59 protein-coding genes, 1 tRNA gene and 2 pseudogenes (2 of these 62 cut by a window edge) are annotated in these 57,671 nt (G+C 39.3%); 34 read left to right on the top strand and 28 right to left on the bottom strand.

From position 1 onward, the window contains the following. Positions 1-201 carry the 5' end (the start) of a DNA polymerase gene (locus tag AA650_RS05885; protein WP_053538336.1) on the bottom strand. The gene continues 216 nt to the left of window position 1, outside the view, so 201 of the gene's 417 nt are visible here — the first part of the coding sequence; the start codon lies at positions 199-201; its stop codon lies beyond the left edge, outside the window. 688 nt (positions 202-889) lie between these two features. Here AA650_RS05885 and AA650_RS05880 point away from each other — a divergent pair. From AA650_RS05880 to AA650_RS05865, 4 genes are all read left to right on the top strand, one after another. After that, entirely contained in the window at positions 890-1,153 is a 264-nt protein-coding gene (locus AA650_RS05880; RefSeq protein ID WP_053538335.1) for a hypothetical protein, read from the top strand. A 140-nt stretch (positions 1,154-1,293) separates the two neighbouring features. Continuing rightward, complete coding sequence (locus AA650_RS05875) at positions 1,294-1,551, top strand: hypothetical protein (protein WP_053538334.1); 258 nt, start codon at positions 1,294-1,296, stop codon at positions 1,549-1,551. Positions 1,552-1,669: 118 nt separating this feature from the next. Continuing rightward, entirely contained in the window at positions 1,670-1,978 is a 309-nt protein-coding gene (locus AA650_RS05870) for a DUF3181 family protein (RefSeq protein ID WP_039201093.1), read from the top strand. A 58-nt stretch (positions 1,979-2,036) separates the two neighbouring features. Then, positions 2,037-2,267 carry a hypothetical protein gene (locus tag AA650_RS05865; RefSeq protein ID WP_053538333.1) on the top strand — a complete coding sequence of 77 codons (231 nt, stop codon included), beginning with the start codon at positions 2,037-2,039 and terminating at the stop codon, positions 2,265-2,267. A 333-nt stretch (positions 2,268-2,600) separates the two neighbouring features. On the opposite strand, the gene AA650_RS05860 is transcribed toward AA650_RS05865, so the two are convergent. The 3 genes from AA650_RS05860 to AA650_RS05850 form a co-directional block, all read right to left on the bottom strand. After that, on the bottom strand, positions 2,601-3,062 hold the full coding sequence (locus tag AA650_RS05860) for an ABA4-like family protein (RefSeq protein ID WP_053538332.1): 462 nt from the start codon (positions 3,060-3,062) through the stop codon (positions 2,601-2,603). Between the two features lies 1 nt (position 3,063). Then, positions 3,064-4,113 (bottom strand): cobalamin biosynthesis protein CobW, encoded by a 1,050-nt coding sequence (gene cobW, locus AA650_RS05855; protein ID WP_053538331.1) that lies wholly within the window; start codon positions 4,111-4,113, stop codon positions 3,064-3,066. Between the two features lie 156 nt (positions 4,114-4,269). Then, a complete protein-coding gene (locus tag AA650_RS05850; RefSeq protein ID WP_053538330.1) occupies positions 4,270-5,085 on the bottom strand; it encodes a pantothenate kinase in 816 nt (271 codons plus the stop codon). A gap of 109 nt (positions 5,086-5,194) precedes the next feature. Here AA650_RS05850 and AA650_RS05845 point away from each other — a divergent pair, with 109 nt between their 5' ends. Both AA650_RS05845 and AA650_RS05840 read left to right on the top strand, forming a co-directional pair. Further along, complete coding sequence (locus AA650_RS05845; protein WP_053538329.1) at positions 5,195-6,919, top strand: diflavin flavoprotein; 1,725 nt, start codon at positions 5,195-5,197, stop codon at positions 6,917-6,919. A 191-nt stretch (positions 6,920-7,110) separates the two neighbouring features. Next, positions 7,111-8,817: a diflavin flavoprotein gene (locus tag AA650_RS05840; RefSeq protein WP_053538328.1), complete on the top strand. Its 1,707-nt coding sequence runs from the start codon at positions 7,111-7,113 to the stop codon at positions 8,815-8,817. Positions 8,818-9,027: 210 nt separating this feature from the next. Here the strand turns inward: AA650_RS05840 and AA650_RS05835 are convergent, their stop codons facing one another. Then, the gene (locus AA650_RS05835) at positions 9,028-9,645 is read right to left on the bottom strand and encodes a Uma2 family endonuclease (protein ID WP_053538327.1); all 618 of its coding nucleotides are present in this window, start codon (positions 9,643-9,645) and stop codon (positions 9,028-9,030) included. Positions 9,646-10,693: 1,048 nt separating this feature from the next. On the opposite strand from AA650_RS05835, the gene AA650_RS05830 reads away from it, so the two are divergent. Both AA650_RS05830 and AA650_RS05825 read left to right on the top strand, forming a co-directional pair. Further along, entirely contained in the window at positions 10,694-11,455 is a 762-nt protein-coding gene (locus AA650_RS05830; RefSeq protein ID WP_053538326.1) for a Uma2 family endonuclease, read from the top strand. Between the two features lie 330 nt (positions 11,456-11,785). Continuing rightward, positions 11,786-12,076: a 4a-hydroxytetrahydrobiopterin dehydratase gene (locus AA650_RS05825; protein WP_039200962.1), complete on the top strand. Its 291-nt coding sequence runs from the start codon at positions 11,786-11,788 to the stop codon at positions 12,074-12,076. A 147-nt stretch (positions 12,077-12,223) separates the two neighbouring features. Here the strand turns inward: AA650_RS05825 and AA650_RS05820 are convergent, their stop codons facing one another. Continuing rightward, on the bottom strand, positions 12,224-13,255 hold the full coding sequence (locus AA650_RS05820; RefSeq protein WP_039200963.1) for a hypothetical protein: 1,032 nt from the start codon (positions 13,253-13,255) through the stop codon (positions 12,224-12,226). Between the two features lie 289 nt (positions 13,256-13,544). Between AA650_RS05820 and folD the strand changes: the two genes are divergently transcribed. The 3 genes from folD (at position 13,545) to AA650_RS05805 (ending at position 16,126) form a co-directional block, all read left to right on the top strand. Further along, complete coding sequence (gene folD / locus AA650_RS05815; RefSeq protein ID WP_053538325.1) at positions 13,545-14,420, top strand: bifunctional methylenetetrahydrofolate dehydrogenase/methenyltetrahydrofolate cyclohydrolase FolD; 876 nt, start codon at positions 13,545-13,547, stop codon at positions 14,418-14,420. Between the two features lie 218 nt (positions 14,421-14,638). After that, positions 14,639-15,577: a geranylgeranyl diphosphate synthase CrtE gene (crtE, locus tag AA650_RS05810; protein ID WP_053538324.1), complete on the top strand. Its 939-nt coding sequence runs from the start codon at positions 14,639-14,641 to the stop codon at positions 15,575-15,577. 93 nt (positions 15,578-15,670) lie between these two features. Continuing rightward, the gene (locus AA650_RS05805) at positions 15,671-16,126 is read left to right on the top strand and encodes a divergent PAP2 family protein (protein ID WP_015079166.1); all 456 of its coding nucleotides are present in this window, start codon (positions 15,671-15,673) and stop codon (positions 16,124-16,126) included. Positions 16,127-16,172: 46 nt separating this feature from the next. Here the strand turns inward: AA650_RS05805 and AA650_RS05800 are convergent, their stop codons facing one another. The 5 genes from AA650_RS05800 to AA650_RS29060 form a co-directional block, all read right to left on the bottom strand. Then, positions 16,173-16,838, bottom strand: a complete 666-nt coding sequence (locus tag AA650_RS05800) for a hypothetical protein (protein ID WP_081424348.1) — start codon at positions 16,836-16,838, stop codon at positions 16,173-16,175. Positions 16,839-17,036: 198 nt separating this feature from the next. After that, entirely contained in the window at positions 17,037-17,366 is a 330-nt protein-coding gene (locus AA650_RS05795; RefSeq protein WP_053538323.1) for an MgPME-cyclase complex family protein, read from the bottom strand. A gap of 153 nt (positions 17,367-17,519) precedes the next feature. After that, positions 17,520-18,239, bottom strand: a complete 720-nt coding sequence (locus AA650_RS05790) for a SnoaL-like polyketide cyclase (protein WP_053538322.1) — start codon at positions 18,237-18,239, stop codon at positions 17,520-17,522. Positions 18,240-18,506: 267 nt separating this feature from the next. Then, on the bottom strand, positions 18,507-19,229 hold the full coding sequence (locus tag AA650_RS05785; protein ID WP_053538321.1) for a pyridoxine 5'-phosphate synthase: 723 nt from the start codon (positions 19,227-19,229) through the stop codon (positions 18,507-18,509). A gap of 227 nt (positions 19,230-19,456) precedes the next feature. Continuing rightward, positions 19,457-19,582, bottom strand: coding sequence for a hypothetical protein (locus tag AA650_RS29060; RefSeq protein WP_257720895.1), 126 nt, complete (start codon positions 19,580-19,582; stop codon positions 19,457-19,459). A gap of 77 nt (positions 19,583-19,659) precedes the next feature. Between AA650_RS29060 and AA650_RS05780 the strand changes: the two genes are divergently transcribed. The 5 genes from AA650_RS05780 to AA650_RS05760 all read left to right on the top strand — a co-directional run bounded on the left by AA650_RS05780 (position 19,660) and on the right by AA650_RS05760 (position 25,508). Beyond that, entirely contained in the window at positions 19,660-21,315 is a 1,656-nt protein-coding gene (locus AA650_RS05780; protein ID WP_234413318.1) for a mechanosensitive ion channel family protein, read from the top strand. Positions 21,316-21,447: 132 nt separating this feature from the next. Beyond that, positions 21,448-21,699, top strand: coding sequence for a four helix bundle protein (locus AA650_RS05775; RefSeq protein ID WP_081424159.1), 252 nt, complete (start codon positions 21,448-21,450; stop codon positions 21,697-21,699). Between the two features lie 106 nt (positions 21,700-21,805). After that, complete coding sequence (locus AA650_RS05770; protein ID WP_053538320.1) at positions 21,806-24,502, top strand: pentapeptide repeat-containing protein; 2,697 nt, start codon at positions 21,806-21,808, stop codon at positions 24,500-24,502. Positions 24,503-24,657: 155 nt separating this feature from the next. Beyond that, positions 24,658-24,879, top strand: a complete 222-nt coding sequence (locus AA650_RS05765; RefSeq protein WP_081424158.1) for a four helix bundle protein — start codon at positions 24,658-24,660, stop codon at positions 24,877-24,879. Continuing rightward, positions 24,870-25,508 (top strand): Uma2 family endonuclease, encoded by a 639-nt coding sequence (locus tag AA650_RS05760; protein ID WP_053538319.1) that lies wholly within the window; start codon positions 24,870-24,872, stop codon positions 25,506-25,508. The genes AA650_RS05765 and AA650_RS05760 overlap by 10 nt, the downstream gene beginning before the upstream one ends. A gap of 58 nt (positions 25,509-25,566) precedes the next feature. On the opposite strand, the gene AA650_RS27645 is transcribed toward AA650_RS05760, so the two are convergent. Together AA650_RS27645 and AA650_RS05750 are read right to left on the bottom strand one after the other, a co-directional pair. Next, positions 25,567-27,633, bottom strand: coding sequence for a caspase, EACC1-associated type (locus AA650_RS27645; RefSeq protein ID WP_199924390.1), 2,067 nt, complete (start codon positions 27,631-27,633; stop codon positions 25,567-25,569). A 32-nt stretch (positions 27,634-27,665) separates the two neighbouring features. Further along, positions 27,666-28,040, bottom strand: coding sequence for a hypothetical protein (locus AA650_RS05750; RefSeq protein ID WP_053538318.1), 375 nt, complete (start codon positions 28,038-28,040; stop codon positions 27,666-27,668). A 501-nt stretch (positions 28,041-28,541) separates the two neighbouring features. On the opposite strand from AA650_RS05750, the gene AA650_RS05745 reads away from it, so the two are divergent. The 3 genes from AA650_RS05745 (at position 28,542) to AA650_RS05735 (ending at position 33,574) form a co-directional block, all read left to right on the top strand. Then, a complete protein-coding gene (locus AA650_RS05745) occupies positions 28,542-31,055 on the top strand; it encodes an endonuclease MutS2 (protein WP_053538317.1) in 2,514 nt (837 codons plus the stop codon). A 303-nt stretch (positions 31,056-31,358) separates the two neighbouring features. Beyond that, complete coding sequence (locus AA650_RS05740) at positions 31,359-31,961, top strand: DUF3038 domain-containing protein (protein WP_053538316.1); 603 nt, start codon at positions 31,359-31,361, stop codon at positions 31,959-31,961. Positions 31,962-32,032: 71 nt separating this feature from the next. Beyond that, positions 32,033-33,574, top strand: coding sequence for a DUF4335 domain-containing protein (locus AA650_RS05735; protein WP_053538315.1), 1,542 nt, complete (start codon positions 32,033-32,035; stop codon positions 33,572-33,574). Positions 33,575-33,812: 238 nt separating this feature from the next. Here AA650_RS05735 and AA650_RS27640 read toward each other — a convergent pair whose 3' ends face one another. After that, positions 33,813-33,968 (bottom strand): hypothetical protein, encoded by a 156-nt coding sequence (locus tag AA650_RS27640; protein WP_160290008.1) that lies wholly within the window; start codon positions 33,966-33,968, stop codon positions 33,813-33,815. 170 nt (positions 33,969-34,138) lie between these two features. Here AA650_RS27640 and AA650_RS05730 point away from each other — a divergent pair, with 170 nt between their 5' ends. Further along, positions 34,139-34,582, top strand: a complete 444-nt coding sequence (locus AA650_RS05730) for a type II toxin-antitoxin system RelE/ParE family toxin (RefSeq protein ID WP_234413317.1) — start codon at positions 34,139-34,141, stop codon at positions 34,580-34,582. Continuing rightward, the gene (locus AA650_RS05725) at positions 34,569-34,880 is read left to right on the top strand and encodes a helix-turn-helix domain-containing protein (RefSeq protein ID WP_039203067.1); all 312 of its coding nucleotides are present in this window, start codon (positions 34,569-34,571) and stop codon (positions 34,878-34,880) included. Before AA650_RS05730 ends, AA650_RS05725 begins: the two co-directional genes overlap by 14 nt. Before the next feature lie 136 nt (positions 34,881-35,016). Here AA650_RS05725 and AA650_RS29430 read toward each other — a convergent pair. The 3 genes and pseudogenes from AA650_RS29430 to rpe all read right to left on the bottom strand — a co-directional run. Continuing rightward, positions 35,017-35,133, bottom strand: a pseudogene (locus AA650_RS29430) (HNH endonuclease); the annotation flags it as partial. 332 nt (positions 35,134-35,465) lie between these two features. After that, positions 35,466-36,779, bottom strand: coding sequence for an IS1634 family transposase (locus AA650_RS05720; protein WP_081424133.1), 1,314 nt, complete (start codon positions 36,777-36,779; stop codon positions 35,466-35,468). Positions 36,780-37,824: 1,045 nt separating this feature from the next. After that, positions 37,825-38,532, bottom strand: coding sequence for a ribulose-phosphate 3-epimerase (rpe, locus tag AA650_RS05715; protein ID WP_053538314.1), 708 nt, complete (start codon positions 38,530-38,532; stop codon positions 37,825-37,827). 117 nt (positions 38,533-38,649) lie between these two features. Here rpe and AA650_RS05710 point away from each other — a divergent pair, with 117 nt between their 5' ends. Then, positions 38,650-40,242 carry a S8 family serine peptidase gene (locus AA650_RS05710; protein ID WP_053538313.1) on the top strand — a complete coding sequence of 531 codons (1,593 nt, stop codon included), beginning with the start codon at positions 38,650-38,652 and terminating at the stop codon, positions 40,240-40,242. 23 nt (positions 40,243-40,265) lie between these two features. Here the strand turns inward: AA650_RS05710 and AA650_RS05705 are convergent, their stop codons facing one another. From AA650_RS05705 to AA650_RS05680, 5 genes and pseudogenes are all read right to left on the bottom strand, one after another. After that, entirely contained in the window at positions 40,266-40,742 is a 477-nt protein-coding gene (locus AA650_RS05705) for a Uma2 family endonuclease (protein WP_027401921.1), read from the bottom strand. Positions 40,743-40,876: 134 nt separating this feature from the next. After that, a complete protein-coding gene (locus tag AA650_RS05700) occupies positions 40,877-41,263 on the bottom strand; it encodes a type II toxin-antitoxin system VapC family toxin (protein WP_039203075.1) in 387 nt (128 codons plus the stop codon). Continuing rightward, positions 41,260-41,541, bottom strand: coding sequence for a hypothetical protein (locus AA650_RS05695; RefSeq protein ID WP_193964291.1), 282 nt, complete (start codon positions 41,539-41,541; stop codon positions 41,260-41,262). The genes AA650_RS05700 and AA650_RS05695 overlap by 4 nt, the downstream gene beginning before the upstream one ends. Before the next feature lie 109 nt (positions 41,542-41,650). After that, entirely contained in the window at positions 41,651-42,751 is a 1,101-nt protein-coding gene (locus AA650_RS05685; protein WP_053538312.1) for a PD-(D/E)XK nuclease family protein, read from the bottom strand. 144 nt (positions 42,752-42,895) lie between these two features. Further along, positions 42,896-43,177 (bottom strand): annotated as a pseudogene (locus AA650_RS05680) (ribulose-phosphate 3-epimerase); the annotation flags it as partial. Between the two features lie 153 nt (positions 43,178-43,330). Here AA650_RS05680 and surE point away from each other — a divergent pair. After that, complete coding sequence (gene surE, locus AA650_RS05675; RefSeq protein ID WP_053538311.1) at positions 43,331-44,011, top strand: 5'/3'-nucleotidase SurE; 681 nt, start codon at positions 43,331-43,333, stop codon at positions 44,009-44,011. Between the two features lie 101 nt (positions 44,012-44,112). On the opposite strand, the gene AA650_RS05670 is transcribed toward surE, so the two are convergent. The 4 genes from AA650_RS05670 to AA650_RS05655 form a co-directional block, all read right to left on the bottom strand. Continuing rightward, positions 44,113-44,406, bottom strand: coding sequence for a hypothetical protein (locus tag AA650_RS05670; RefSeq protein WP_172891230.1), 294 nt, complete (start codon positions 44,404-44,406; stop codon positions 44,113-44,115). Between the two features lie 179 nt (positions 44,407-44,585). Continuing rightward, entirely contained in the window at positions 44,586-45,257 is a 672-nt protein-coding gene (locus AA650_RS05665; protein WP_053538309.1) for a HupE/UreJ family protein, read from the bottom strand. Between the two features lie 66 nt (positions 45,258-45,323). Further along, entirely contained in the window at positions 45,324-47,075 is a 1,752-nt protein-coding gene (locus tag AA650_RS05660; protein ID WP_053538308.1) for an ABC transporter ATP-binding protein, read from the bottom strand. A 182-nt stretch (positions 47,076-47,257) separates the two neighbouring features. Beyond that, positions 47,258-47,944, bottom strand: coding sequence for a hypothetical protein (locus AA650_RS05655; protein WP_053538307.1), 687 nt, complete (start codon positions 47,942-47,944; stop codon positions 47,258-47,260). A 526-nt stretch (positions 47,945-48,470) separates the two neighbouring features. Here AA650_RS05655 and AA650_RS05650 point away from each other — a divergent pair. The 6 genes from AA650_RS05650 (at position 48,471) to AA650_RS28580 (ending at position 52,592) form a co-directional block, all read left to right on the top strand. Then, entirely contained in the window at positions 48,471-49,373 is a 903-nt protein-coding gene (locus tag AA650_RS05650) for a DUF2382 domain-containing protein (RefSeq protein ID WP_053541200.1), read from the top strand. A gap of 43 nt (positions 49,374-49,416) precedes the next feature. Further along, positions 49,417-49,599, top strand: a complete 183-nt coding sequence (locus tag AA650_RS05645) for a CsbD family protein (RefSeq protein WP_053538306.1) — start codon at positions 49,417-49,419, stop codon at positions 49,597-49,599. A gap of 106 nt (positions 49,600-49,705) precedes the next feature. Continuing rightward, positions 49,706-50,335, top strand: a complete 630-nt coding sequence (locus AA650_RS05640; protein ID WP_053538305.1) for a general stress protein — start codon at positions 49,706-49,708, stop codon at positions 50,333-50,335. A gap of 14 nt (positions 50,336-50,349) precedes the next feature. Further along, positions 50,350-50,820 (top strand): BON domain-containing protein, encoded by a 471-nt coding sequence (locus AA650_RS05635; protein ID WP_053538304.1) that lies wholly within the window; start codon positions 50,350-50,352, stop codon positions 50,818-50,820. Positions 50,821-50,865: 45 nt separating this feature from the next. Further along, positions 50,866-51,318, top strand: coding sequence for a CsbD family protein (locus AA650_RS29425; RefSeq protein WP_053538303.1), 453 nt, complete (start codon positions 50,866-50,868; stop codon positions 51,316-51,318). A gap of 179 nt (positions 51,319-51,497) precedes the next feature. Next, positions 51,498-52,592, top strand: coding sequence for a cation transporting ATPase C-terminal domain-containing protein (locus AA650_RS28580; RefSeq protein ID WP_335337448.1), 1,095 nt, complete (start codon positions 51,498-51,500; stop codon positions 52,590-52,592). A gap of 320 nt (positions 52,593-52,912) precedes the next feature. On the opposite strand, the gene AA650_RS05620 is transcribed toward AA650_RS28580, so the two are convergent. After that, positions 52,913-52,985, bottom strand: a tRNA-Ile gene (locus AA650_RS05620). A 238-nt stretch (positions 52,986-53,223) separates the two neighbouring features. Here AA650_RS05620 and AA650_RS05615 point away from each other — a divergent pair. The 4 genes from AA650_RS05615 to AA650_RS05600 all read left to right on the top strand — a co-directional run bounded on the left by AA650_RS05615 (position 53,224) and on the right by AA650_RS05600 (position 56,860). Further along, positions 53,224-53,919, top strand: coding sequence for a hypothetical protein (locus AA650_RS05615; protein WP_053538301.1), 696 nt, complete (start codon positions 53,224-53,226; stop codon positions 53,917-53,919). A 54-nt stretch (positions 53,920-53,973) separates the two neighbouring features. Continuing rightward, positions 53,974-55,317, top strand: coding sequence for a hemolysin family protein (locus AA650_RS05610; RefSeq protein WP_053538300.1), 1,344 nt, complete (start codon positions 53,974-53,976; stop codon positions 55,315-55,317). Positions 55,318-55,558: 241 nt separating this feature from the next. Further along, positions 55,559-56,443, top strand: a complete 885-nt coding sequence (locus AA650_RS05605) for an ABC transporter permease (protein ID WP_053538299.1) — start codon at positions 55,559-55,561, stop codon at positions 56,441-56,443. Positions 56,444-56,464: 21 nt separating this feature from the next. Next, positions 56,465-56,860 carry a hypothetical protein gene (locus AA650_RS05600; RefSeq protein ID WP_053538298.1) on the top strand — a complete coding sequence of 132 codons (396 nt, stop codon included), beginning with the start codon at positions 56,465-56,467 and terminating at the stop codon, positions 56,858-56,860. A 42-nt stretch (positions 56,861-56,902) separates the two neighbouring features. Here the strand turns inward: AA650_RS05600 and AA650_RS05595 are convergent, their stop codons facing one another. Then, positions 56,903-57,340, bottom strand: a complete 438-nt coding sequence (locus tag AA650_RS05595; RefSeq protein ID WP_027401901.1) for a peroxiredoxin — start codon at positions 57,338-57,340, stop codon at positions 56,903-56,905. A gap of 148 nt (positions 57,341-57,488) precedes the next feature. Here AA650_RS05595 and AA650_RS05590 point away from each other — a divergent pair, with 148 nt between their 5' ends. Then, positions 57,489-57,671, top strand: the beginning of a protein-coding gene (locus AA650_RS05590; protein ID WP_053538297.1) for an Npun_F0494 family protein. Its footprint extends 222 nt past the window's final position; 183 of the gene's 405 nt are visible here — the first part of the coding sequence; it begins with the start codon at positions 57,489-57,491; its stop codon lies off the right edge, out of view.

The raw sequence follows: 57,671 nt of genomic DNA, 5'->3' as shown, positions 1-57,671 counted from the left end.
TGCTATATTTCCCCGGCGAATTTCTACAGGTAATTCTAGCAAACATTCATAAATGAAAGTCAGGCGTTTGAGGCTAATTTGCCATTCTGCAATTAAAGCATCATCCCAAACCCAAAGGGCTGGGGTTTGGGGATATTGCTGAAATGCAGGGTTTTGGGGACTCAGACAGTCTCCATTGATCCAAATAACTGGTTTATTCATTATCTGCGCTTATCTATATCAATAGAAAAACAAATATATAGCTATCTTAAATCATAACGGTGATGGTTGATATTCAAAAAATCTCCAATCTTTTAAATACTGATTTGACAACCATTCTGAGTCTTAACTCGTCTTAACTCCTAACTTATAAATTCCCTTACCCATAAATTTTTAATAATTTTTGCAAAATCGTAACTATGGATACATCCAATTCTGGCAAACGTGGATAACATGATAAAAATATTCACATAGTAAAAAACATCAAGAACCAAAAAACCATTGTTCTTGTCCATCTTTCCATCTTTATAAACAGCAGCCCACAGGAGTTTGCCTTCCTAAATAATTTACCTGACAAGAATAATCTTTACAGCCTTAAATATAAGGACAAAACAACTCTATCACAATTCATACCAACTTTATCTGAGACTGCACAGAATCATCGAATCCATGAATTCATCCGTCCTTATCCGCGTTTATCTGCGTTTATCTGCGGTCAATGATTCTAGAAATCTGATTCTATGTAGCTTCATCGGAATTTGGTAGCAGTATGACATGATCAAAATATGTCATACTAATTCGGAATTTTAGATTGGGAATGAAAAACACTTTGATAACAGTTTCCCACACCACTAAATATCCGCAGTTAGCGTCCTTGCGATATTTCAGCTAAACAATCCAGGAGTTTACTATGCTTCGACAAATGTGCTGGTTATCTAAGTCTAGCGGCGATGATGAAAAGATTTTACACCTGCAAACTGCACCTGGACAACCTTGGCGACCTTACACAGCTTTTCCGCAATTTTCAGTTCCAGATTATCGCGTTCCTCGTGGTTCTAAGGGTTGGGCAACTTATCAAAAACTCCTTAAAGCAGGTTGGACTTTAGTACTTAGTGCCAGAGGTAGCGAATTTGGCGATAGTTGCTATGCAGAGTCAACTGTGCAGAGTTTATAGAACATATTACCATCTGGGGAACACCATCAATATTATCTTATCCCCAGATGGGTGAAATTATTTGCGGATCTGAGCAAGTCAACCCCAAACACCTTACAATAAATAAGGTGCGTTAACTGCTGTCACGAACATTTATATTTATGCCTCCTCGTTGGCCTCGCAAACCAGATCGCCAAGATCCAGATTTCCGTAAACTAGATGATCGCATGAATTTCGCTGTTCATGTTGGTATTTGTGCAACTGTCAATTCTGGGTTGTGGTTTTTCCACATTTTGAAAACTACTGCCTGGGAATGGCTTCCTGGGGTAACAATTGGTTGGGTAGGAGTATTGCTGCTGCATCTAATTTACATTGGTGCGATCGCTAATTACGACCCCACACCACCGAAATCTACCTAAAGAAAGAAAAACAAGCTAGGGAATTCTCACCTGTGGTAGTAGATCAAGTCTAGCTAATTGAGTAATAATATGAAATAGGCTAAGATATCCCGATGTTACTAACAAAGAGGTTATATTTATGGCTAAAACTAATACCACAGAATTACTAGAAACCCTAGCCGCCGAAATTGGTGAAAGTGTTTATATAGATATTGCAAAATGGCATCTTTATCTATCTGATGCCAAACTGCATAATGTTGTGGCTGAAAAATTGTATCCTTTAATTACTTCTAAAAGCGTTAATGAAGATCAAGTCATTGCTGCTTTAGAATCTATTACTGTTAAAGTTGGCGGTGGCAGAAATGAAATATCTTTAATTAATTTGTTGCCCTTACAATGTCAAGTTACCTTAGTAGATATTGTCGAAAAATATCAACGGGAAATCTAAGCTTCATTTTCTTTCCATTGGCAAATTTACACATTTTAAATAATGGAGGTTGACCAATATGTTTTTACAAATCAAAGATAGCCGCGATTTAGTGAAAATAGTTGATGTTCAAGAACTATTAGACCCCACTAGTAAAATTGTCCATGCCCAAGACCAAGAAGGACAAGAAGAACAAGAAACGGACATTTATCAAAAAGAAGAACTAGTATTTCCTTCTGGGGAAAAATTACCACGCTGTTGGTTAGATGCCAAATTTAGAGAAAGAGAAAGAAAATCTGTAGCAGCTTAATATTAATTACATAGGGTGATTTATCTCACCCTATAATTATAATTGGTAAGTAGGTGAACACAATAAAACCAAACTCTGTAAAGAAACGTAAAATCGCTGAAAACTTCTTTACTCTTGCCTCTTGCCTCTTGCCTCTTGCCTGGCTATAACGACAATTTTCAACGCCAACCTACTTATTAACCCCATAGATTGTATTGACAGCAAATTGTCATCAAACCCGGAACAAGAACCCCACCCCCAACCCGCAAGCGATGAGGGGGCTAAGATCGTCTCTACAAGGTTTCTAGGATACGCATATCCCCGACTTCTCCAAGAAGTCGGGGATATAAATTCCTAAACTTCTGCTTTTTGTGTGGCTGTCACACCTTCAGAATCTTTAGAAAAAGCCTTGGTAATCCAATAGGTGAAAATATGAGAAAGGACACCTAAAGGACCTGCAAATAAACACAAAGCTATCGAGTGAATTGTCCAAATTCCGGTTTTTTGACCTTGCCAATAAATCCATCTACCAACAAATAAATCCATAACCAAAAAGTGAATCCAGCCTGTAGCAGCAGCAGTTTCATTACTAAAAAACTTGGCTATATCTGCTAATTGAGGATTTGATAAAGCTGCGGCGTTTTCTGGGGTAATACTGGTAACAAATAAGTACAAATATGCACCCGCTAAAACTACAAAAGGTAAATAAGATTCCATTACCTTGCGGGTGATATTCCAGTTAGGCAATAAAATCATTAAAGCCCAAAAAGGCAAAACAAAAAGATTGGCAACGTTAAACAAATCTGTGATATTCATATTACAAAGCTACTAATTGAGATTCTATTGCTGAAGATTGTAAATTACGACCGATAAAAACTAAACTGGTTTGTTTTGCTTCTTCTACTTTCCAAGGACGATCATAAAATTTATCAAATCTATTTCCCACACCTTGCATAACTAACCGCATGGGTTTATTAGCAACCGCCACAAAACCTTTAATTCTGTATATTTCTTGTTCTTGTGCCAGCTTTTCTAATGTTGCTTGTAGTTTTTCGGGGTCAAATGTCCGGTCTAAAATCACGTGAGTTGAGTTAATTTCATCATCATGATCATGGTCTTCTTCTGTGTCGTGATGACTAGGACGATCATCTAAATTATCTTCAACTGCGGCAGCAAATCCTAATAAGATAGATGGATCTAATTTACCATAATCACTAGAGACAATTTTCACAACTCTAGGTAATTCATCCTTGACTAATTCTAGGACTTGTGCTTGTGTTTCACTATCAACCAAATCAGTTTTATTCAAAATTACTAAATCAGCACAAGCAAGTTGATCTTCAAACAATTCTTGTAATGGTGTTTCATGTTCTAGACTATCATCTTCTTGGCGTTGGGCGGCGATCGCATCTAAATCACTAGCAAATGTTCCCGCTGCAACTGCGGCACAATCTACTACTGTAATTACTGCATCTACTGTAGCAGCGTTGCGGATTTCTTGCCAACGAAAGGCTTTAATTAAGGGTTTTGGTAATGCTAAACCAGAGGTTTCAATGATAATATAATCTATGCTATCGCGGCGTTTAATTAATTCCCGCATTGTCGGGTAAAATTCCTCTTGAACCGTGCAGCATAAACAGCCGTTTGTCAGTTCAAATATGTTAGTTTCTGGATTTGCTTCTGTTTCATCTTCAGGGCAAATTTGACAGGATTTCAATAATTCTCCATCTATCCCCAGTTCGCCAAATTCGTTGACTAATACTGCTATCCGTCGTCCTTGGTTGTTTTGGAGGAGGTGACGGATAATGCTGGTTTTACCGCTTCCTAAGAAGCCTGTGATGACGGTAACGGGGATTTTTGTAGCCATGTTTTCTGTGTGGTTTTGAATTCAATTTTACCATATATCGTCAAACCCAGATCCCCGACTTCTCAAAGAAGTCGGGGATCTAAACTTGTTAAGAGGTTAGGTGTTGATTCGGAAAAATCTGTTCCTGATACGGTAGAGCCGAGTTTTAGAGATTTATTACCTAATCACTATATTTCCAATTCCCTGAAATATCAAATAATTATCTACAATTAATCGTTCTGCTATATCTGGAACTTGTTGATAAAGATAGGTTTTCAATAAATTACTATCACCACCAGTCATTACAACCTGACTACCAGGAAATAACCGCCACCAAGCCTCAATAAAATCCTTTATCCCACTTAATAAAGTGTAAATTACGCCACTTTGAATTGCATCTGATGTATTCATGGCAAAATGTAGTGGTAAAGATATCATTAAACCAGGTTTTAATAATGGTAATTGTCCGGTTTCTTGCCCTAAACTGGCAAATTGTAACCCTAAACCCGGCAAAATTGCCCCACCAACAAAGCATTGATGATTGTCTGCACCTGTAAAAGTCAATGCTGTACCAGCATCAATTACTAATGTGGGAAATCCCCAAGTTATTCCCGCACCCCATACCGCTAAAGCCCTATCAATTCCTAATGTGGGATACATTCTCTCTAATGGTACATCTTCTAAAGTAATCAGACGCAAATGAGGGTAACTTTGCCACAGTGCGGTTTGACTAGGAACGACAGAAGCGAGAATCAGGGGTATAGGATAATCTGGAATAATGGGAAGATTGTTAGGTAGAGAAATCGCTGTCAGCCAATTATCTAAGGTTGGACATTGAGCTAATTGTTGGATAATAGATGCAGATAGATGAAATATGTCCCCAGTTGAGTATAGGGTTTTATCTATGAATAATGCCCAATGAAGGCGGGAATTGCCCACAATTAGGACTATGGAAAGACGCTGTTGGTCTTTTGACTGAGGATGATTGTTCACAGTTTTAATTTTCTTAACTGAGGTATATGTTTTTTAAGAAAAATTAATATTCAACCCGTGCCACAATAAGAGCAAGGCATAAATACTCAATTTATTAAAGAGGGGCGTTATGGTATTGCTTACCGAGAAACTAGAAAAGCGTCTGACTATAAATACTGTAGAGATTAGTGAAGATACTACCGCAATTCGGTCTTTAGATTGGGAGCGCGATCGCTTTGATATTGAGTTTGGTTTACAAAATGGTACAACCTACAACTCTTTTCTGATTCGGGGGGAAAAAATCGCCCTGGTTGATACTTCCCATGAAAAGTTTCGCAAACTTTATTTTGATACTCTCACCGGTTTAATTAATCCCCAAGATATTGATTATTTAATTGTTAGTCACACTGAACCAGATCACAGCGGTTTAGTAAAAGACTTACTACAACTCGCTCCTCATATAACTGTAGTTGCGTCAAAAGTGGCAATTCAGTTTTTGGAGGACATGGTACATCAACCATTTAACCGCAAAATTGTCAAAAATGGCGATCGCCTAGATTTAGGAAATGGGCACGAATTTGAATTTGTCATAGCTCCTAATTTACACTGGCCGGATACCATTTTCAGCTTTGACCACAAAACCCAAATTCTCTACACCTGCGACGCTTTTGGGTTACATTACTGCTCAGAAAGTACCTTTGATGACAATTTAGCAGCAATAGAAGCCGATTTTCAATATTACTACGATTGTTTAATGGGTCCAAATGCCCGTTCCGTCCTGTCCGCAATGAAGCGCATGGGAGAATTGAAAACAATTCGCATGATTGCCACCGGACACGGACCCCTACTATACCATAATGTTGAAGAATTAACCGGACGTTATCGCAGTTGGAGTCAAGGACAAACCAAAGCGGAAACCCCTGTAGGGATATTTTACGTCTCCGAGTACGGTTTTGGCGATCGCATTGCCCAATCTATTGCTAACGGGATGACAAAAACTGGTGTCGCTGTCGAAATAGTAGATTTAGCCAGCGTCAACGAATTACAAGAACTGCGGGAACTGGTAGGACGTTGTACAGGCTTAGTTGTAGGAATGCCCCCAACTTCAGGCAATTCTAACATTCAAGCCGCCCTCAGCACCGTTTTAGGTTCTGCCAAAGAAAAACAAGCAATTGGTATTTTTGAAACCGGTGGAGGAGATGATGAACCCACCTATCCCCTATTAAATAAATTCCGGGCTTTAGGCTTAAATATCGCTTTCCCCGTCATTGAAATTCGGGACACACCCACAGCCAACACCTATAAAAAGTGTGAAGAAGCGGGTACAGACTTAGGACAATGGGTGACAAGAGACAAAAGCATCAAAGCCATGAAATCCCTTGCGGCTGATTTAGATAAAGCCTTGGGAAGAATTAGCGGTGGTTTATATATCATCACAGCCAAAAAAGACGACGTATCCAGCGCCATGTTAGCTTCCTGGGTAAGTCAAGCCAGTTTCAAACCCCTGGGCTTTTCCATCGCCGTCGCCAAAGATCGAGCCATAGAATCACTCATGCAAGTAGGCGATCGCTTCGTCCTCAATGTACTCGAAGAAGGCAACTATCAACCATTAATGAAACACTTCTTAAAAAGATTTGCTCCTGGTGCAGATCGTTTTCAAGGAGTCAAAACCCAACCTGCCGAAAACGGCGCACCCATCCTCACCGATGCCCTAGCATACATAGAATGCGAAGTTGTCAGCCGCATGGATTGTGGCGATCATTGGGCAGTATACAGCACAGCCTACGCCGGTAGAGTATCAAACCCCGATGCCATGACAGCAGTACACCACCGCAAAGTAGGAAACCACTATTAAAAAAAGGGAACAGGGAATAGGGAACAGGGGAACTTCCTCGTTCCCTTACGAGAGGGGTAAAAGTTTTTCCCAATTACCAATAGGACTTATGCAAAATATCTCTCAAACCTTCATTTCTCTGTGACCTCTGTGCCTCCGTGGTTCGTTATTCCGTGACACTTATGTAAGTCTTAACCAATTACCAATTACCAATGACCACTAAACCCCGTGACGTGCAAATATTGCCCATTGGTACAGATACCATAATATTGCGATCGCGCAGTTGGGCTAGATTAAGATTTGAAATTGAATATGCTTTAGCTAAGGGAACAACGGCTAATTCTTATCTCATCCAAGGCGATAAAAATGCCCTTGTTGACCCCCCTGGCGAAACTTTTACCGAAATTTATCTCGCAGCATTACAACAGCGGTTTGATGTCAAAAAACTCGATTATGTAATTCTTGGTCACGTTAACCCCAACCGCGCCGCAACATTAAAAGCATTACTGGAAATCGCCCCCCAAATTACCTTTGTTTGTTCTAACCCAGGGGCGATAAATTTACGCGCAGCTTTGGAAAAAGACGATTTACAAATTTTGGTTATGCGGGGAGAAGATACCCTCGATTTAGGAAAAGGCCATCATTTACAATTTATTCCCACACCTAACCCCCGTTACGCGGACGAACTTTGTACCTGGGACCCACAAACGGAAATTTTGTTTTCTGATAAACTATTTGGAGCGCATATTTGCTCAGATCAAGTTTTTGATGAAGGTTGGGAAGTATTTAACGAAGATAGACGCTATTATTTTGACTGTTTAATGGCACCTCACGCCAGACAAATCGAAACGGCTTTGGAGAAATTGGCAGATTTGCCGGTGCGAATGTACGCTACTGGTCATGGACCAATGGTGCGCTATGGTTTAATTGACATCACCAAAGGCTATCGGGAATGGACTAAACAGCAAACTTCCGCTGATATGACAGTGGCTTTAATTTATGCCTCAGCTTATGGCAATACTGCAACTTTAGCACAGGCGATCGCTCGCGGTATCACTAAAGCCGGTGTCAGTGTCGAAGCCATTAACTGCGAATTTACCGAACCCCAAGAAATCAAAGCCGCAATTGCAAAATCCGCCGGTTTCGTCATAGGTTCACCCACATTAGGAGGACACGCACCCACACCAGTCCAAACAGCTTTAGGAATTGTCCTTTCTACCGCAACTAACAATAAATTAGCCGGTGTATTTGGTTCTTTTGGTTGGAGTGGAGAAGCCGTTGATTTAATCGAAAGTAAACTCAAAGACGCAGGTTACAGATTTGGATTTGACACCATTCGCGTTAAATTCAAACCTAATGAAGTCACTTTACAAACCTGCGAAGAAGCAGGAACTGACTTTGCCCAAGCATTGAAACGCGCCGCCAAAAAATCAGTTGTCGCTAAACAACCAGCAAGTAATGTCGAACAAGCTGTAGGGCGGATTGTTGGTTCTATATGTGTGGTTACAGCCACTCAAGGTGATGTTAAAACGGGAATGTTAGCATCTTGGGTAACACAAGCCAGTTTTAATCCTCCTGGTTTAACCATTGCGGTAGCTAAAGAACGAGCTATGGAATCCTTATCCTATACAAATAACAAATTTGTAGTCAATATCTTGGCGGAAGGGAAAGAAATTCGTAAGCAATTTATGAAAGTTTACGCCCCTGGACAAGATAGATTTGCAGGTTTGGACATTCAAGAAGCCAACAATGGCGGGATTATTCTCAATGGTGCTTTAGCGTATTTGGAATGTTCTGTCCAAAGTCGGATGGAATCTGGTGATCATTGGTTAGTTTATGCCACTGTTGATGATGGTAAAGTCTTAAATCAAGATGCTGTCACAGCGGTACATTATCGCAAATCCGCGAGTTATTATTAAACAGTAGGGTGGGCATTGCCCACCTAAATGTACAGCAGATTCCAGATAAATATTTCTACATTAGGACTTACGCACAAGTCATGGAAAAACGAACCACAGAGGCACAGAGTTCACAGAGAAATGAGGGTTTGAGAGATATTTTGCGTAAGTCCTATACATAAAAAAGTAAACAGTGTTTTACAGAAATTGGAAAAACTCAGGCAGGAAGGTTTAATTAATATTACCAGCTTTAAAAATTTGTTCAGCAGTCAACTTTAATTCTGGGAAAGTTGATGATACTATCAATTCACTACCTGTAAATTGACTAATTTGGTATTCTCTATCTATCAGTTGATGAATAGGAATAGTTGGTTGTTTAGGACTACCAATAAACCTTTTACTTCCCAGTGCTAAATAATCCACAATCCAATATTCAGCAATACCTAATCTTTCATAATCTCCCAGCTTTTTATAATAATCATCTTGCCAATTTGTACTCACAACTTCAATAACTAAAGGAATCGAATCAGGTTCAGAAATTACTGCTGATTTTCTCCAGTTTGGGTCAGTTGCTAGAATGTTTCTATTGATTACTAACACATCTGGTAAATAGCTGGATTCGCTTCCTGGTGTTTTCACAAAAGTGGTTTTTGGGATTCCATACGGTAAATTCAATCGTAAATACTCAGCCGTGATTCTCTCAGCTAAAAAACAAATAATATCTTCATGAAAACCTACGGGTGGATTCATTTCAACAATTACTCCATCATGTAATTCATAGCGTCCCTTATCAGGTAGCCATTCTATAAATTCTGCAAAAGTTACTATTTTTGGTAAGGCTTGAAGCATAATTTACCTACCTTTGTAAATTCAAAATTATTCAAATTGCAGCGACTTCTAAAGGGAAGGATGGTTATAAGCGAGCATAGATAAGTTTAATCTCATTTTTATATTATGTATATGCAGCCACTACAATTTGACCAAGAGCATTCATTTTACATATTTAACCATGTTTTATTTTAGTTATTTTAGAATGAAATTAAACCGTAGATAATTGCTCGTTCCCAGACTCCGACTGGGAATGCCTACCAGGAGGCTCTGCCTCCAATCCTAGAATACAAGCCATTTTACCCGATTTTGTGCTGGTACTTGAGGCAGAGCCTCATCAACTGCATTCCTAGTCAGAGACTAGGAACGAGAAAGAACAGAGAGAAAAATATTTTATATAAACTACTTGACGACGGTAGAGAGCCAGTGTATTATATTAAGTAACTCAATAAAAAAAGGGGAGGCCTCTATCAGAGCAGTCCACCCCTAGTAAGGTTAAGTTTGATACAGAAGACAATATAGATGTTTTTGCGAGAAACGTCACGTTATTGTCGAAATGTATATTTTGAATTTACTTCAGTTTTAACTGAGTAACAACAGATTCTACGGACTTGGCTGTAACAGCTAGGCTTACAAAACTAGTAGCTATTAAAGCCAAACAAAGCAAGACAAAAACACGGTTCATAAGTATCTTCCTTTCTCTTGTGTAATTTGATAATCATCAATTTTAACATCATCCATAAACCATTGGATGATGAAATTTCTGTTGATACAGTATTTCATTAGTTATTATAACCTAACACTTCAGTAAATTTTTAATTTTACTAAGAAAAATTCTCTACTTTTGAAAATATCATTTTATTAGAACAAATGTACTAATTTAGTGTTAATGAATACCGTCACCTTAAACTTAGATCCAGTTATTGGCCTGACAGATGATCCGATTTGTAGGTTGGGTTGAAGCATGAAACCCAACGCATTTGTTGGGTTGCGCTGTCGCTTAACCCAACAAAGCAGAAAATGGACAAGGTATTGATAGTGAAGTTGACATTTCTTTTTTGCAGCCGTTATGTATCAAACAGACCCACCGCGTTCTGCTAAGGAATTCCTACCGACAATGTATGATTTACCTAGCGAAGATCCAGAGGAACCCGGGTTGCCAGACGAATTTCATCTTTTACAACCGCAGTTATTACGGGAAACTTTTTGTCCGTCAAAGTTCCCGGAAAATCAGGTATTTATCGCCACAGACTTAAATCTTTACTACGATGTTCATCATCCATTATGGTATAAACGCCCTGACTGGTTCGCTGTCGTTGATGTCCCCAGGTTGTATGCACAAAAAGAACTGCGGCTGAGTTATGTAGTTTGGCAAGAAGGCGTTAATCCTTTTGTAGTGGTAGAATTTATTTCACCAGGAACAGAAAAAGAAGATTTAGGGAGAACCCTACGAGATGCTAGTCAACCTCCAACTAAGTGGGAAGTTTACGAACGAGTTTTAAGAGTACCCTATTATCTAGTTTTTGACCGTTACACTGACCAGTTAAGAGCATTTCAGTTACAGGGAAGTAGTTATGCTGAATTGGAAATCAATCAACTGCGTGTATGGCTAAATGATATTGAATTAGGTTTGGGACTGTGGCAAGGTGTCTATCAAGGCATTGAACGGCAGTGGTTACGCTGGTATGATGCTTCAGGTAACTGGGTTCTCACACCGGCAGAACGGGAAAGAAAACAAGGGGAGAAAGAAAGAAGACGTGCAGAAAGATTAGCAGCACAATTACGCGCTCTTGGTGTTGAACCAGATTTTGGTGATGATGAAGAGGGCTAAACTGCTGACTCTGAAAAATTTAACCCAGAACAATTTCTGTGAGGGCTAGAAGTATGGCTAACGCCACGCCGCGCTATCAGGAGGATTTAGAAGAAGTTAGAAGTAATATCAAGTCTGGAAAATTGAACGATTTTTGATGCTATGATCACACTTTCCTTGCACCTCATTTATCTTTCATACAGATGAGACTCTTCATGCGTCTGGGTTGTAGGTTTATTCAGCAAGCCCTAAGTATCAGCAAATATTACTCAAAAGATGGAAGCATAAACACAGAAAAAGATGATAATTAGAGAGGATTAGTATCTATAAATCTCTGTGTAGGTTAGAAAAATGGCAGCCCAAAAATTGAGCGAAACCGAACTAACATTAGCCCTGAATAGTTTACCAGGATGGCAAATCAAAGAGGGCAAATTATACAAAGAATATAAATTTAGCTCTTTTGCAACGGCGTTGGGTTGGATGGTTAGTGCGGGTGTTCACGCGGAAAAACTTGGACATCACCCGGAATGGTTTAATGTTTACAATACTGTTCAGGTTAATCTTATTACCCACGATATCGGTAATGCTATCAGCAATTTAGATGTGGAACTGGCAAAGAAAATGGAGGAATTAGCGCCGTAACAGCCCCGGCGAATATAATTCACGGCTATACAAACAAAGTCCGCCTGCGCGGACTAATAAAGAAAAATTAAGGGTTTGAACCCAAGTAGGTGGGTTTTGCTTGTGTAGATGCGGTTTCTAACCGCCTTTTTCATGTTTAAGTTGAGTCTAACTCGTTTCCTGAATCTGTAATCTAATTGTGTGTTCTATTGTCCCGCTTAATTGCAGTTCCATGATTTCCCCTCCTAGAGGTTCTATGCAGGTGAGGAGCGATCGCAAATTGGGTGTACTTGCACCAGTATCTACATATAATCTATCTGCTAAACTACTGATTTTTTTCCAGGTCATATACAACTTGCCGATGGTTTGTTCAATTTGCGATGCTTGATTTACCAAGTCAGCAGCAATACTTAAACAACCGACTCTTTGCGCTTCTTCTAAGGCAGTTTCAATATCCACATCTTCCGCTATTAAGGCTTGCACTTGGGCGGCAGATTTGAGGTATTTGGCTAATTGTCGGGCTTCTGAAGTGGCTTGTTTGACAGTATCAACATCAGGATTGGCGGCTATATCCCTTTGTAACGCCTTTTGGTGCAATTCGGGCAGTTTTTCCATTTCCTTGACCAGAGGGGCAATGTAGCGCGGTGGCAGACTGTTATCTGCGGCTTTTTCCCTAACTTCTTCTGGTAATAAATCGGAGGACATGGCTGTCCATTCGTCACTGAGTTGACGGACTTCTCTGCGGGTAATGCGATCGCCTTTCTCCGCAGCTTCACTGACCATCTGTTGTACTTCTGGAGACGCTTTGGCGGTTTCTACAAATGCCCGTTTACTAAAGTTATTAACCGTATCTGGGTTCAGTTTGCCATCTGATATCAAGGTATCAGCACTATTGGCTAATTGAATCCAACTATAGGCTTGAGTTTTACTGATTTCGCGTTCTTTGAGCCATTTAAGGAAACCCGCACCGCGTCCATCTCCGCCCTTTTTCTCTCGGTCACGGATAGCGCGTAAAATGCGACCACGCCAAATTTCTGTTTGTAAATCAAAGCGATCGCATACCTGCCATGCTACATCAAGTTGTTGTAAAAAATCGGACTCAGGAATTTGTTCATCTTCTGGATCAGGTAATGCAAAGTCTAAATCTGCTGGCTGTTGGAGTGCAGCAGCAATATCATTCATAGAGTCGGTATCTTGCACGATGGATAGCTGGTTGTAGTATGCGATTTAGCTTATATTCACGCAACTTGCGTCATGAAAATTGGTGAGTAATTATTGTACTTTAAAAATTAAATTTTAGGGGGACTGGGAAAATGAGAAAATGAAGGGACGAAAGTGCAGAACAGACAAAAATAACAGGACTTACGGAAAATATCTCTGAAACCCTCATTTCTCCGTGTCCTCTGTGACTCTGTGGTTCGTTATTCCGTGATTTGTGCGTAAGCACTAAATAAGAAACAATTCTCTGTCACCTGTCACCTATTCCCTTATGAAACAAACCGCCAAAATCCTTGATGGTAAAGCATTAGCCGATAAAATTCAGCAAGAACTTAGTGAGACAATTAGCAAATTACAAGGTAAAATTGGGCGATCGCCTGGATTAGCGGTATTAATGGTGGGAGATAACCCAGCCTCAGCCGCTTATGTTCGTAACAAAGAAAAATCCTGTGCTAAAGTCGGAATCGCCTCTTTCGGTAACCACTTTCCTACCCAAACCAGCCAAACTGAATTAGAGGAAGTAATTGCCCAACTCAACGAAGATGAAAGAGTAGACGGGATTTTAGTCCAGTTACCCCTTCCCAATCATTTAGATGCTGTCAGTCTATTACATCAAATTGCACCGGATAAAGACGCTGACGGACTCCACCCCGTGAACTTAGGACGACTGGTGCGAGGTGAAACAGGTTTACGCAGTTGTACTCCTGCCGGTGTGATGCGATTGTTAGCAGAATATAAAATTCCTTTACAGGGCAAAAAAGCTGTGGTTGTAGGACGGAGTATTTTAGTAGGTAAACCGATGGCTTTGATGCTACTAGAAGCTAATGCTACAGTTACCATTGCCCATTCTAAAACCCAGGATTTACAAGATATTACCAAAAATGCTGATATCTTGATTGCTGCCACCGGTATTCCCGGCATGATTAGTGCTGATATGGTAAAGTCGGGCGCAATTGTGGTAGATGTAGGAATAAACCGGGTTACAGATAGTAATGGCAAAAGTCGGTTAGTTGGTGATATTCAATTTGAAGCGATCGCTAATGTGGCAGAATATATTACTCCTGTTCCTGGTGGTATCGGTCCAATGACAGTAGCCATGTTATTGCAAAATACTGTTTCTAGCTATTTACAAACAACAGGCAACTGAGAAATAATTTTTATGAATATTCATGATTCCTCAGTACAACGGGAATCAACAGCGGATTTTAGATTTATTCCCCGCACAAATTCGGGGACTTGAAACTCTTTAAGATTTTCAATCCAAAATCTAAAATCCTGTGAGTGTTTCCGCCCCAAACCCCCGTAAAATTGGTACATAGATCACAAACAACCCAATATTTTCAAAAGTCAAGAGGAATACAAAGCATGGTAGCAACGGATAAAAGATTGGAAACCCCAAAAAAATCAGAATCGGCTAGTTTTAACCTCGCTACCTATCTCAAAGAACGACAACAGCTTTGCGAACAGGCTTTGGACAATTCCATTACCGTCGTTTATCCAGAAAAGATTTATGAAGCCATGCGCTACTCACTCTTAGCTGGAGGTAAACGAGTTCGTCCTATTCTCTGTCTCGCTACTGCTGACATGATTGGTGGCACAATAGAAATGGCCATGCCTACAGCCTGTGCCGTAGAAATGATCCATACCATGTCATTGATTCATGATGATTTACCCGCAATGGATAATGATGATTATCGTCGCGGTAAACTCACAAATCATAAAGTTTATGGTGAAGATGTCGCTATTTTGGCAGGAGACGGTTTATTGGCTTTAGCCTTTGAACACGTAGCCGCCCAAACTCCTGCAAATGTACCCAGAGATAGAGTATTACAAGTCATCATTCGTCTGGGTAAAGCATTAGGCGCGGCTGGCTTAGTCGGTGGTCAAGTAGTAGACTTAGAATCCGAAGGTAAATCCGATATTTCCTTAGAAACCCTGAATTTTATTCATAATCATAAAACAGCAGCCCTGTTAGAAGCTTGCGTAGTTTGTGGGGGAATTATTGCTGGTGCATCCGCTGAAGATGTGCAAAAATTAACTCGTTATTCTCAAAATATTGGTCTGGCTTTCCAAATCATTGATGATATTCTAGATATCACTGCTACCCAAGAGCAGTTGGGTAAAACCGCTGGGAAAGACCTCACAGCCCAGAAAGTTACCTATCCTAGTCTGTGGGGAATTGAAGAATCTCGCGCTAAAGCCCAACAACTGGTTGCTGAAGCTTGTGCTGAATTAGAATCCTATGGTGAAAAAGCCATTCCTTTGCAAGCGCTCGCTCACTTTATCATCAACCGCAATAACTAAGCCCAATTGTGGATTTTAACTAAATTTTGGCTTCTACTGCCGTTTTTCCTCCATACAATCACTGCTTACACTTACTAACTTCACCAAAATACCATGCAGGACATAGGCGAAATTGTTAACAACCGGGTGCTGCTGGTTGCGCTTGTAGCTTGTTTTGTAGCTCAAGGATTAAAGCTTATCGTTGAGTTAGTCAAACATCGTAAATTAAACGTGCGTGTTTTAGTAACTACTGGAGGTATGCCCAGCGCCCATTCAGCCCTAGTAACAGCCCTAGCAGACGGTGTAGGTCAAACTTTAGGTTGGGCATCCCCAGAATTTGCTCTAGCTACAGTTTTTGCTATCATCGTTATGTATGATGCCGCTGGAGTGCGTCAAGCTGCTGGTAAGCAAGCAAAAATCCTCAATCAAATGATTGATGAATTATTCCATGAAAAACCGGACTTTTTTCAAGACCGTCTCAAGGAATTATTAGGACATACACCAGTTCAAGTTATCGCTGGTTCAGTTTTGGGTGTAGCTATTTCTTGGTTAGCACGGGCTGTTTATTAGTCGGTTGTTCGTTGTCAGTCGTCAGTGGTCAGTTGTTAACTAACTCTTAACGGACGGTTGAGCGCAGTAAAACTACTTTCCGACCATCTGCTAATATGGCTACAAATCCGCTTTCGCTGAGTTTTTGTAATGTATTATATGCTTCTTTTTGGTTGGTAGTATAAACTGCCAACAGGTAAGGGCGTTGTCCATAGGAGACAAAACCCACATCACCTCCTACGGATTTTTGCAGGCTACTAACCATTTCTGGACGGTTAAAATAATCAACCAGAATTGCATAACCTTCCCCTAATATTTTGGGGTTATAGCTAATTTTTGAAGTTGGTAATTTTGGTGTTGTTTGTGGTACTTGTTGAGGTGCTTGTTGAGGTGCTTGTTGGGTAGCGCGAGTGGTGATAATGGCAGATAAACCAACTATATTCTGAATATACCTTGCCCAGCGATTGGCATCATCAATATTTTTAAACCCACCAATTCGCGTTACTGTTTGATTATTATATTTGCAAGTAACTGTTTTTAATTCAGTCGGTAATGCACTACGCAACTGCTTTTGATTTTCAGTTGTGGGACTTACTACTAATAATAAATATTCTCCCGCATTTGGTGGTTGACAATTAGTAAGATTTTGTTGAGCAATAACAGGATTGATATTGCTAATTAAGGGAGTAACTGCTAGTAATAAGGCACTTGGTAAGATTGTTAATATTTGCATAAATTGGTAATTGGTCATTGGTAATTGGTAATTGGTCATTGGTAATTGGTAATTGGTAATTGGTAATTGGTAATTGGTAATTGGTCATTGGTAATTGGTAATTGGTAATTGGTCATTGGTAATTGGTAATTGGTCATTGGGGAAGAGGTGAAATTCTTATATATTCCCCGTTCCCCGTTCCCCGTTCTCTGTTCCCTATTAAGAAGCTGTGGTAAGGGATGCTAATGGATTTGGTATAGTGTCGCTAGGGGCGGAGAATTCTCCAGTAATCACATACTCTAACCGCAGTTTTAGCCAAGTTATAAATTGCGAATTGGTGGAAATAATGGCCGCCGCAGGTTGGGGACATTTCTTTTTAATACCTGCCATTTTTGGTGTTTCTAAAAAAGCGGGTTGCTTAACTAACCAAAAATCAATTTCTTTTTCTTGTTCATGATAGTTACGAGTCCGTTCTTTGAGAACTTCGTCTATTGGTTCTTGTTCCATAAGAAAGTGTTGACTGGCCAAAACGTAATAGTATGTTTGCATTTTCTTTGCTTGCTGACTAATCTATAATTTTAGGTTACTGCGGTAATATCCCCGACTTCTAGTATTAATTCATCATTTATTAACATCATGAAAACAGAAGTCGGGGATCTGCTATAATTTCAGGGTACAGATTCAACACTGTACCCTGAGCGATTAACTTTTCTTCAATCCCTGAAACCAAGAACCAAAAGGACAACCACTGCCCTTATTTTCACTATTTTCTAGTTTGCCACCTGCTGTCAGGCTTTCTAAAAATAGGGCATTATCAAAATAGTGTTCTAAGGAAACAATTTTTAAATCGTCGGTAACTTGAGCAACACTCATACCGATAATTTCAACTGTTTTCCCTGTGGGTGCATAATCTTTATACTTACCCTGAAAATGTCCCCAGTGTCGCCATTTAAATGTAACATTGGGAGGACCAGAATAAACTGCCAATACTTCCCAGGGAAATCCTTGAGGAAAGGTGCTATGAAAGATATCATGGGATGATTCAAAACTTTCCTCTGAAGCTTTGTAATGTTCAGAATCAGCCATAAATAAATTATAAGTACCTGATTTACCTAATTCGGCAGCGGTGTATTCTTGACCACCATTGCTTGTTACCCGGAATTTGTCATTGACGATAGATAACCACTGTGCGGGGTTAGTTTTCCATGACACTTCCATTTCAAAGGTTCTTACCAGGTTTTCGACAATAGCTTCCAGTGTACCTTCGAGATGATGGTGGATACTCTCTTTTGCTAGGTTTTGCTGAGAACGGCTATAGTCAGGAGATTTTTGATTGCGCCATTGAGCATCAGTGCTGGCTGCAATTACCTTGTCTCTATCTTGTACCCATAGGGGCAAGTTGTTAGACTGTTGAGAAGTCATAGAAGTTTGAAGTTTCCAAATGTGACTCTAATTTTCTGGAATTACGCAGCTAACACCCCTCTAGTAGTCTGTCAAGCAGGGAGGTGGGGGAGGTGGGGGAGGTGGGGGAGGTAGGGGAGGTGGGGGATGTGGGGGATGTGGGGGATGTGGGGGATGGAAGAACAGAAGTTTTTTCCGATCATTACCCGTCAAAATAAATTTGACGACCTACTAGTCCAAAGAGGCAAAATGTAGGGGGGAATATATTTCCCAATCACCAATTACCAATTACCAATTACCCCGCATTGCTTCTTTCATTTCTCGAACTGCTCTTTCAATACCTACTAAAGCTGCCCGACTAATGATAGTATGACCGATGTTGAGTTCTTCCATGCCTGGAAGGGCGGCAATGGGGTAAACGTTCCAGTATGTGAGTCCATGACCGGCATTCACCCGTAACCCTGCTTTAATGGCTTGTTCACAGCCTTGGGCTAATAAAGCTAGTTCTTTTTGGCGAGTTGTTTCGTCTTTGGCTTCCGCATATTGTCCTGTATGCAGTTCAATAAATTTGGCTTTTACCTTGACAGATGCCTCAATTTGTGGTGGTTCGGCATCAATAAACAAACTTACGGGAATGCCAGAATTTTGCAACTTATCAACTATCTCTCCTATTCTAGCAATTTGTCCGACAATATTTAACCCACCTTCTGTTGTTACTTCTTCCCGCTTTTCCGGTACTAAGGTAACATAATCGGGCTTGATATCTAGGGCTATGGCTAACATTTCTGCTGTTGCTGCCATTTCTAGGTTTAAATGGGTTCTCACCGTTTCCCGCAATAGTCGCACGTCTCTATCTTGAATATGTCTTCTATCTTCGCGCAAATGGGCGGTAATGCCATCAGCACCTGCTAATTCTGCTAATACTGCTGCTGCTATGGGGTCTGGTTCTACTGTGCGCCGTGCTTGGCGGATGGTAGCGATATGGTCAATATTAACACCGAGTGTAGGCACGCCTAATTTCTCCTGTTTAACAACTATTCAGATGTTGATTTTAGCGGAAATTACAGGGATGGAATCAGTAATAATTGCAATATAAATTTGTTGTAACAAATATATAAATAACAATACAATCGAAACTACAGAAGCTTTTTAAGCGAACTCCTCCATTATTTAATTGCTGAATTTGAGTAAAAATAAAGTATTATCTAAAAATTACACTTAGATAAATAAGAGATACATCAAATATCAATCACATTAGAGGTTAATTTCTGAGATTGGATAGTGACATGACAAATGTGGTCAAACTTAGTAGTAAATAAAGTAGAAATATCAAGAAAATCTAATTTATTTATTACTCTATCCATATTCCTATTTTCTGAGATTCTTTAGATAATTGATCTTTTCAATTTGTTGAAAATTGTAATAGTTTAGACAGGCATCAATGATTTATCTTCTTGGTCAAGCAGCAGCATCATCACCTTCACCGACTAAACCTCTAGCTACAGCACTACTAGCTATGCCAACTGCGGCACAATTTGGTACGTTCTTTTTCACTTTAGGTTTATGTGCGGGAATCTCTTTTGCCATTTATGTAGGACTTTTCTTTGTCTTGCGGCCTCTTGTTCGCAAATGGGAAAAGGATACATTAATTCTCATTCTTGGCGTTTCCCAAACTCCCTTGACTATAATTTTCACCCTGATTAGTCTGAAAATTGCTCTATTCAATTTAGGTGATTCAGGGGAGATAATGAAATGGATTCAGAAAGGAATCACAGCCTTTCTCATAGCAGCTTTAACTTACTGGATTACTCAGTTATTCACTGAAGCAGCCGTCACCTATTTGAAGGCTTATGCAAGGCAAACAGAAGCTGTTTGGGATGATGTTTTAATACCTCTTTTGCAGAATTTCATCCCAGTAGTTACTTATATTATTGGTATTTCCCTATTCTTTAGTTCACTTGGTGTAGATTTATCGGGAATAGGATTAGCTCTAGGTAGTATCACTGTTGTACTGGGGTTAGCAGTGAAAGATATTTTAAGCAACTTTTTCAGTGGGTTGGTTCTCTTAGTTGATACACCATTTAAGTTTGGAGATATTATTGCTACTTCCGATGGTTCATTAGCAATTATCAAACAAATTGGTATTCGGGTAACAAAATTGTATTTGATTAATGAGCATTGTGAAGTGTATGTACCTAATGCTAATTTAGGAAATCAAACTATAACTAACCTTAGCCGTCCTACTACTCATTATGCTTATACAATTCCTGTAGCAGTGAGAATTGATGCGGATGCTATGATGGCAACAAATATTCTGCGAGAAATTGTGGCTGGACATCCAGATACTTTAGCTAATTTTGATGAAAAACTCAAATCGTTAGATAGCTTCTATGGGTTAAAAGAAGGTGAGGAAGATAAGCTTTCTAAAAAAGAAGCTGGACGGAAACGGATATTGGTTGAAAAAGAAATCAATATTCAGTTAAATAAAATCAACGCTGCATTTGAGAAATTAATTGAAGACATTATAATTGTAGAAAAGGGTGGGTTAGATGTACAAGAAATGAAAGGTCTCATGAAGGACTATATGGAGATATTAGACCTAATGGGAATGGTTGTGATTACAGAACGTAAGGGTAAACGACAACGTTCCTGGTTAGAAGAAGAAGCCCCTGGAAAACAAAACCTAATTAACTTAGTGAGACTTTGGTATGAAGCTTGGTTAGAAGATCCAGATTTAGTTTTGGAAGATCGAGATATCTTACCTGAAGAATGGGAACAGAAAATTGAAGTCTTAAAAATCAAACTTAGTAAATTGTTTCAAACAATTTCCAATCCCGGTGTTAATGAAACTAGATTAGATGACTATGCAGTCAAGTTTTTAGATTGGATAGAAACTAATTTTAAAGAGTCATCTACTGCTTGGAAAGAACCACAAATTCAAATCACAGATATTCAAGGTTCTTCTATGCAATTTTCTGTAAGGTTCTACATTGATAATATTCAATTAGAACATTGGAGACGTGGTGAACGAGTTAAAAATGAGGTACGTCGTGAGATGATTCGTCGCTTGAGATTGGCTCATATCTACACTGGTTAAGTTATAAAAATGTTGGCTCTGCCGGACTTAGTATGCTAAACTAACAAGAGTAGGGAACTCTTAACAGGGAACAGGAAGAATGTCGGACATTAATGACTTTAAAGACTTAATGATTTGGCAATTTAAAGGTATGTGAAGAAAAGTAAAATCACTCAAAACTCTCTTCCTGTTCCCTGTTCCCTTGCCCCAACGACAATTTTTAACGCCCACCTACTTATAAGATTTTTAAACATATTGCAAGGGTCAGTTAATGAATTAGAAACTCACCTAATTTTATCTAAACGAGTAGGATTATGTTCAGAAAAAGATATAGAAATGATTCTTAATTTATTAAAAGAAGAAAGTAGAATGATTATTAGTCTTATCAAAAAACTAGAAAATTAAAATTTTTCCCCTGTTAAGAGTTCCCTTCTCTCAACTTCTCGGTTTAGCATAACAAGTACCTAAGAACCATTAAGTTTAAGTCTTTTTATCAAATACACCATTAATTATGACTAATCGTTTTTCTAGACGCAGACCAACTGCAAATGTTCAACAGCTACAAAAAATTACTACAGGTAGTAATCAGAAAAAAGACATACTATATACGTATACGGAAGTAACAGAGAATATAACTACTAAGATATTACCTGAAGAACAAGCTGAAATTTTAGAATTAGAAGGAGTTTCACAGAATTTAGAGCATAGCTTTAAGCAAGTTGCTGCTATTGAAGATCCTGTCAAACGAGAGTACAAAATACTTCAGGAAGCGAAACGACTAGATATACCGCCTGAAACCTATCTGCGGATGTGGGAAAGTCACTGTATAGCAAAAATGTCTAACATAAACGAGTATTTCTGGCTCAATCCCCTAAAGTTTTTAGATCAGCGTTTGGGGGACTTTGTTCACTGGTGTGAAAATGTCTCTTTGTATAGTTTAGCCACAGTCATTGGTCAACTTACACTGTTAGCAGCTATGGGAGCTTATTTTATAGAAGCTCCGCAACGAGAAAAACAAGTTTTAGATGATGCTAGACAGGAAATTAGAGATCAGAGCAGAGTTGAATATTCTAGTTCAAGAATCGAGGCTATGGAAAAGCTGAATAAATCCTGTCAAAGTCTGTTCGGAGAATCTGCTCCCAATGCCCACTTAGAAGGAATTGAACTCAATAAATGCTATAAATTCCAATTGGAATGGACGAGCATTGCCCAATGGCCACCACAGTTTTACAAGTATGAAGGATTTAACCTTTCTCGAATGGATTTGTCTGGGGCAAATTTAAGTGGAGCGAACCTTGAGGGTGCAAATCTGGAGAAAACTAATTTAGAGGGCGCAAATCTGGAGAGAGCAAATCTACGAGGCGCAAATTTGCAGGGAGCAAACCTCAAAGGAGCAGTTCTCGGGGCTGCTAATTTAGAGAAGGCCGATTTAGAAGAAGCAAATCTGGACAGTTCTCGCATGAGCCTTGTTTATTTAAAAGATGCCAATCTATCAAAAGCATCACTAATTAATTCCCGCTTGGTATGGGCTAATCTAGAAGGGGCAAATCTCAACCAAGCAAATTTTCAAGGTTCTAATCTTAGCCGTGCTAATCTTCAAGGTGCTAATCTCTACAAAGCTAATTTCAAAGCAGCTTTGCTTCGCTATGTAGATATGAGGAATGAAACAATCACAATTGGCACTGAATTTGAGGGTGCTAACCTGAAACGAGCTAAGTTTTGGTCAGTGGATCAACTAAAACGATCTTACAATTGGGACAAAGCTGCCAAAGATAAAAACTGGGAAGCAGAAACTATCAAAGACACTCCAGACAATTATAAAATCGGATTTATTGTTCCCAACGATAACGCAACCTATAAGTTGTATCAACAAGGCTTAGAAAGGCTGGCTAAGGAAAATAAGCAAGTCGAAATTATCCCCATTAAAACTGGAGAAACTGTTCAGGAAGAAGCTCAAGGGATCAAACAACTACTCAGCCAAGATATTGATGCGATCATTATGAGACCTCTAGATCCACAGAAATCTGTACCTGGTATTCTCCAGGCTTATGTTTCCGGTGTAGTGGTAGTTAATATTGGTGATTGCTTGCCCAAAGCAGCTCAGAAAGTCGTGTTTGCTTGTTACGAAAGCGACTCTTTTAATATGGGTTACGATCTAGGGCAGTATATCGGAAGTGCGGCATTAGATAATAATAGAAAACAGGTAAAAGAGCTAAATGTGGGTTTAGTGGATGGGGCAGATTCAACCCGTCTTTATCCTTATTTACAGGGCTTTTTCAAAGGGATGAAAGATGCCAATGTCAAGTGGACGAAAACGGGAACAACTGATGCTAGAACCCCAAAAGATGTGGATAAGGTGAAAGCGATGCTCAAACGCCACCCAAAGATAAATGTTTTATGGGGTGGTTCGGAAATGACTACAAAAATTGCTCTGCAAGCAGTTAAGGAATTGGGTTTAGAGAAAAAGATAAATGTGTATGGCATTGTGCCTTTAACTCTTAAGTTGGCAAATATGCTGCTCGATCCCAATCAACCGCTACAATCAATTGTAGATGAATCCCCTAGTTATGCGGCTCATGAAGCTGCTGCACACGCAATCAGTGTGATTGAGAGGAAAATTTCTATGGAATATAAATATGTCGTGTTTCAGCATCAGTTGTTAAGTGTTAATGATCAGAAAAAAGTTAATGATTTAATTGGTGATGCTCTGAATTTAGAAAAAAACATTCTCAAAACACCAATTCCTCTGCAAGCTGGAGCTCTTCTGATACCTAAACAAATTCCCTCTAGTTTAGACTCTTCTGTTGCTAATCCGCTGACAGCTATTACCGATCAGAAAAAGATCCAGAAATTACAAGAGGATCTCCAAAAACTAATTTTCCAGAATTGGCAAAAATCTAGTAAAAAAGAATCTACGGAAACATCTGCTAATTTTGATCGGGATTTGGTTTATCGGGTGTTAATAGATACGGATGGCGGAATTGTTTCCTATGAACCAATTGATAAATTAGCAGTTGATTTACTGTCAATTACTCCTTTACCAAAATTGTTATCTAAACCCAATGATAGTAAAGCCAACGATGAGACTCTTTTATTACCGACTAAGTTAGTAATTAGTAAACCTGTAACTGAATTTAAGGTTGTATTTAGTCCTAGCGGTAAAGTTCAAGTCAAATGGGGAGAAAGTTTCTTACCTGATGTTATCTAAACCCAATGATGGTAAAGCCAAGGATGAGACTCTTTTATTACCGACTAAGTTAGTAATTAGTAAACCTGTAACTGAATTTAAGGGGATCTGCCGGACTTAGTATGCTAAACTAACAAGAGTAGGGAACAGGGAACTCTTAACAGGGAACAGGAAGAATGTCGGATATTAATGACTTTAAAGACTTAATGATTTGGCAAAAAGGCATGGATATTGCTGAAAAGTGCTATTTCCTCACTAAACTTTTTCCCAAAGACGAGCTATATGCTATGGTTCAACAAATTAGAAGAAGTGCAGTATCCATCCCAGCTAATATAGCTCTTACAGCACTTCCCGGTGTTATGAGGTACATATCTATCTCTGAGGCGATATGCTTTTAGAACTGCAACAAATTATTGTCAACCCTGGTCAACAAATGTTACTCAAGGATATTAGTTGGCAGAAGTTAGAAAATATTTTAGAAGAAATGGGAGAAAAACGTGCTGCACGTATTTCTTATAGTGATGGTTGGTTAGAAATTATGGTTCCTTTACCTGAACATGAAAAAGACAAAGAAATATTTGGTGAATTAGTCAGAATTTTATTAGATAAATTAGAAATTGATTTTGAGCCTTTTGGTTCGACAACACTTAAAAATGAAAGAATGAGACAAGCTGTAGAACCAGATACCAGTTTTTATATTCAAAATCAAGCTGCTGTAATTGGGAAAAATCGGATTGATTTAAATATAGATCCACCACCAGATTTGGCTATTGAAATTGATATTACTTCTCGGACTCGATTTGACAATTATGAGATTTTGGGAGTTCCTGAACTTTGGCGATATCAACAACAAGGTTTGGAGATTTTCTTGTTACGGGAAGGGAAATATATAAAATCTTCATCTAGTCCTAATTTTCCTGATATTCCCATTATTGAATTAGTTAATGAGTATGTGCAGCAGTGTTTGACTATTGGGAGAAGTCAGGCTATGCGGAATTTTAGGAATTGGGTGAAGGATAATTTGTAATCGCTATTTAGTAAAGTTGTAAAATTAAGATTCACCAAAGTGAAGCATTAACAACTAGTTATTTCAGACCTCCAGTTTCTTGAAGCTTTTTTATTATATCTTTACCTTGTTCTGTTTGAAGTAGATTTGCATACGCTTCACCAGCTTTCTCTGCTTTTTGACCATTTTTCTTAACCACCACGTAAAAACGAACAGAGAATGGATATTCATCACTGTTAATCGCTTCTATGTTGACTTTATTACGCTTGCCAGGTCCACATTGAGCAGGTGGCACGAATTTTTCCTTTTCGTATGGATAGAAAGTTTTGCCCTTATTAATAATAGGTAAAGTCTTAACTCCACACTGTGGCACTATGTCTGAGATTGGTCCTACGAAGATTCCCCCAGGTTCTCCAGTGATTTTTTGAAGTGCTTCAATAGTCGTACTAACATAGTTAATATTTTTACCAAAAGTTATGATGTTTAAAGTTTTTCTGAACTCATCAGTGCTTGTTGGATTATTACCACGCACATAAAACTTAATTGGTATATCTGCTGGATTACCAGCCTGTCTCCAGTTGTCAATTTTTCCATTAAAGATTTCACTTACTTGGTCTTTGGTCAGAGAATTGATCGCTAATTTGGGGTTAACGGTTACTGCTAAACCAGTTTTAACAATTGGAATTGCTTTAAGTTTAAGATTTTTTTTAGTTTTAGCTGTGAACTCCTCTGGAAGCGAAACATCACGAGATGATAGAGCAAAATCCAGTTCACCATCTATTAACTTCTCAATACCTATTCCAGAACCTTGTACTAAGTCCTGTCTTATGTTGATCTCAAATTGAGGATGAGTCTTTTTAATTTCTGATTCTAAGGTTGGGTATATAAAACTCCAGGAAGTGCTGCCACCGTAGTTAAATTTTCCTTCAGGTATATTGCGGACTTGTGCAAATTTGTTGGTAGTTTTTATTATAGGTGTGTTACATGAAGGACATTCTTTATCCGGCTTAACATACCATCCTACCGCAAAACTAATAATTCCTAGACTCAATATTCCTATAAATTGATTACCTAGATTAAGTTTTCTTTTGTGAGAAGCTTCTATTTTGACTGTATCTTCATCTCTAAGTCCTAACACTTGCTGAAGACGTTTCAATTCAGCACGAGTTTTATCACTAACACGGAATTTACCTTTAATTGTTTGGAGAAATGCTTTCTGATATTCCTGTAAATTTTCTTTGTAGTCTTGATAAGGTTTTAAAACATCAGCCTCTATAGTCGCCGCTTCGTCAGGTGTTAGTCCCAATTTTTTTTGTAGGTTATCTAAAGTAATACGACCAAGATTATCAATCTCACCGTCCCTTACCCAATATTCAACTTCTCGACGATATTTGAGCTTGGGATCATCAATAGGTGCTTTAGCAAGCTGAATTTTATATCCTTCTTTGACAGCATATATCTCCGGTTTCATTGCTGGAGTGGCTTCTTGAACCTTACTTTTGGCGTATTCATGCAATTCATCAACGGAAATCGAACCATCTTCGTCCCGGTCTGCTGCACCAGTTTTCAGCCCCTCAACTATGTAACCTGTGTAAATTGATGTATCTGCCCCTCTCCGTTCCAAAGAATATTGGGTTGAAGTTGAGGAAGTCAGAACAGCCCGTCCTTCTCCACCCAATTGATTTTTGATATCTACAAAACCATCATCTCTCACTAACATCCCCTCAGCAAACGCACCACTAAAGCAACAATCAAGAATTACTACCTCGTGTTTAGAGCGGCTATTCTTCATGACCTCATGGACAGAGGTAGCTGGTACTGTTGTTGCCTTAACTAATACTCCGTTGTCATTTTTGCGGGTGTTACGAGCAGCAAAGTAAAGCCTACCTTCTTCATCCTTAATGCCATGACCAGAGAAAAATAACAGCAAGAGGTCATCTTTTTGACGATTATCAAACAACATTTCAATAGCTTCTCCCATTTCTTGTCGTGGAGGATTTACCAGCACTTTGACCTCATCAAAACCGCCAATGTCTGGGTTTTCCAAAACTTGCTGCATGGCTTCAACATCTTTTGTCGCTGCTGGTAACGGGGTAAGACCAGGCTCATACTCGCTAACTCCTATTAGTAGGGCTATTTTCGCCATCTCGTTATTCTTTCCTTATATTGTGTAATTTCTTAGTTACCTGCGATAAATTTTTGTGCTAATTCCAGTGCTGCTGTTAGTTCTTTCTGACCATTGGCTTTCACTTTCACTTTTTTTCCGTTGACTTCAACTTCCAATTCAATACTTTTGTTACCCAAGCCGCCCAACCATGCCAACAATTTATAACAATTACTAATAGTGACCTCAGCTTGCAAAGCCCCGACCAAAAAACCACCAACAGATCTAGCTCCTTCTGGTATTTCTGTCACTTCTACAAATCCAGCACTTTCCACATCTAAGTCATTAATGTCTCGCAGCAGATTCCGTGTTTCCCGTTCCTGCTCCTCTGCATCTAAATCTGGATTGGCAAGAGTAATTGTGAATTTAACATGGGATTCTGAACTCATATTGCACCTGAGAAGTTTTTTTAAAGAGTTGATTATTATGATATATGCTTGTCTGTAATAATACGGGATAAAATCGGAAATTTTTCTAAATTTTCAGCAATTACCTCCATAATCAAATACTTTAAGTAGTGAGACAGAATTAATTACACAATTTCATTGCGTAAGCGTTGCGTGGCGTTAGCCATATGGAACGAAGTGAAATGAAGCAATTCCAAGGGTTGTGATTGCTTCCCTTCGCTCGCAATGACTGTAAATATTTTTGTCCAATTACTTAAGAAAGCTCTAAGTTACTCATGCTGAATGTGGGTTTGACGGAAAAAACTTCTGTTCTTCCCTCCCCTGCCCCCCCCTACTTCCCCTACCTCCCCTACCCCCTACCTCCCCTACCTCTCTTCTCCCCATGCTTCCCCCACGAATGGACACCGGAAAATTTTATCCTGGAAAATGTAGTCTTCTAGGGGCTAAAATTGTTACGATAATTTCAGATTTGTTGTTGAAACCTTGATCCAATCTGAAACCTTAGAATTACTAGAGTGGCCCCGTCTGTGCCAGCACCTTTCCACCTTTGCGGCAACTAAGTTAGGGGCGATAGTTGCGCGTAACCTGCCGATTCCTGAGACTCAGGTAGAAAGTGAACAGTTATTAGCGCAAACCAAAGAAGTTTACGAACTGGAAAGTCGTTTACATCCAGGGTTGTCCTTTGAGGGAATACAGGATATTGGTGATTCCCTGGAACGGGCAATACTCCAAAGTATTTTACCTGGTGAGGAACTGTTGGCGATCGCTACCACCTTGGCAGGAACAAGAAATTTACGTCGTGTTATTGATAATCAAGAAAATGTCCCGGTTTTATCCGATTTAGTTTCCCAATTGCGAACTTACCCCGAATTAGAACAGGAAATCCACCGTTGTATTGATGAACGGGGGCAAGTAACTGATCGTGCTAGTCAGAAAATGGGGGAAATTCGCATAGAATTGCGGAGAATTCGCGGACAAATCACCCAAAAACTCCAAAATATTATTCAAGCTAAATCGGGCGCTGTTCAAGAACAGTTAATTACCCAAAGAAGCGATCGCTTTGTTATCCCCGTTAAAGCCCCCCAAAAGGACGCAATTCCCGGCATTGTTCACGACACCTCTACCAGTGGTGCAACCCTGTATATAGAGCCTAATAGTGTCGTACCATTGGGTAATCAACTGCGGCAAGTCATCAGAAAAGAACAAACTGAAGCAGAAGTAATTCGCCGGACTTTAACAGAGAAGGTGGCCGCAGTTACCCCAGACTTAGAAAGATTATTAGCTATTGTCACCACCTTAGATTTAGCAGTTGCCAAATCCCGTTACAGTCTGTGGATAGGTTCTAATCCCCCACGTTTTGTGAATCGAGAAGACAATGAAATTATCACCTTGCGAAATCTGCGCCATCCCTTGCTAGTCTGGCAACAGCAGCATGAACAAGGAAATCCAGTCGTACCTGTAGATTTGTTAATTAGTCCCCAAATTCGGGTAGTTACAATTACCGGACCCAATACAGGTGGAAAAACTGTCACCTTAAAAACCTTGGGATTAGCCGCTATCATGGCGAAAGTAGGTTTATTTGTTCCCGCCCGTGAACCCGTAGAAATGCCTTGGTTTTCGCAAGTTTTAGCTGATATTGGGGATGAACAATCTTTACAACAGAGTTTATCCACATTTTCAGGGCATATTCGCCGCATTAGTCGAATATTAGAAGCATTAGAGTCAGGAGGTAGGGGCGCAGGGCCTGCGCCCAACAATCAGGAAGAAAAAGAAGAAGGAGTCAGGAGTCAGGAGTCAGAAGTCAGTAGGGGCGGGGAAACCCCGCCCAGAAGTCGGGAGAAAGAAGAAGAAATAAAACTACCAATCCCCAGTCCCCAGTCCCTAGTTCTACTTGATGAAGTTGGTGCAGGTACAGATCCCGTTGAAGGAAGTGCATTAGCGATCGCTTTACTGAAATATCTCGCCAATCATACCCAGCTAACAATGGCTAGTACCCACTTTGGCGAACTCAAGGCATTAAAATACGAAGATCCTCGGTTTGAAAATGCTTCCGTAGAATTTAACGAAACCACACTTTCACCCACTTACCGTCTATTGTGGGGGATTCCTGGACGTTCTAACGCCCTGAGTATTGCCTTGCGTTTAGGCTTAAAACCAGAGGTAGTAGCAGCAGCGAAAACTCAAGTGGGAGAAGCCACAGACGAAGTAAACCAAGTTATCGCCGGTTTAGAAGCCCAACGTCGCAATCAGGAAACCAAAGCCGCCGAAGCCCAAAAATTATTACGTCAAGCCGAAAGATTATATAAAGAAGTTTCTGACAAAGCCGCGTCCTTAGAAGCCAGAGAAAAAGATTTGCGGGCTTCCCAAGAAATCGCCGTTCAACAAGCAATTACCCAAGCCAAAGGCGAAATTGCCCAAGTAATCCGCCGCTTGCAAAAAGGCACACCTAACGCCCAAGATGCCCAACAAGCCACCGCATCCCTAAGTCAAATTGCCCAAAAATACGAACCTGCACCACCACCTAAACCTAAGCCTGGGTTTATGCCGAAAGTGGGCGATCGCGTACGAATTCCCAAATTAGGTCAAACCGCCGAAGTTTTAACAATTCCTGATGCTGACGGCAACTTTAATGTCCGTTTTGGCATCATGAAAATGACAGTCCAACTCCAAGATATAGAATCCTTAGATGGACAAAAACCCGAACCCATAGTTAAACCAAAACCAGCCCCAACGATAGTTACACCACCACCAGCCCCAGCTATTCGTACCTCCAAAAATACTGTGGATTTGCGCGGAAAACGAGTAGCCGATGCCGAATACATCTTAGATAAAGCTATTTCTGAAGCCGCTGGCCCCCTATGGATTATTCATGGACACGGTACTGGTAAACTCAAGCAAGGAGTCCACGTTTTCTTACAACAACACCCCAGAGTTACCCACTACGAACCAGCAGAACAAGCCGATGGTGGTACTGGTGTTACTATTGCTCATATCTAAAGGGAACAGGGAACAGGCAGGGGGCAGGGGGCAGGGAGAAATAACTCCCAATCACCAATTACCCATTCCCAATCTCGTTTCCAAATAGGTAACATTGACATACCTCCTCGTCAATCAGTCCGAGGATTCCTTAACGCTTCATTGGGTTGTGCTATTTCGATTTAGTCTTACCATCCCTCGACGTTCGTTTATAGTCTCCTAATGCCCTATGGCGACTATATCTAGTTTCCCATAAAGCCATCCTAGAAGAACGGGGCTTGTATCCCATATTTTTGGTCACAACTTCTTTCAGCCTGATCATTTATGCTAAAAGTTATGCACTCAACCGCTAATCCGACTATACCAAAATCACCTTGGGAGGATTTAAACCAAATCCCAGTCCCAAACACAACTCAATGGGAAAATATTAAAACTCAGTTAGATTTAGTGCTATTAGCCCTAGAAACCTTAACTGGTATTGGTTCAGAAGCCATGCTGTCAGCCGCAGTTAGTCTGAACTTAGAATCCAAAGTACCAGATCGGGTAGCATTGTGGCGATTGCGGCAGTCCAATCCCCTCCGCAAAAGTCAAGGGGGACGGAAAAAGTTAGATGTGGAAGAAGCGCGATCGCTAGTTCTCATTATCTGCCATCTCGCCAAACAACACCAAGAATTAATTCGTCGGGCTGTAGGTTTATTAGAACAATTGACAGCAAATAAGCAAAAACCTCACCAATCCGCCCTATTAGGAGACTATATAGACGCTTTTTGTAATACCTACCAAGACCGGATGGAAGAGGAAGAAGCAACTTCAACAGATTTGCTTACCAACCTCGCCCTCAAACTGTTAATAAATTTACTCTTTTATAGTGCATCTGGTGGACATCGGCGGTTGTGGTTAGCACTCATAGACCTTTCCACAAAATAATTAGCGATTTTTGATTTTCATTCCCTATCTAAAATCCAAAATACCTATTTTTTTTCTTTGCAATTGTTGTTATGTCTCCATCAAATTCTGTAATTCGTCGCTACACCCCCCCAACTTGTACATTAGAAATATCAGCGCAAAACTCCCCTTTGTCCAGGTGGACAGACAAAACTGTGATTAGTGATCTCAGTTTTAGCTTGCGATTTGATGATCCCCGATTACCAGAAGCAGGTAAAATCCTCATTGAGGGCGATCGCCAGCAACTAGAAATTTTATGTGATGTCGTTACCACCTACGTTCAACAGCTTCTGCAACAATCTGCGGAAGATTTTAGTATTACCTTATTAGGCAGTGATCATCCCCACGCAACATCAGAACCAGAATTAACAGACATTCTCCCATCTCTCCTTCCTACCCAAAATATCCCATCCTTTAAAACCCAAACTTCCCAAACAAAAGCATATTTAAAACCCAGTCATAATTTAACTCATCAACTCTTTTTTGGTGATCTTGCTAACGAAACATCTGGACAAGTAATTGAACTGAGTTTACTACAACTATTTGATTTAGCAACAGCTTTAGACGAATACTCATCTGATATGGTCGTCTTACCAACTACCAGCCATCAAATTATTAAACCGAGTCTACCTCAGTGGGCCCCTATCGCCGCAGTCTTAGTATTAGCAGCCGGTTTAACACCATTCACCTGGCAATATGCCAATAACATTCAGAAAAATCGCCAGAAAGTCGCCAAAAACGCCCTCCAGTCTCCCGAACCAGTTGCTATAGAACCTACTCGACAAGATCCTATACCAACACCGTCTCTGCCGTTAATCACCCCTCAACCCCAACTAACACCACCACTTCCTAACCTGAGTACCCCCGCACCACCCCTTTCCTTTCCTAATGCAACCATCCCAGCCGCACCATCACAAACATCTCAACCGCCATTAACCATACCATCCGATACTTCCTCCTATCCCTTACCAGGCATCATCCCCAATGCCAACATCACAAAAGTAACAAAAGCCATCCCCAATGCTTCAACTATTCCCAATAAAAAAGGAATAAATCCCCCCAAATCCAAGAATGTACCATCTGAGATTACCCAACCATCCCAGTCTATTGCCACCATCCCCAACAACAATTTGAGTAATATTCCTAACCTAATTCCCACCCCTGCTGCTGCGGAATTATTGCCAAGTGTTGCCGGAAATACTACCCCACAACAGCCATCTCCAACAGAAAATCAAGATAGTTTAGCAAGCAGATTAAGAACCGCAACCAAACCCACCTCAGATACCCCATCTACTGATAATAAAACGTTATTTGATACACCTCAAATAGCAGAAGCGAGAGAATACCTCAACAAGCGTTGGCAACCACCAACCGGACTTTCTCAAACTCTAGAATATAGTTTAACATTGAGTATTGACGGCAAAATCGAAAGAATTTTACCATTAAATCAAGTCGCCAGAGAATACATTGATAGTAGTGGTATTCCCGAAATTGGCAAACCCTTTGTTTCTAGTAATAAAGCTGGGCAAAACTTGAGAATCCGAGTTATCCTCAGTCCTGATAGCAAAGTGCAAACATTTCCAGAAACACCATAATCATCGAAAATTTGATTTTGGTACTCTACAGTAGGGTGTGTTAGCGACAGCGTAACGCACCATTATTAATAATTTATACTGCAAACGGTTCATAGTTTAACCAAATATGAAACCCCTCTGGTAAACCTCTCCTTTGCACCTCTCCCTAACCCTCTCCTAAGAGGAGAGGGAAAAGGAATAATATTTAATACTGGAGAGGCTTTGAACTTATTCTTTGTATGATAAAAAAGTCCAGCTTCTAGCCGTTTTGAGTATAAGCAGCGATCGCTGGACTTAGCAGATTTTCTAGTCTACTGGCGATTCCTACAGAGCGCTTCGCTATCGCCTCATTTTCTAGTTGGGGGCGATTCTTCTTCTTTGCGTAGTCTCGGTTGATACTCTTTGTAGGCTTCAAGGATGTCGCAACTGCTCTCAGGATAAACCTTACAGCCAAACGAGCAAAGCCGGCAGAGTATTGTTTTGACCTTTAATCATAATGCCTTTAGTTCCTGGCTTAACTGTTATTCCCACACTCGTCCGCAACCAGTCCAACATAGAGGTCATTGTGCCAAAGTATCCGAGTTGGTGTATAATAACAATATTGATATGGTGAGAGAGTGTGCAGTGCCTGAAACCCAGGTTGTTTTTTACCAGGAGGAGGATGGGGAAGTACCTGTTCTGGAATGGTTGACGCGACTTTTAAAAGAAGACCGCAAAGGATATGCAAACTGTGTAGCCCGCATCAAGCAGCTTGCGGCATTAGGATACGAACTGCGTCGCCCTGGAGCGGATTACCTGCGAGATGGAATTTATGAATTGCGGGCAAAGCATATTCGTGTCCAGTACCGGATTTTGTACTTCTTTCATGGGCAAAACGTGGCGATTCTGGCACAAGCCATTACGAAAGAACAAGCAGCAGTACCAGCAATTGATATCGAACGAGCGATAGCGCGAAAGCGTTTATTTGAGGAAAGCCCAGAAGCGCACACTTACCACGAGGATGATGATGATGATGATGTCCAAGACTAAGGATGCGATTAAAATTATCGACAAGATGACTCGTACTGATCCTCAACTTGAGGCAATGGTAGCGGTATCTACCATTAATGCAGAAGTGGCACAGTTAATATATGAAGCCAGAACCAAAGCTGGGTTAACGCAGAAACAGTTGGCTGAACTGATTGGCACAAAACAACCAGTAATTGCACGGCTAGAAGATGCTGACTATGAAGGACATTCTCTTTCCATGCTGCAAAAAATCGCTCATGCTCTTAATCAGCGGTTAGTAATTCATCTGACTCCAATGGATGAGCAGCAAATTGCATAGTGACTGGCACAGGGTAAGGTGAAGTAAAACTTTCAGCCTTTTTGGTATTGAGTTAGGTCGAGGGGGAGTATTATCTCCCGCCCCTCCCAATTAGAACCGGACATACCCGTTTCCGTGTATCCGGCTCCCGACAGTCTCAGGCTTCCCTTTTGCTGGTGTGGATATATTGGTGACAGGATTGATGTACTGCCATCAAATTGTTGGGTTTCCGGTTATTGTGATTGCCATCAATGTGGTGAAGGTGTATATCTTCGTTATCTATAACCCACATTCCGCACCCTTGACTGTCACAAACGGTGATTACGGAGGTAAATTGATGAAAAATGAGTAAAAGAATACATTTATCTATAAAAAAACAAATTTTAGATAGGAAAATTGATTCAGATACATTCTCAATAAGAAGCAATAAAGAATGAGGGTGGTTTCTGGCAGAAAATATAATATAATTTTATTGTTAGTCTATCAAGACTTAATCATAACTTATATCCTTCTAGAAATAAACTTAAAAACAGCATTAAAACTTAAACTCATTAATAAAATCAATGAGTCAAATTGTATAATTAAACTATTAATAATGTTGATGAATCAACTTATATATCTGTAGTAATTACGGCAAGCTTCTGGGAGGAATAGGAGAATGTACTTCATTTCTGATGTCAAATTATAAAATTCTCTTTTTCCTTGAAAAGTCACAAGATGAACTGATTGAAAACATTGAAATATCCACCGCATAGTTGGATTGTTTATGGCCTTTCCTAATTGATTTTCTTCTTTGATTTTAGGACTTTTTTCGATAACTTCAATATTTTCTACTTGATGATATTTAAATTCTTTACTTATTTTTGTTAATTCCTTTCTAGCATCAGCCGCACAAGCAAATTTTTCTTGCGATAGGTTTTTTAACTTACTTTGAGTATTAGTCAAAGCTTTTTCTATTCTCTTTGATAATTTCTTTAAGTCAGATTTTTTTCTATCTTGACTTTGTACGATTAACCATCTTTGCTCTATATCTCCATAAGTTATTTTCTTCTCGGCATAAGAATATCCTGCTTTTTCACTTTTAACAAATTCCGATTCTGCTAAACTCATCACTAAGTTTTTTGCTGATTTTATCGTTAAGGGTACTCTGGTTAACCATTTGAGACTCGACATTAACTTGATATTTGATTCTGTATATAATGCGCTATCTGCTACTATCAAACTATCAACTTGTATTCTTTTCTGATATTCAACTGCGATTTCTCCAAATTTTTTAGAATCAACTTCATTCCCTGATACTGCTTTTATATATATTGGTATATCTCCATCTCCTGAACATACTAATTGTGTAATAAATTGTTTTAAATCTGGACGATGATCTCTAGAATAACCGTAAGTCAGCTTTATCGCTTGAGGTGATTGACTCTCTTCATTTTCTTTTTCTAATGAACCTGATTCTTTTGAATCTTCAAATATTACTGATGGTAAACTATTTTCATATTCTCCATGTACATGAAATGATGTTGAATCCAAGTGTGATGATGAGAGTGATATCTGATATATTTCTACTGCATTTAAACTGACGGCTAAAAATACTGTATCTAGTCCTTTTATAAATAATTTATCTAATACTCTCCCCAGCTTGTCATCATTGAGATATTCTGCTTTTACTCCTACACCAATTAAATGTTCACAAGCAATTAATTCAAAGAATTTTGGAAACATATATAACGGCTGTGACATCATACTTAAGCCGTTCAAAATCATCGCCTTTACCACCTGACCTGCACTGACTTTTTCTCCTGGCTCTGAACCTACTAAATTATTAATTATTTCTACAATCCCTATTGAATCTACTATTCCTGCTACTATCCCTAAATGGTCTATCTTCTTCAATTCCAGGTCTTTTGTACTAAACATGGTAACAGAAACTCCATATAAGTATCTGTTACCATGTTCTCATTTTTCTGTTGATTTAAAACGTTTTTTTAGTTTTTTATAGTCATTGAGGATAAAGCTTTCAACGATTGTGGACTAAGTTTTCCATCACAATCACCTCAGAATCAAAATTTTGTACTTAGTCGTTTTTATTGACTGTATATCTGCTTTAATAGTAGTTATTCCTATTTAGCTTCAATAAATTTTAGTCAACCCTCACAAGCATTAGTTCTTATGTACTAAATATATCGGTTTTCTTGGGGTGTGACACTTGGGGGTGCGGAATGTGGGTTCCAAAACTTCAAAGTTGCTGATTGCAAAATGAAGTGGTTGAAGATCGGCATTTTGTGCCATAATGAATTTGACTCCTATTTGTTCTAAGGAATTGGAGTTCCTGATTCGCCAAAATCAGAAAAAGTATATTAAAAATGACTGTCAGCGTGGCTACCAGCTAGGCTGGCATTTAATTTAATGAATGTATAGATGTATAAGTAAAAAGCTCTATTACACCCACGTTCTAAGAGTAGCACTCAATGTGGATGACTGTCAATGGAATTATGGAATTTTTGCACAAACCGATCATTATCATATTTATTATATGTTGACATAATCATAAAAGATTGTCAACAGATTACCCAAGATACAACTAAAACCCTTATCCCGTAATAAATACTGGCATCATTTATTAACATTTTAGGTATTTTTTATAATGTCTGGCTTTTTGCCTTTATTTTTGAACATAGTTTTGATGTTTAATTAATAGTTCGGCATACGATAGGACTCTTATTTGATTTCTGAACAGAATTTCAGATAAAACCCTTATTTAACGCGATTTTCCCTCTCAGTATACGTTCAAGATTCAAGGTTGATTGTTTTGGTTGTGCGATTTGCGGCCACTGCCTAACCTTCAATCTGACACCTGATTGCTTGATTAGTTAATCTAAAACTCTGTCAATTCGTTAAAAATAGATCCCCGACTTCTTTGAGAAGTCGGGGATCTGAGTCTTACTTAATCACAAGTATCAAATTAAACAGCAGTTAATTCTGGAGTCGGACGCTTACTGTTACGGATATTGGTAATCGCCTCAGCATAATCAGGAGCATTGAACACAGCCGAACCCGCTACAATAGCATTAGCGCCAGCTTCCAAAACTTGCCAAGTATTATTAGCTTTGAGTCCCCCGTCAACCTCAATCCAAGGATCTAAACCGCGTTCATCGCACATTTGACGCAACTTGCGGATTTTAGGTACTACGCTAGGAATAAAGCTTTGACCACCAAAACCGGGGTTAACGCTCATAATTAGCACTAAATCGCACAATTCTAGGACATATTCAATTAACTCCAAAGGTGTACCCGGATTGAGTACAACTCCAGCTTTCTTACCGAGTTCTCTGATTTGTCCAAGAGTGCGGTGCAGGTGAGGAGATGCGTTGTGTTCTGCGTGGATAGAAATAATATCAGCACCGGCTTTAGCAAAACCTTCTACATACTTTTCTGGTTCCACAATCATCAAGTGGACATCCAGTGGTTTGGTTGTAACTGGACGAATCGCCTCCACAATCAGAGGACCTATTGTAATATTAGGGACAAAACGTCCATCCATTACATCAACGTGAATCCAATCTGCTCCCGCTTTGTCTACGGCGCGAATATCGTCACCCAGACGGCTAAAATCTGCTGATAGGATAGATGGAGCGATAACTATAGGCTTTTGAGATGAATTTTGGGTCATGGCTAGTGGGTTTTAAGCGTCTTCGTCTGTAGGCATTGTAACAAAATATGGAGAAATTATTAAAAATTAATTCAAAATTCAAATTTTTCAGAAAACTTTTCCCTGTTCCCTAAAAATATGAGTAAAAATTGGCTACTTTTTTGGAGTGTAGGTTTTTCTTGCTTGACTTTACCCGTCTGTGCTGGGGTGAAGTTGGCAAATTTTTTAGGTGCTAATGGTATTGATGCGCTGAAGCTACATCAAGCTCCTTATAATTTGACTGGGCGGAAAATTGCCATTGGTCAAGTAGAAATTGGTCGTCCGGGGATGTTTGGCTGGGATAAAGCCGTATCTAAAAATCGGGCTGTATCTCCATTTGCAGTGTTTTCACGCAACGTCCCGGCTAAATCAAATGTTGGTGTTGATCCTCATGCTTATAATGTTTCTGGCGTGATGGTGAGTCAAGATAAGGCTTTTCCTGGTGTCGCACCAAACGCCAGACTGTATTCTTCTGCTGTCGGATCTACAAAAAAAATCGGTCAACCAGAGGAGTGTCTGTCAGCACAACATATTGCATTACAAAATGGTGGTGATGTGCGGGCGATTAATTTTAGTTTTGGTGAACCTCTTGAACGTGATCCTCGACCAGAAGCTATGTTAGATGGTAATGCTTTACTAACATTATGTATTGACTGGTCTAGCCGTGTTCATGATGTTGTCTATTCCATTGCTGGTAATCAAGGCAAAGGCGGGATTCCTATTCCTACAGATAATTTTAACGCAATTAATGTGGCTTTTTCTTCAGAACGCGAGGGAATTTTTAATAAAGTTCACGTTTCTAATTTGGCGAGTATTAATCAAGGTATAGAAAATCGTTTAGCAGGGAAGGAATTTAATATTGGGGGGAGAAGTGCAATTAGTTTGGTTGCTCCTGGGACGAATATTCCTTTACTTAATCCTGATGGTAAGTTAAATAAATCTACAGGTACGAGTTTTGCTGCACCGCAAGTTACGGCTACTGTGGCTTTATTACAGGAATTTGTGGATAGACAGTTACGAATTAAACAAGCAAATTGGACTATTGATGCTCGTCGTCATCAAGTCATGAAAGCAATATTACTTAATTCTGCGGACAAGATTCAAGATAGTGGTGATGGTTTACGGTTGGGAATGACGAGGACTTTAATTGATAAACAAAATCAAGATTGGTTAGTTTCTAATGCTTACAAAAATTCCAAAATTCCCCTGGATGCTCAAATGGGAGCAGGTCATTTAAATGCTTTTCGAGCTTATCAACAGTTGAATGGTGGTGAATGGAAACCTAATACACCAGTTCCGCATATTGGTTGGGATTATGGTACTGTTAATGCTAATTCTTCTAAAGAATATGCTTTGCAAAAGAGTTTAAAACAAAATAGTTTTGTGGCTATTACTTTAAGTTGGGATCGTTTGGTGGAGTTGAATGATAAAGATAATAATCAGGAATATGATATAGGGGAAACATTTATAGATAAAGGATTAAATAATCTTGATGTCTATTTAGTTAAGGAAAATGGGAAAAATAATGAAGTTGTGGTTTGTGATTCTGTGAGTGAAGTTGATAGTGTGGAACATATTTTTTGTCCAGTTCCTACTAATGGTAACTATAAGATTCGGGTGCAATTCAAGAAGCAGGTGAATGAAGCTACTCAACCTTATGCTTTAGCTTGGTGGACTGTAGGTGAAAGGTGATAGATACAACAAAGTTCAGCAGATTAGCGTTTAATTTGTTGAGGAAAGTCAGGAACTAACAAAGAGTTTTCTAATTCACCTTGTTGATTATAGAACCTGATTTCACCTTGTTCATTACATAACCATACTTCAATTGCTTGAGCTTCTAAATATAATTGTTTCTTAAATTCCATTTCATCAATAGTATTGCCCGTAGATTTAACTTCTATACAAATTTCTGGTGCTATGGAAGCTGATATTTCATCTTGAATTTGATCAAATCTTGTATCTGAACACCAAACGACATCGGCAACTTTAACACCATCTGATGTGTTGATTGCACATTCTGGCATAACTTCGCCGGTTTTTAATAAAGATTCTAATAGTCGTTGGATTCTTCCTTGATAAAAAGAGTGTTTAATTTTTACAGGACTCATGACAATTTGTCCCCATTTATTTAATTCAATTTTGAAGGGTAAATCTTGTAATTGTTTATTTTCACAAACTTCTTCCCATCTCATAATCATTTACCTAGATTGATCAGACCAATATTATTTTAACGGATTTTTCAAAGGAATAAAACAAAGAGAAATAATAAGTTAGCTATTCCTACAGAGCGATTAGTGATCGCTACTTATACTAAAAGAGTTAGCGATTACCAAATTACAGGACAGTCATAGTTTTGGAAAACTGAGTCTCGACTAATTAATGTTGCATTTTCAACTTTAGATTGAGCTAGTAGAAGTCTATCAAATGGATCTTTGTGGTGTAGAGGTAAGTTTTTTAGTTCCAGAATATGGAGAAATGTTATAGATAATAAAGTAATATTATTTTGCTCCTGCTGAGTTTTTAGCATAAGTTCTAAATCATCTCTAAGAGTTAATTTCCCTAACTGAATTTTGATTTGCATTTCCCATAGGCTGACTATGCTCAGAAGTAACTCATGATTGGGATTTTGAAGTAATGTTAGCGTGTCTCTAGGTATACGGTCTGGTTCGCTATGCCACCACATAAAAGTGTGGGTATCGAATAGTAATTTCATGTTTCACCAAGCCAAAACTCATCAGGTAGTGGATCATCAAAGTCATCAGTGAATATACAAGAACCTAAACCGAGTCCTGGCTGTCGTAATCCTTTATTTGGCATAGACTGAGGTTCTTTATTAATCTTTACTTCTACCCATTGCAATAACTGTGTAGCCAGTTGAATTTGCTCCTTTTCATCAAGACTTTTGAGAAGATGTTCAGCAAGCATTGCTCTGTATAGAGGAGGTAAGGTTAATACTGCTCCAAAAATTTCATCGTAAGTAACGTTAGCCATACAAAAAACTCCTTACAGAGTGTGGTAATGGCATTTTAGCATAAATGCGCTTAACCCAAATTACTGATCATTAAGATTCATATTCTTCTTTAGCTTCTTGTGTTGTTTTTTATTTAGTTAAATTGTTCCAATAAAAATATTCATCATGAATTTTTTTCAGTTCGTCAATGGATTCTAAAAAATAATTTCTGATGTTTGATAAATGATCTTTTCCAGATAACAATTCTTGAATATTTATTGTATAATCAATAGTCATCCATCCATCATCATTTATACGTTTACTCCAATCACGCTCATACTCAACTTTATCCATAGATTCAAGACAAAATTTACTACGCCTTCTGTATTTAGCCGATGCGCCAATAGCTACACCTAACTTAAGATGTTCTATATTTGGATATTCTGTTGAATTTTCTTCTGGAGTAAAATCAAAGTATCCTAGAAAATATCTAAAGTGCCAGTCTGGAAACCCTTTGGTGATAGCATCATCTCCCAATGTTTTTAAATTTGGCGTGATGACATTTTCATAACCAAAATTTTCAATAAATTTATTTTTCACTTCATCACTAAAAGTAGACTCCATGAGCTTGCTAGTTTTTTTGACAAAATTACGATAAGTTATCATTGATACTAAATCAATAAGTGAAAATTCCTTATTCTTAGACATTTCTTTTTTCTCCATAAACTTTAATATCTCTATTTTTAGAGTATCAGGTTTTAAACTATCAGCTTCATGCTCATTTAAAAATTCATAGAAATCTTGCCATTTCAATGAGTAAAAACTTACTTGTGGTAATAAATTTGATGTATAAACCTTAATTTCGTCTTTCGGATCATCTTTACGAGTGATATAAATTAAAATTCGATGTCTGATATTTGGTAAACTTCTCAAAATTTCAGCATATTTTTTTAAATTATTGTTTGGATCTTTAGCACCAATTTTTGACTCAATAAATATCAAATCTGTGTCTATTCCATTTGATAGCTCAATTTGTATATCAATTATACTTTTTTCGTTTTTATATCTCTCTTGAGATAAAACTTTGATGTTAGAATAGTTATCTTCAATGATAATTGAATAAGATTTCAACCAAGCAATCAAAATATCTTGATTGTGGTGCAAAAAACAAACGACTATTTCAGTAAAATAATTTTCAAGTGGTTTATTAACTGAGGAGCTGAGGTAAAATAATTTGGTAAATAGAGACATCTATCTTAAACTATGGAAGTTTGAACAATTTTATTATTTCATTAATTAACTCAAATAGCTCATTTTTTGCAATTCTTTAAAAATAGATCCCCGACTTCTCAAAGAAGTCGGGGATCTGAGTCTTACTTAATCACAAGTATTAAATTAAACAGCAGCTAATTCTGGACTAGGACGCTTACTGTTACGGATATTGGTAATCGCCTCAGCATAATCAGGAGCATTGAACACAGCCGAACCCGCTACAATAGCATTCGCACCAGCTTCCAAAACTTGCCAAGTATTATTAGCTTTGAGTCCCCCATCAACTTCAGTCCAAGGATCTAAACCGCGTTCATCACACATTTGACGCAACTTGCGGATTTTAGGAACTACGCTAGGAATGAAGCTTTGACCACCAAAACCGGGGTTAACACTGATAATCAGCACATAAAATTCGGGTGCAATTTTAGAAGCAGGTTAATAAAGCGACTCAACTCAACTTGATGCTTTAGCTTGGTAAGCCATAGCAGAAAAATCACAAAGAAGAATTCTAGCAATTACCAACCTAAACGGATATAATAAGTATTAAAAAAACATAGTATGACTATAATTATCACCAATGACGACGGTATTGATGCACCAGGGATTGCAGCTTTATTCAAAGCAGTAAATGGTAAATCGGTAATTATTGCCGCACCACAATCCCATCAATCAGGCTGTGGACATCAAGTTACTACCCATCAACCGATTAATCTGCAACGGCGTTCTGATTTTGAATATGCGATCGCCGGCACTCCTGCTGATTGTATCCGAGTTGCCATTTCACATATTGCACCAAATATCAAGTATGTGATTTCTGGTATTAATGCTGGTGGAAATTTAGGCGTTGATGCGTATATTTCTGGGACTGTGGCTGCTGTCAGAGAGGCTGCTATGCACGGGATTCCCGGAATTGCTGTTTCTCAATATCGTCAAGGTAAACGTGATTATGATTGGGATACGGCTGTTAAATGGACATCTGCATTATTAAAGGATTTGATGGAACTTCCTCTAGAACCTGGATGTTTTTGGAATGTCAATCTACCGCACCTGTTACCGCAACAAGCAGATCCAGAAGTGGTATTTTGTCAACCTTGTACGAAACCTTTACCTGTTAATTACCGAATGGAAGGTGATGATTTTTACTATACAGGAGAATATGGTAAACGAGAACGGACTCCTAATAGTGATGTTGATATATGTTTTTCTGGAAAAATCGCGGTGACAAAGTTAAGAGTTTAAGGTAATTAAGGCTTACTAATTCAGCTTCTAAATTCTTCTTCCTTCTTTCTTCTTTCTTCTTCCCTCTTCCTGACTCCTGAACTCCTGAACTCCTTCCATCATTATTCATTTTGCAATAAGGATACAAGTCCATCTAAGGTTTGTGACAATTGAGTGATTTGTTCCATAGAATCCTTCTGCGAGTCAGCCAAACTTTGCACAGCGTCACATAAAGCAAAAATCTGATAACCTTGCTGCTGTACTTGTTTTCCTTGGGCTTCTATTTGTAGACTCAGGGCATCAACTCTGTGAGCAAGACGTTCAATTGTCTCAGTTGTCGAGAGTACAGCGTCTCCAATTTGTTCAACAATAGATTCTAAGCGACTGATTCTTGTTTCTATTCCAGTTGCAATCATTTCTGGCCTGCTCCAATCTTGAGGAAAAATCATCACAGTAATATTCCTAAATATTCATTCAATAGTTTCATAATCAGCATTATTAATAAATCAAGTAACTTGTCATCGTTCCTCTTAGTTTTGACCCTTAACTTCCGCCAAGCGGTGCTAATCCCAATACCTATTCCCTAATTCCTACGTTAAATTATTGAGTAGCCCAAAAATACGATACCAATTGCACAGAATACTAAACCAGCAAAACGGATGATTTTAGGTAAGATTTGATTAATTTCATTGATGCCAAAATTTACACCTATTTTTCTGGCACTCATGATAATTACTGTTTGAGTGAAGGCAACACTAATTACGAAGATAATCATAGTTAATGTTTCTGCACCGATGATGGATGTAGCATCGGAGTAACCTTGAAATATCCCAGCAGTAGCACTTAATAAAGCTATTGCTAACCAATGAATAGGAATTGGTGTAACTAACATTACTCCTAATGCAATGGTACAAATAGCGATCGCTATTCCTGACGCAGGTAAGATCACTGGAGATAAATTAATCAATTGTCCACAGATAGCAGCAATAACAAAAGTGATATTTAGCCAATTACCACGGGTAAATCTAGCGGAAAATAAACCTAATGCTACAATCCCTGCAAAACGGTCTAAACTAATCACCGGATCGGCTATGCCCCAAATAAAACCTTCCCATGTGCTGGAAACATTATGTTCAATGGGTGATCCACCGGCTGAAGTCAGTAAACTAATGACGACTAAAATGGCGATAGCTCCTAAAAGACCCTGCTGTTTAGATGTTAATAAGTTACTGGACTCAGAAGCTACTAACTGTGAATTTTTAGACATCTTTAGATTATGCTGGTTGGTAATTAATACTACTGCTAATTATTACAAAAATTAATCCATTTTGGCTCAATGTAATAGTTCTTCTACTTGATGTTGATTCCACAAATTTTGATAAAGTCCAGGCTGTTCTACCAGTTCTGAGTGATGACCCGTTTGAACGATTTTCCCCTGTTCCATGACCAAAATTCGGTCAGATGTGGCAGCAGCAGCAAGTTGGTGAGTAATAAAAATTACGGTTTTTCTTTTTGTCCCTGTAGCCAGATTGGTGAGGATTTGTGTAGCAGTTTGATTGTCTACACTGGATAGGGCATCATCCAACAGCAAGATGGGGGCATCAATTAACATTGCTCTTGCTAAAGCTGTGCGTTGTCTTTGTCCACCAGAAAGGGTAATTCCTCGCTCACCCACTAGGGTTTCATACTGTTGGGGGAAATTCTGAATTTCTGCGTCAATTTGCGCCATTTTGGCGGCGTAAACTACGTCTTCTGCGGCGGAGACGGGATCACCATAACGGATATTATTTTTGACGGTGGTACTGAATAAAAAGCTATCTTGTGGTACGTAGGCGATCGCACCACGTAAATCACTCACAGCTAATTTTGTAATATCCAACCCATCTAAAAACAACTGTCCTGGCTGAATATCCAATAATCTGGGGACAGCATTCGCTAAGGTTGATTTTCCTGAACCAACCGGACCAACAATAGCTACTACTTCCCCAGGTGCGATCTGAAAATTCAGATGTTCTAAAACTGGGGTATTTACACCGGGGTAAGTATAACTAAAGTTTACTGCTGTCAATTCCCCTTTGAGTTGGCTGGGTTCTACATGGATAGCGTCTGGTGTGTCTTGAATTTTCGGAGTCACGCTGAGAATAGTTTCCAAGCGATCAATACTCACTTCACCCCGTTGGTAAGCAGTAATAGTGAATCCTAATAAAGCGGTAGGGAAAATTAATCGCTCTACATAAATTAGCAAAGCCAGAAAATCACCAATTGCAAGAGTTCCAGCGGATATTCTTGCTGTACCTAACCAAATAATCATCAAAGAACTGAGACTTGCTAATCCACCAATCAGGGGAAATAGGGTGTTGCGAGTTTTAGCTAGTTTGAGGTTAGCGGTTAATAGCTGCTCATTTTTCCGGTTAAATGCTTGACGCTCATTGTCTTCTTGGGCGTAAATTTTAATCAGCGCCATACCGCTCATATCTTCCCGCACCAGTTCACTAATTTCTGCAAGTTCTTCCTGGACGGCGGTTTGTTCATTACGCAAGCGATCGCTAAAAAAATGCACCATCATAAACATGAACGGGTACACTGCTAATGATGCCAATGTCAGTTCCGCACTCAGAGACAACATCACTGGTAATGTCAGAGTATAGGCAAAAAAAGTATTTGCCAAACTTAATACAGCAAAACCTACCAACCGTCGAATATTATCTACATCACTGGTAGCGCGACTAATTAAATCCCCAGGAGTATTAACCGTAAAATAAGCAGGTTCTAATTGCAGCAGGTGTTGAAAAATCCGCTGTTTGAGGTCAAATTCTACCTGTCTTCCCACACCAAATATCCAAATCCGAGAAGCCATTCGCATCATCCACATAGCGGAACTAAGTAGGGCGATAAGGACTACATAATGGATGATTTGGCGAAAACTAAAACTCTTAGATAGAGTATCTACCCCTGAACGGATTAACAAAGGAATATATACACCCAGCCCATTGACAACTAATAAAGCAATAATACCGAAAACGGTTTCGCGCCAATAGGGGCGTAAATAAGCAGCGATTTTATCAAGTCTGTGAGATTTGGCCATGCCAACAATTATCTAACTTTTTGGTATTGTAAGAATAGTCAACAGAAAGAAAGAAGAAAGAACGAACGAACGAACGAAATTTCTCCCCTACTCCCCCCACTCCCCCCACTCCCCCTACCCCCCTACTCCCCCTACCCCCCTACTCCCCCTACTCCCCCTACTCCCTCTACCCCCTACCTCCTCTACGTCCGGCCACGTAGGAAAACATAAATCTGATTGAGATAACTTTCCCATACTTGGGTAGTAAGTTGCAGTGTTTCTGCATTAGGAACAAAGTCTTCTACCCGTAACCCGCGGGTGCTGATTGCTTGAGGATTTTGGAGGAGATAGGAAGGGATATTCGCAGTCAGACTATTGAAGGCTATAGTTGGAGAATTTATCTCTACCTTACGTGGGATGATATTTTGCCCAATATCTGAGATTGTGAAATTAGGATTTGCCAGATCAAAGGCCACTAAGGTAGATGGGGCAGTTGGCTGATTGATGTTCATCTCCCCAACTGTAGCAACGGGTGATCTGACTAGGAAGTAAGCGATCGCTGGCGTGCTGGACAAAAGCAAAACCGTCAAAGCCCATCCTAATAAAAAACCGCCCGGTTTATCAATGCCACCGCCTTTGATTTTTTGAGCAGCTAGAAACAACATTAAAACCGAAGCGCCCAAAGGCTTGAGCGGGAAGGAGATAAATCGCCACAATGAAGCCAATGCTGGTTCATTGGGATTGAGAAATGCTAAAGCTAAAACAACAATGACTAACCCTAAAACAAATCTGCCGACAAAAGTTACTGATGGATAGAATCTTTGAAACAAAGAAAAGGCTACAACACCAATTAAGAGCCATAGCAAAACCCGGCTTAACAACTGAAACATAAATTAACTCTCTAATTTTTTAGCGCAGTAAGCCTAAAGACCGCAGGAAGTGGATTAATTTTATCGTCAAGCTGACTTAAAAATACCTCAAACTCACACCCAAAGATTACCGCCGTAGTGATTTTAATGCAATTTTTTGACACCGAGTGTATTATTTGCGATTTTCCCCAAGAGAAATTTTTAGATTATTTGGCTATAAACGAATTTATACACTTTTAAACCCACCTAGATCCCCGACTTCTCCAAGAAGTCGGGGATCTGAACTTTTCTGCACATTTACTTGGTTGAGAATCTCTGTCTATTGACATACAAGCATAATCAACCCTTTGATGGACGGTCTTAATCATAAAAATAACTAATGTATACATATTAGAACTAACAGAGCAGAAAAACTAATAACCCAATTGTACCAGGTTCTAATGTTGAGAATAATTGGTATTTGATGACATCAACTGATGGTGAAACTGGAACAGGAGCAAAATTATCAACCTGTTCCACATCCGTAAAAAGTGGAGATGGAAATAGTATGCCTCTTTTGAAAATTAAAGAATTTGATCCGAATTATCGAGAAAGTTTTGAAGGCAAAGATATCAAAGGTATGGGTGTCTATGCAACCGCAGATGAAAAAATTGGCACAGTCAGCGATATTTTAGTAGATGACCAAGGACATTTTCGCTATTTTGTTGTTGATTTAGGTTTGTGGATTTTTGGGAAAAAAGTTTTATTGCCAGTTGGTCGTTCGCGCATTGATCATACCTCTGAACGGATTTATACAGTGGGAATGACCAAACAACAAGCGGAGAATTTACCCGAATTTAACGAACACAAAGAAATTGATTATAACTATGAAGAACAAGTCAGAGGAGTGTATCGTTCCGAAGCATTCTTAGAAAGTTCCGGTTCTGTAGATACAGCCAGTTCTCGACCTGCGGGAGCTACTATGGTAGCCCCTCCCATAGCCCCACCGAGAAAGTCCGGTAACGGCAGTGCTGCCTATGACTATAAAGCAGATCCGGCTCTATATGCTTTGAATGATCAGGATCATCAAACTTTCAAACTATATCAAGAACGATTAATTGCCAACAAAGTCCGCGCCAAAACGGGAGAAGTGATTGTTGGGAAACATACAGAAACAGAAAAAGCGCGGGTTTCAGTTCCCATAGATAAAGAAAGAATTGTCATTGAACGAGTCACTCCTACAACTGCGGGAGAAACGGTGGCTTTAGGTAGCGACAGCTTTGGGACGACAGAAGTGAGTCGAATAGAACTTTATGAAGAAACTGCGGATATTCATAAAGAAGCTTTCTTACGAGAAGAAGTCAGAGTTGATAAAGTTGTAGATCACGAAACTATTGAAGCGGAAGAAACTCTGCGCCGAGAAGAATTGGATGTTAATACCCAAGAACATCCGAATGTGGAAAGAAGATAAAACCCAGATTTCGCAGTAGTAAATTTTCCATTAGGAGTGGATTATGAGTATGAAAAATAGAGCTAAGGCAACTGCCAAAAACATTGAAGGTAAGGTTCAAGAAGCAGTAGGTGATTTAACCGGAGATCCAAAAACTCAAGCAGAAGGCAAGGCAAAACAAGCAGAAGCCAAAGTTCGCCACGGAGTTGAAGATGTGAAGGATCAAGCCAAAGAAATTATTGAGTAGATTAACCAGGCAGGGGCGGGGGAAATAAGGCTTTTTTTGATCTTACAAACTAATTCTTAATTACCTTGTTACCTGCCACTTATTCCCTTTTTAAGAGGATAAAAAAATGACCTTGATTAATAATAAACGAGCAGTAGGAGTATTTTCTAGTCACGAAGAAGTAGAAGATGCTCTAAATGAACTGCGAGATAACGGATTTGACATGAATCAGGTATCTGTGATTGCTAAACATGATGAAGATCTAAATCAGCGATACCAAATTGGTGAAACACGAGTTCAAGAACCAACAGAAACCCGTGAAATCGGCCATGAAACCACTCATGAAACCACTCGTGTAGAGGAAGGTGCGAAAACTGGAGTCGAGGCAGGAGGAGCGGTTGGGGGGTTGACAGGGTTACTAATTGGGTTAGGAACTCTAGCAATTCCGGGGATTGGTCCAATTATGTTAGCCGGAGCAGCAGCTACAGCGATCGCTACTACTATAGCCGGTGGAGCTATCGGAGCGGCAGTTGGTGGGTTAATTGGTAGTTTAGTAGGTTTAGGAATCCCTGAACATCGGGCGCAAGTGTATCACGATTATGTAGTTGACGGAGATTATTTAGTAATTGTAGATGGCACAGAAGCGGAAATCCTGAGAGCAGAAACCATTTTCAAACACAAGGGAATGCGTGAATGGGAAGTTTACAATAGTCCAACCATTAGCCGTTCTGCTAATCCTGTTGTCTCGCGTGTGTAAAAGGGATTGGAAATATGAGAAAAATTACGCTTTTAGTCCTCAGTAGCATTTTACTTCTGGGAACGGTTGCTTGTGACAATAAAGCCAAAACTAGCAGCAGTGCGCCAGATACTACCGAGAAAACGGGTGAAGTTCCCACAGACAAAACAATTTTAGCCAATCAAAAAGACGCAACTAGCCAAGTTCGTCGAGATCAACTCAACGCAGATATTCGCGCCCGTGAGCAACGCAATAACGTCACTGGAGGGAATGCAACCCGCGCTAATAGTGATCTTGCCAGTGAGGTTCGTTCTAAGTTGGAGGCGAATATCCCCTCTAGTCAATTAACTGTGGCTGCTAAAGATGGGGCAGTTGTCGTGGTTGGAAATGTCCAGACTCAAGAACAACTAAATAAAATTAATTCTCTTGCTAAAGAAATCAAAGGTGTCAGAAGCGTCAAAGTTGTAGTCAAAATTGTTCCAGCCGTACCCAGTCCAAAACTATAACCGATAGTATTTATTAATTAACAACCTATAAATAAGGAGAATTTCATGAATCTATTTTCACAAGTTCGCAAGTTTTTTCTCATCATTAGTTTAGTTTTCTGTCTGGGAATTTTCACAGCTTTTACTGCTGAAGTTAGTCTTGCCCAGACTCAAATTGCCACAACCATGAATCGAGTCGAAGCCACAACTAAAAATATTGAAGGTAAAGTTCAAGAAACTTTAGGTAATGTGACAGGAAACAAAAAAGATCAATTCATGGGCAAAGCCAAGCAAGCTGAAAGTAAAGTTCGTAGTGCAGTTGAAGATATAAAAGATGCAAAATGGCAACCAAAATCAAGGGCAGTCACCAAAAATATTGAAGCTAAAACTGAAAAAGCCATAGATAATAGTATTGTCAACCCTAAGTATCTACCTGGTGGAAAAACTAATGATATAAAAAGTGAATCTCGTAACCCAGCAAATAAAATGAAAGAAGAGCTTCGCAACACTTTTAAGTAATCCTGAATTAAAACTTGTAGGTTGGGTTGACGCAAGGAAACCCAACATTTTTAGGATTTATTTGCTGGAAATTAAGAGGATGTTTCAAAAGTATCAGAATTAATCGAAATCCCCCAACCCCCCTTACAAAGGGGGGCTAAATTCCTCAAAGTCCCCCTTGAAAAGGGGGATTTAGGGGGATCTGCGGGTGTCAGATCCCACACGAAAAAGGTTATGTTAATCCTATTGATGAAGCAATTCGTAATCATCAATCTTTTGATATTTCTGCATATAAAAAGCTGGATGAAATTCCCTATGATTTTAACCGCAAACGTTTAAGTATTTTGTTAAGTCAAGATAATCATCTTTTGGTAATTACAAAAGGAGCAATTGCTAACATTCTCGATATCTGCACTACGGTAGAAATGGCAGAAAATAAAGTAATTGATATTGAACCAATCCGGCAGCAAATCCAGCAAAAATATGAAGATTTAGGTAGTCAAGGTTTTCGCACTTTGGGCGTTGCCTATCGAAATATAAATACTAATCATATCACGCTTAAAGATGAAATTAATTTTACTTTTTTGGGCTATTTGGCTTTATATGATCCGCCAAAATCCGATATCAAAAATACAATTATTGATCTAGCAAATTTGGGTGTTACTTTGAAAATGATCACCGGTGATAGTCACGCCGTTGCTGCTAGTATTAGTCAGCAGGCTACTAGTGCCAATTTTGGGAATATGTTCAGCATGGCAGGTGTGTCTCTCATGTTGCCTTTTTTGCCTCTATTACCTAAGCAAATCTTACTCACTAACCTGCTTACCGATTTTCCTGAAATGACCATTGCAGCGGACAGAGTAGACCCGGAACTAGTTAGCAAACCCCGGAGATGGGACATTCACTTTATTAGTAAGTTTATGTTGGTGTTTGGGTTATTGAGTTCTGTATTCGACTATTTTACTTTTGGGGCGTTGCTGTTATTATTACACGCTGACTCAGCACAATTTAGGACGGGTTGGTTTATGGAATCGGTCATTTCTGCATCTATGATTGTGTTGGTAATTCGTACCCGTCAATCTATTTTTCACAGTAAACCCAGTCCATACCTGTTTGGTGCGACAATAGCGATCGCTATAATTACATTAATTATTCCCTATACTCCCCTAGCCTCTGTCCTGGGATTTCAAGCCTTACCTTTGAGTTTTGTCCTCATTTTAATGGCAATAGTCGCCCTCTACGTCACGGCTGCGGAAATTGTTAAGGGTATTTTTTACAGTCGGATCAAGTTTTAAAAAGATACAGCAGATTAATGAGATACACTATCTAAATTCGGCGTTGGTGAATGAAAGTGTGACTTTATCAGGCTTCGCCCCGCTTCGCTAACACGCAGAGGCGCAGAGGCGCAGAGAGTAAGAGTTTGAGAAATGGAATTTTTGATTTTCATGTCTTAACGCCCTAAATTCAAAGCCAGACAGTAGGGGTAGCGCCTCCGTGCCTACCCCGGTATTTGGGGCAACTACGGGGGGGTTTGCCCCTACAAAATTGATTGGTTTAGGGATTTTTACTTAATTTTGCACAGGTACTCACTCGTGAGTCCTGAATTATTGCAAAGTGCGCCCTGCTGGAATCGAACCAGCCTGAAGACGAATTATGAGTTCGTTGCCTCCCCAATCGGCCAAAGGCGCTTATTTACTTGGATTTTAACCTTGTAATTTCAGCTTAGTCATTTATTTTATGACTTTACTTTAACCACAGTACACTATCATATCATAATTTGGCAACCTATAAACAATCATCAAGAACAATTCCCGATTTTTCTCCCTCGTAGGAGTATAGAGCGTAAGTTTTGCTAAAATCGGAAATGCCAAATTCAAAAATCCCCATTAGCATATATAGTAACTAAATCTAAATTTCTATTTTCTAATGAAAATAAATACTACTGTACTACTAACTTTAATTTTGTTAACTCTGATGTTGGGTGCCGGTTCTGCAAGTGGTTTTTTGGGCTTTACCCTGGGGAGTATGGCACTTAAAGGTGTGACTACACCAGATGGTCGTCCTGTGAATAAACTTAACAGCAACAAGGCTAATAACCCCCAGGAGGAAAGTGTAGCTTTCTTAAAAGAAGAAGATATTCTCGAAACCGTGAAATCACGAATTAACGACAAAAAAAAGGGTAATAAACCAGACAAATCAGAAGAAGAAGAGATTAAAGTTACCAAGCCGCAGCCAAAGGAAATACCCGTAGTCGAAGAGACTCCTCAACCAGGATTTCCTGTAACGGCTGAAAGTGAAGGTGTTACCATGTCTGTAAAATCTATCCGCTATTCTGGTGGTGATTTACTACTAAAAGTGAATATGCAGAATAAAGGTGGCGAGTCTGTGCGGTTTCTCTATAGCTTTTTAGATATTACTGATGATAAAGGCAGGACTTTGAGTGCAATTACCGAAGGTTTACCCGCAGAACTGCCCGCAAAAGGTGCAGAATTTAAAGGTACAATCAGCATTCCTACCGCTTTACTTGATGATGTCAAGCAGATATCTTTATCTTTAACTGATTATCCGGCTCAAAAACTCAAGTTACAATTGTCTGATATTCCTGTAGAGAAAGATAATTAAGATTCGATTTGGGATTTTCTGCTCCAGTTGTCAAATTCTACACTATCTTAGACAGTGAGTGCTTTTTCTACTTTAAGTTGGACAGATACAGGACTGCGATTGTGTAGCGTGCTAGTGCTAATTGCTATCAATGCCTTTTTTGTGACGGCGGAGTTTTCAATGGTGACGGTGCGACGAACTCGGATTCAACAGTTGGTACAAGCCGGTGATATTCGAGCGATCGCAGTGGAAACATTACAACGTAGTATTGATAGACTACTATCTACAGCCCAATTAGGTATTACCCTTTCTAGTTTGGCACTGGGTTGGATTGGCGAAAGTACAATTGCTGTATTGGTAGAAAAATGGCTCGATTCTTGGCCGTTAAGTTTCAGAATTAATTACTTACTCGCTCATTCTTTATCAGTCCCCATTGCCTTTTTTGCTATTGCTTACTTACAAATTGTTTTAGGAGAATTGTGTCCAAAATCAGTGGCTATGTTATACTCAGAACACCTAGCTAGATTTTTGGGACCATCTGTTAAATCTATAGTCCGGTTTTTCAGTCCCTTTATTTGGGTTCTTAATCAATCAACCCATTGGCTATTACGATTGTTTGGGATTGAATACACGGGTCAAAGTTGGCGACCGCCTGTGACACCGGAAGAGTTACAATTAATTATCTCTACAGAACGAGAATCTACGGGTTTAGAAAATGCTGAACGAGAACTTTTAAATAATGTCTTTGAATTTGGGGATATTACTGCTGAAGACATTATGATTCCTCGTACTAGCATTATTGGTATCCCCATAACTGCGAGTTTTCAAACCTTACTTCAGGAAATAGCCACCACTGGACACTCTCGCTATCCTATTATTGGCGAATCTTTAGACGACATTCGCGGTATAGTTTACTTTCAAGATCTAGCACAACCTTTGGCGTTAGGAAAAATCACACCAGAAACACAAATCCAGCCTTGGATGCGTCCACCTCGATTTGTACCAGAACAAACGCTTTTAAGTGAACTTTTGCCAATGATGCAGCAAGAGAAACCCGCTATGGTGATGGTGGTGAATGAATTTGGGGGAACTGTGGGACTGGTAACTATTCAAGATATTATTGCAGAAATTATTGGTCATGCTGGCGGACTTGACAGTACCAATGATTTACTGATTCAAATGGTAGACAAACAGACATTTTTGGTGCAAGCGCAAATTAATTTAGAAGAAGTTAATCAAATCTTACATCTCAATTTACCTTTAATTAGAGAATATCAAACTTTGGGCGGATTTTTGCTTTATCAATGCCAAAAAATCCCCAACAAAGGTGAGATATTTCATTATGACAATCTTGAATTTACTGTTATCTCTGTTACTGGTCCGCGTCTTCACCAAATCCAAATTAGAATTTTAGCTTAACCGAAAGATATTATTGGATATTGGTTATAATGTAGTATTAAGAATTATAAATATTCTTTGCTAATTAAAAACTACAGAGATGTTTATAATTGATACATTTTTCCGAATTCAGAATGCTTGCGCCAACAGAAAACACAAGAGAAAAATATTCTTCATTTTGACTCGGTGACTCCTGACTGGGCGCAGGCCCTGCGCCCCTACCTCCTAAATTCTTACATACATTTTAACGGTAGCACTCCCTATGAATAATGATAAAGCAGTGATGAATTGGCAAGAACTCACCGCATCTAATGTAGTGGTGAATACAAACTCCAATTTCTTGGCAGAAATTGTTCAAGAAACTTTTGCTTTAACCCGTCGTCTATTTATTCAACTCCAACGCCGTCCCTCTAGCCTGATAGCTGGGATTATTCAGCCTGTTATGTGGTTAGTTCTGTTTGGGGCTTTATTCCAAAATGCTCCCAAAGGTTTGTTTGGTAGTACGACAAATTACGGACAATTTTTAGCAGCAGGTGTAATAGTATTTACTGCTTTTGCTGGGGCGTTAAATGCCGGCTTACCTGTGATGTTTGATAGAGAATTTGGCTTTTTAAATCGCTTGCTGGTTGCACCTCTAGCTTCCCGCTTTTCAATTGTTTTTGCTTCTGCTATTTTTATTATTAGCCAAAGTTTACTCCAAGCAGCGGTAATTGTGGCAGCAGCGGCATTTTTAGGGGCTGGTTTACCTGATATTACAGGATTATGTGCGATCGCTCTCATTGTCTTTCTCCTAGCTTTAGGTGTCACCGCTATTTCTTTAGGTTTAGCCTTTGCATTACCCGGACACATTGAACTTATCGCCGTAATTTTTGTGACTAACCTTCCATTATTATTTGCCAGCACAGCCTTAGCACCTTTATCCTTTATGCCCGGTTGGTTGCAGGTTATCGCCACACTCAATCCTCTCAGCTATGCAATTGAACCCATTCGCTATTTGTATTTACACAGCAGTTGGGGATTAAATGATATCGTTATGCACGCCTTTTGGGGTGATGTTACCTTTGGGGTAGCGTTGTTAGTATTACTCGGTTTTGCAATAGTGGCTTTATTGAGTATTCAACCTCAACTACGTCGCAGTCTTGCTTAAAAATATATAAGGGGCAATTTCATGAAAAGTCCATTTTTACCAGTTCGCAAAATTATTGTTGCCACTATCGCCGGCATGAGTTTCGCTTCTCTATTAGGAGTATCACCCACTTTAGCTGATCCTAATCAACCTTTTGGGACTTTGGAAAGCGATCGCAATAGCAATACTTTATCTGGTAACGGCTCAGATTTCAACCCCCTCAGTCTCATGCACACATTGCAAATGAGCAATACCCAATGGAATGCGGAACAACAAAATCAACAGTTAGATCCAGCCATAGCCGCATTTAAGGCAGAACAACAGAAACTACTTCAACCTCAACTACAACAAAATCCAGGCACTTCTGCCATTATCCCTGGACAAAATCTCTTTCCTTTACAGATTTTACCATCATCAGGTAAATTACCCGTTAAATAGGAAATACTGGGCGCAGGGTCTGCGCCCCTACGGAGTTAATGATTAAAGTCCCAGTTTTGCTAAAACATCACTAGCTTGGGTAGTAGTGTTAACAGCAGTATCAACATCAATGATTTTGCCATCACCATCAATGATGTAGGTAACACGCTTGGCGTAACCACCACCATCAACATCATAAGCTGTAATGATGCTTTTGTTGGTATCAACTAATAAAGGGAAATTCAGATTATATTTGGAAGTAAATGCTTGGTGGGCTACTTCATCATCAGCACTCACACCTAAGACGACGATACCTTTACTTGTATAGTCTGACTGAGCATCGCGGAAACTGCAAGCTTGTTTTGTGCAACCTGGCGTGTCATCTTTGGGATAAAAGTAGAGAACCACTGTTTTACCAGCAAAATCAGACAATGAAACTGGATTGCCGTTAGTGTCTGTAGTGGTAAATGCAGGTGCGTCTGTACCAACTGCTAGAGGCATAATTCACCTTATCCTGTTTAAAAAATATTCATGCAATCAAAATTTTACAATAATTTACAATATTTAAATAACTTGCTTACCGAATATTCTGCCAAAGAGGTATTTATTTTCAAAGCATTGACAAAAAGCCCAACTTAGAGTAATAAAAATGCCTACTGTGGATTCCTCAAACCTTAAACCTTTAGTTTATACTAGCAAAGCCCTAGAAAGAGCGGAGCGATCGCTAATCTGTTCGCCCTTCAACCTCAATTTGTTTATAGCCATGACTAGCCAAAGTATCCAACTCGGTGCTATAGCAATGGAGAAAGGAACTCAGCAAAGTTACACCAAG

Origin of the sequence: Anabaena sp. WA102, from assembly GCF_001277295.1 — a bacterium.
GTDB lineage: Bacteria > Cyanobacteriota > Cyanobacteriia > Cyanobacteriales > Nostocaceae > Dolichospermum > Dolichospermum heterosporum.
This window is presented reverse-complemented; position numbering and strand designations above follow the sequence as displayed.

Coding starts and splice junctions, on each gene's coding strand:
- AA650_RS05615 (WP_053538301.1), top strand. CDS start 53,224: ATGAAAATAAATACTACTGTACTACTAACTTTAATTTTGTTAACTCTG.
- AA650_RS05780 (WP_234413318.1), top strand. CDS start 19,660: ATGATTTATCTTCTTGGTCAAGCAGCAGCATCATCACCTTCACCGACT.
- AA650_RS05635 (WP_053538304.1), top strand. CDS start 50,350: ATGAGAAAAATTACGCTTTTAGTCCTCAGTAGCATTTTACTTCTGGGA.
- AA650_RS05790 (WP_053538322.1), bottom strand. CDS start 18,239: ATGACTTCTCAACAGTCTAACAACTTGCCCCTATGGGTACAAGATAGA.
- AA650_RS05700 (WP_039203075.1), bottom strand. CDS start 41,263: ATGAAATTACTATTCGATACCCACACTTTTATGTGGTGGCATAGCGAA.
- AA650_RS29060 (WP_257720895.1), bottom strand. CDS start 19,582: ATGGATAGAGTAATAAATAAATTAGATTTTCTTGATATTTCTACTTTA.
- AA650_RS05655 (WP_053538307.1), bottom strand. CDS start 47,944: ATGTTTCAGTTGTTAAGCCGGGTTTTGCTATGGCTCTTAATTGGTGTT.
- surE (WP_053538311.1), top strand. CDS start 43,331: ATGACTATAATTATCACCAATGACGACGGTATTGATGCACCAGGGATT.
- AA650_RS05665 (WP_053538309.1), bottom strand. CDS start 45,257: ATGTCTAAAAATTCACAGTTAGTAGCTTCTGAGTCCAGTAACTTATTA.
- AA650_RS05640 (WP_053538305.1), top strand. CDS start 49,706: ATGACCTTGATTAATAATAAACGAGCAGTAGGAGTATTTTCTAGTCAC.
- AA650_RS05660 (WP_053538308.1), bottom strand. CDS start 47,075: ATGGCCAAATCTCACAGACTTGATAAAATCGCTGCTTATTTACGCCCC.
- crtE (WP_053538324.1), top strand. CDS start 14,639: ATGGTAGCAACGGATAAAAGATTGGAAACCCCAAAAAAATCAGAATCG.
- AA650_RS05840 (WP_053538328.1), top strand. CDS start 7,111: ATGACCACTAAACCCCGTGACGTGCAAATATTGCCCATTGGTACAGAT.
- AA650_RS05800 (WP_081424348.1), bottom strand. CDS start 16,838: ATGCAAATATTAACAATCTTACCAAGTGCCTTATTACTAGCAGTTACT.
- AA650_RS05860 (WP_053538332.1), bottom strand. CDS start 3,062: ATGAATATCACAGATTTGTTTAACGTTGCCAATCTTTTTGTTTTGCCT.
- AA650_RS05685 (WP_053538312.1), bottom strand. CDS start 42,751: ATGTCTCTATTTACCAAATTATTTTACCTCAGCTCCTCAGTTAATAAA.
- AA650_RS05725 (WP_039203067.1), top strand. CDS start 34,569: ATGTCCAAGACTAAGGATGCGATTAAAATTATCGACAAGATGACTCGT.
- AA650_RS05645 (WP_053538306.1), top strand. CDS start 49,417: ATGAGTATGAAAAATAGAGCTAAGGCAACTGCCAAAAACATTGAAGGT.
- AA650_RS29425 (WP_053538303.1), top strand. CDS start 50,866: ATGAATCTATTTTCACAAGTTCGCAAGTTTTTTCTCATCATTAGTTTA.
- AA650_RS05740 (WP_053538316.1), top strand. CDS start 31,359: ATGCTAAAAGTTATGCACTCAACCGCTAATCCGACTATACCAAAATCA.
- AA650_RS05695 (WP_193964291.1), bottom strand. CDS start 41,541: ATGGCTAACGTTACTTACGATGAAATTTTTGGAGCAGTATTAACCTTA.
- AA650_RS05770 (WP_053538320.1), top strand. CDS start 21,806: ATGACTAATCGTTTTTCTAGACGCAGACCAACTGCAAATGTTCAACAG.
- AA650_RS05650 (WP_053541200.1), top strand. CDS start 48,471: ATGCCTCTTTTGAAAATTAAAGAATTTGATCCGAATTATCGAGAAAGT.
- AA650_RS05760 (WP_053538319.1), top strand. CDS start 24,870: ATGCTTTTAGAACTGCAACAAATTATTGTCAACCCTGGTCAACAAATG.
- AA650_RS05830 (WP_053538326.1), top strand. CDS start 10,694: ATGTATCAAACAGACCCACCGCGTTCTGCTAAGGAATTCCTACCGACA.
- AA650_RS05670 (WP_172891230.1), bottom strand. CDS start 44,406: ATGATTGCAACTGGAATAGAAACAAGAATCAGTCGCTTAGAATCTATT.
- AA650_RS27645 (WP_199924390.1), bottom strand. CDS start 27,633: ATGGCGAAAATAGCCCTACTAATAGGAGTTAGCGAGTATGAGCCTGGT.
- AA650_RS05870 (WP_039201093.1), top strand. CDS start 1,670: ATGGCTAAAACTAATACCACAGAATTACTAGAAACCCTAGCCGCCGAA.
- AA650_RS05605 (WP_053538299.1), top strand. CDS start 55,559: ATGAATAATGATAAAGCAGTGATGAATTGGCAAGAACTCACCGCATCT.
- AA650_RS05595 (WP_027401901.1), bottom strand. CDS start 57,340: ATGCCTCTAGCAGTTGGTACAGACGCACCTGCATTTACCACTACAGAC.
- AA650_RS05805 (WP_015079166.1), top strand. CDS start 15,671: ATGCAGGACATAGGCGAAATTGTTAACAACCGGGTGCTGCTGGTTGCG.
- AA650_RS05735 (WP_053538315.1), top strand. CDS start 32,033: ATGTCTCCATCAAATTCTGTAATTCGTCGCTACACCCCCCCAACTTGT.
- AA650_RS05720 (WP_081424133.1), bottom strand. CDS start 36,779: ATGTTTAGTACAAAAGACCTGGAATTGAAGAAGATAGACCATTTAGGG.
- AA650_RS05825 (WP_039200962.1), top strand. CDS start 11,786: ATGGCAGCCCAAAAATTGAGCGAAACCGAACTAACATTAGCCCTGAAT.
- AA650_RS05600 (WP_053538298.1), top strand. CDS start 56,465: ATGAAAAGTCCATTTTTACCAGTTCGCAAAATTATTGTTGCCACTATC.
- AA650_RS05710 (WP_053538313.1), top strand. CDS start 38,650: ATGAGTAAAAATTGGCTACTTTTTTGGAGTGTAGGTTTTTCTTGCTTG.
- rpe (WP_053538314.1), bottom strand. CDS start 38,532: ATGACCCAAAATTCATCTCAAAAGCCTATAGTTATCGCTCCATCTATC.
- folD (WP_053538325.1), top strand. CDS start 13,545: ATGAAACAAACCGCCAAAATCCTTGATGGTAAAGCATTAGCCGATAAA.
- cobW (WP_053538331.1), bottom strand. CDS start 4,113: ATGGCTACAAAAATCCCCGTTACCGTCATCACAGGCTTCTTAGGAAGC.
- AA650_RS05765 (WP_081424158.1), top strand. CDS start 24,658: ATGTCGGATATTAATGACTTTAAAGACTTAATGATTTGGCAAAAAGGC.
- AA650_RS05705 (WP_027401921.1), bottom strand. CDS start 40,742: ATGAGATGGGAAGAAGTTTGTGAAAATAAACAATTACAAGATTTACCC.
- AA650_RS05875 (WP_053538334.1), top strand. CDS start 1,294: ATGCCTCCTCGTTGGCCTCGCAAACCAGATCGCCAAGATCCAGATTTC.
- AA650_RS05845 (WP_053538329.1), top strand. CDS start 5,195: ATGGTATTGCTTACCGAGAAACTAGAAAAGCGTCTGACTATAAATACT.
- AA650_RS05750 (WP_053538318.1), bottom strand. CDS start 28,040: ATGAGTTCAGAATCCCATGTTAAATTCACAATTACTCTTGCCAATCCA.
- AA650_RS05795 (WP_053538323.1), bottom strand. CDS start 17,366: ATGCAAACATACTATTACGTTTTGGCCAGTCAACACTTTCTTATGGAA.
- AA650_RS05865 (WP_053538333.1), top strand. CDS start 2,037: ATGTTTTTACAAATCAAAGATAGCCGCGATTTAGTGAAAATAGTTGAT.
- AA650_RS05835 (WP_053538327.1), bottom strand. CDS start 9,645: ATGCTTCAAGCCTTACCAAAAATAGTAACTTTTGCAGAATTTATAGAA.
- AA650_RS05880 (WP_053538335.1), top strand. CDS start 890: ATGCTTCGACAAATGTGCTGGTTATCTAAGTCTAGCGGCGATGATGAA.